This is a genomic window from Janthinobacterium sp. NKUCC06_STL (assembly GCF_019345455.1).
Taxonomy (GTDB): domain Bacteria; phylum Pseudomonadota; class Gammaproteobacteria; order Burkholderiales; family Burkholderiaceae_D; genus Janthinobacterium; species Janthinobacterium rivuli.
In genome coordinates this window covers 228077-285747 of record NZ_JAHKQY010000001.1, presented here as the reverse complement: position 1 = coordinate 285747, position 57671 = coordinate 228077, and the positions used below count along the sequence as shown (strand labels likewise).

General features: G+C 62.9%; 48 protein-coding genes, 7 tRNA genes and 2 pseudogenes (2 of these 57 running past the window's edge). 33 read left to right on the top strand and 24 right to left on the bottom strand.

The features are described from left to right. From KO539_RS01330 to KO539_RS01255, 16 genes are all read left to right on the top strand, one after another. Positions 1-188, top strand: partial view of a glutaredoxin family protein gene (locus KO539_RS01330; RefSeq protein ID WP_070302033.1) — the 3' portion only. The gene continues 58 nt to the left of window position 1, outside the view; 188 of the gene's 246 nt are visible here — the last part of the coding sequence; the start codon falls outside the window, past its left edge; the stop codon is at positions 186-188. Positions 189-506: 318 nt separating this feature from the next. Further along, positions 507-2297, top strand: coding sequence for a translation elongation factor 4 (lepA, locus tag KO539_RS01325; protein WP_101481965.1), 1791 nt, complete (start codon positions 507-509; stop codon positions 2295-2297). Between the two features lie 3 nt (positions 2298-2300). Continuing rightward, the gene (lepB, locus tag KO539_RS01320; protein ID WP_219306987.1) at positions 2301-3218 is read left to right on the top strand and encodes a signal peptidase I; all 918 of its coding nucleotides are present in this window, start codon (positions 2301-2303) and stop codon (positions 3216-3218) included. A 74-nt stretch (positions 3219-3292) separates the two neighbouring features. Next, a complete protein-coding gene (gene rnc / locus KO539_RS01315; protein WP_034749615.1) occupies positions 3293-4108 on the top strand; it encodes a ribonuclease III in 816 nt (271 codons plus the stop codon). A gap of 1 nt (position 4109) precedes the next feature. Further along, complete coding sequence (era, locus tag KO539_RS01310) at positions 4110-5012, top strand: GTPase Era (RefSeq protein ID WP_034749612.1); 903 nt, start codon at positions 4110-4112, stop codon at positions 5010-5012. Positions 5013-5040: 28 nt separating this feature from the next. Then, the gene (recO, locus tag KO539_RS01305) at positions 5041-5883 is read left to right on the top strand and encodes a DNA repair protein RecO (protein ID WP_219306986.1); all 843 of its coding nucleotides are present in this window, start codon (positions 5041-5043) and stop codon (positions 5881-5883) included. A gap of 42 nt (positions 5884-5925) precedes the next feature. Next, on the top strand, positions 5926-6687 hold the full coding sequence (gene pdxJ / locus KO539_RS01300; protein ID WP_219308533.1) for a pyridoxine 5'-phosphate synthase: 762 nt from the start codon (positions 5926-5928) through the stop codon (positions 6685-6687). Between the two features lie 22 nt (positions 6688-6709). Beyond that, positions 6710-7105, top strand: a complete 396-nt coding sequence (acpS, locus tag KO539_RS01295; RefSeq protein ID WP_219306985.1) for a holo-ACP synthase — start codon at positions 6710-6712, stop codon at positions 7103-7105. Between the two features lie 13 nt (positions 7106-7118). After that, positions 7119-8999 carry an excinuclease ABC subunit UvrC gene (uvrC, locus tag KO539_RS01290; protein ID WP_219306984.1) on the top strand — a complete coding sequence of 627 codons (1881 nt, stop codon included), beginning with the start codon at positions 7119-7121 and terminating at the stop codon, positions 8997-8999. A 124-nt stretch (positions 9000-9123) separates the two neighbouring features. Further along, entirely contained in the window at positions 9124-9708 is a 585-nt protein-coding gene (gene pgsA, locus KO539_RS01285) for a CDP-diacylglycerol--glycerol-3-phosphate 3-phosphatidyltransferase (RefSeq protein WP_034749601.1), read from the top strand. Positions 9709-9813: 105 nt separating this feature from the next. Beyond that, a tRNA-Gly gene (locus KO539_RS01280) sits at positions 9814-9889 on the top strand. A gap of 92 nt (positions 9890-9981) precedes the next feature. Further along, a tRNA-Gly gene (locus KO539_RS01275) sits at positions 9982-10057 on the top strand. A gap of 71 nt (positions 10058-10128) precedes the next feature. Continuing rightward, positions 10129-10204, top strand: a tRNA-Gly gene (locus KO539_RS01270). Between the two features lie 55 nt (positions 10205-10259). Beyond that, positions 10260-10335: transfer RNA gene (locus KO539_RS01265), tRNA-Gly, on the top strand. Positions 10336-10418: 83 nt separating this feature from the next. Then, a tRNA-Gly gene (locus tag KO539_RS01260) sits at positions 10419-10494 on the top strand. Positions 10495-10536: 42 nt separating this feature from the next. Further along, positions 10537-10610, top strand: a tRNA-Cys gene (locus KO539_RS01255). 538 nt (positions 10611-11148) lie between these two features. Here the strand turns inward: KO539_RS01255 and KO539_RS01250 are convergent. From KO539_RS01250 to KO539_RS30680, 5 genes and pseudogenes are all read right to left on the bottom strand, one after another. Further along, on the bottom strand, positions 11149-12198 hold the full coding sequence (locus KO539_RS01250) for a S41 family peptidase (protein ID WP_219306983.1): 1050 nt from the start codon (positions 12196-12198) through the stop codon (positions 11149-11151). Between the two features lie 105 nt (positions 12199-12303). Next, the gene (locus tag KO539_RS01245) at positions 12304-13098 is read right to left on the bottom strand and encodes a LytTR family DNA-binding domain-containing protein (RefSeq protein ID WP_257626077.1); all 795 of its coding nucleotides are present in this window, start codon (positions 13096-13098) and stop codon (positions 12304-12306) included. Continuing rightward, positions 13056-14387, bottom strand: coding sequence for a sensor histidine kinase (locus KO539_RS01240; RefSeq protein ID WP_219306982.1), 1332 nt, complete (start codon positions 14385-14387; stop codon positions 13056-13058). The genes KO539_RS01245 and KO539_RS01240 overlap by 43 nt, the downstream gene beginning before the upstream one ends. Positions 14388-14507: 120 nt before the next feature. After that, positions 14508-14696: pseudogene (locus KO539_RS30080) on the bottom strand (transposase); the annotation flags it as partial. Beyond that, positions 14696-14791: pseudogene (locus KO539_RS30680) on the bottom strand (transposase); the annotation flags it as partial. The pseudogenes KO539_RS30680 and KO539_RS30080, both read right to left, overlap by 1 nt. Before the next feature lie 240 nt (positions 14792-15031). Here KO539_RS30680 and KO539_RS01225 point away from each other — a divergent pair. The 3 genes from KO539_RS01225 (at position 15032) to KO539_RS01215 (ending at position 18789) form a co-directional block, all read left to right on the top strand. Then, on the top strand, positions 15032-16519 hold the full coding sequence (locus tag KO539_RS01225; RefSeq protein ID WP_219306980.1) for a SulP family inorganic anion transporter: 1488 nt from the start codon (positions 15032-15034) through the stop codon (positions 16517-16519). Positions 16520-16552: 33 nt separating this feature from the next. Continuing rightward, on the top strand, positions 16553-17005 hold the full coding sequence (locus KO539_RS01220; protein ID WP_099400498.1) for a hypothetical protein: 453 nt from the start codon (positions 16553-16555) through the stop codon (positions 17003-17005). 62 nt (positions 17006-17067) lie between these two features. Further along, positions 17068-18789: a S41 family peptidase gene (locus KO539_RS01215; RefSeq protein ID WP_219306979.1), complete on the top strand. Its 1722-nt coding sequence runs from the start codon at positions 17068-17070 to the stop codon at positions 18787-18789. Positions 18790-18812: 23 nt separating this feature from the next. Here the strand turns inward: KO539_RS01215 and KO539_RS01210 are convergent, their stop codons facing one another. Continuing rightward, positions 18813-20525, bottom strand: a complete 1713-nt coding sequence (locus KO539_RS01210; RefSeq protein WP_035820218.1) for a methyl-accepting chemotaxis protein — start codon at positions 20523-20525, stop codon at positions 18813-18815. A gap of 382 nt (positions 20526-20907) precedes the next feature. Here KO539_RS01210 and KO539_RS01205 point away from each other — a divergent pair, with 382 nt between their 5' ends. The 9 genes from KO539_RS01205 to KO539_RS01165 all read left to right on the top strand — a co-directional run bounded on the left by KO539_RS01205 (position 20908) and on the right by KO539_RS01165 (position 33558). Next, the gene (locus tag KO539_RS01205; RefSeq protein WP_219306978.1) at positions 20908-23043 is read left to right on the top strand and encodes a TonB-dependent siderophore receptor; all 2136 of its coding nucleotides are present in this window, start codon (positions 20908-20910) and stop codon (positions 23041-23043) included. 268 nt (positions 23044-23311) lie between these two features. Further along, positions 23312-26383, top strand: coding sequence for a formate dehydrogenase-N subunit alpha (gene fdnG / locus KO539_RS01200; protein ID WP_219306977.1), 3072 nt, complete (start codon positions 23312-23314; stop codon positions 26381-26383). Positions 26384-26396: 13 nt separating this feature from the next. Continuing rightward, positions 26397-27317 carry a formate dehydrogenase subunit beta gene (gene fdxH / locus KO539_RS01195; protein ID WP_099380701.1) on the top strand — a complete coding sequence of 307 codons (921 nt, stop codon included), beginning with the start codon at positions 26397-26399 and terminating at the stop codon, positions 27315-27317. Then, complete coding sequence (locus tag KO539_RS01190) at positions 27307-27978, top strand: formate dehydrogenase subunit gamma (protein WP_219306976.1); 672 nt, start codon at positions 27307-27309, stop codon at positions 27976-27978. Before fdxH ends, KO539_RS01190 begins: the two co-directional genes overlap by 11 nt. A gap of 177 nt (positions 27979-28155) precedes the next feature. Then, the gene (fdhE, locus tag KO539_RS01185; RefSeq protein ID WP_219306975.1) at positions 28156-29211 is read left to right on the top strand and encodes a formate dehydrogenase accessory protein FdhE; all 1056 of its coding nucleotides are present in this window, start codon (positions 28156-28158) and stop codon (positions 29209-29211) included. Beyond that, on the top strand, positions 29208-30617 hold the full coding sequence (selA, locus tag KO539_RS01180) for an L-seryl-tRNA(Sec) selenium transferase (protein WP_219306974.1): 1410 nt from the start codon (positions 29208-29210) through the stop codon (positions 30615-30617). The genes fdhE and selA overlap by 4 nt, the downstream gene beginning before the upstream one ends. Continuing rightward, entirely contained in the window at positions 30614-32569 is a 1956-nt protein-coding gene (gene selB / locus KO539_RS01175) for a selenocysteine-specific translation elongation factor (protein WP_219306973.1), read from the top strand. The genes selA and selB overlap by 4 nt, the downstream gene beginning before the upstream one ends. Before the next feature lie 21 nt (positions 32570-32590). Then, positions 32591-32686 (top strand) — tRNA-Sec (locus tag KO539_RS01170). Positions 32687-32844: 158 nt separating this feature from the next. Then, on the top strand, positions 32845-33558 hold the full coding sequence (locus tag KO539_RS01165; RefSeq protein ID WP_257626076.1) for an ABC transporter substrate-binding protein: 714 nt from the start codon (positions 32845-32847) through the stop codon (positions 33556-33558). Positions 33559-33572: 14 nt separating this feature from the next. On the opposite strand, the gene KO539_RS01160 is transcribed toward KO539_RS01165, so the two are convergent. The 7 genes from KO539_RS01160 to fur all read right to left on the bottom strand — a co-directional run bounded on the left by KO539_RS01160 (position 33573) and on the right by fur (position 38281). Beyond that, positions 33573-34313, bottom strand: a complete 741-nt coding sequence (locus KO539_RS01160; RefSeq protein WP_099380706.1) for a GGDEF domain-containing protein — start codon at positions 34311-34313, stop codon at positions 33573-33575. Between the two features lie 3 nt (positions 34314-34316). Then, on the bottom strand, positions 34317-34715 hold the full coding sequence (locus KO539_RS01155) for a DUF1987 domain-containing protein (RefSeq protein WP_099380707.1): 399 nt from the start codon (positions 34713-34715) through the stop codon (positions 34317-34319). A 22-nt stretch (positions 34716-34737) separates the two neighbouring features. Further along, positions 34738-35295, bottom strand: a complete 558-nt coding sequence (locus KO539_RS01150; protein WP_034756676.1) for a SiaB family protein kinase — start codon at positions 35293-35295, stop codon at positions 34738-34740. A 65-nt stretch (positions 35296-35360) separates the two neighbouring features. Continuing rightward, positions 35361-36578 (bottom strand): SpoIIE family protein phosphatase, encoded by a 1218-nt coding sequence (locus KO539_RS01145; protein WP_219306972.1) that lies wholly within the window; start codon positions 36576-36578, stop codon positions 35361-35363. Positions 36579-36750: 172 nt separating this feature from the next. Continuing rightward, a complete protein-coding gene (locus tag KO539_RS01140; protein ID WP_035820186.1) occupies positions 36751-37341 on the bottom strand; it encodes an NAD(P)H-dependent oxidoreductase in 591 nt (196 codons plus the stop codon). A gap of 59 nt (positions 37342-37400) precedes the next feature. Next, positions 37401-37766, bottom strand: a complete 366-nt coding sequence (locus tag KO539_RS01135; protein ID WP_219306971.1) for a MerR family transcriptional regulator — start codon at positions 37764-37766, stop codon at positions 37401-37403. Between the two features lie 74 nt (positions 37767-37840). After that, positions 37841-38281, bottom strand: a complete 441-nt coding sequence (gene fur / locus KO539_RS01130; RefSeq protein WP_035820181.1) for a ferric iron uptake transcriptional regulator — start codon at positions 38279-38281, stop codon at positions 37841-37843. Positions 38282-38639: 358 nt separating this feature from the next. Here fur and KO539_RS01125 point away from each other — a divergent pair, with 358 nt between their 5' ends. Then, positions 38640-39257: an OmpW family protein gene (locus tag KO539_RS01125; RefSeq protein WP_219306970.1), complete on the top strand. Its 618-nt coding sequence runs from the start codon at positions 38640-38642 to the stop codon at positions 39255-39257. A gap of 89 nt (positions 39258-39346) precedes the next feature. Here KO539_RS01125 and KO539_RS01120 read toward each other — a convergent pair whose 3' ends face one another. The 8 genes from KO539_RS01120 to KO539_RS01085 form a co-directional block, all read right to left on the bottom strand. Then, positions 39347-40174 carry a MetQ/NlpA family ABC transporter substrate-binding protein gene (locus tag KO539_RS01120; RefSeq protein ID WP_219306969.1) on the bottom strand — a complete coding sequence of 276 codons (828 nt, stop codon included), beginning with the start codon at positions 40172-40174 and terminating at the stop codon, positions 39347-39349. A gap of 32 nt (positions 40175-40206) precedes the next feature. Next, on the bottom strand, positions 40207-40881 hold the full coding sequence (locus KO539_RS01115) for a methionine ABC transporter permease (protein WP_099380715.1): 675 nt from the start codon (positions 40879-40881) through the stop codon (positions 40207-40209). Next, positions 40874-41683 carry a methionine ABC transporter ATP-binding protein gene (locus KO539_RS01110; protein WP_219306968.1) on the bottom strand — a complete coding sequence of 270 codons (810 nt, stop codon included), beginning with the start codon at positions 41681-41683 and terminating at the stop codon, positions 40874-40876. Before KO539_RS01110 ends, KO539_RS01115 begins: the two co-directional genes overlap by 8 nt. 185 nt (positions 41684-41868) lie before the next feature. Next, positions 41869-43011 (bottom strand): TonB family protein, encoded by a 1143-nt coding sequence (locus KO539_RS30555; protein WP_219306967.1) that lies wholly within the window; start codon positions 43009-43011, stop codon positions 41869-41871. Then, positions 43011-43625 carry a biliverdin-producing heme oxygenase gene (locus KO539_RS01100; RefSeq protein WP_219306966.1) on the bottom strand — a complete coding sequence of 205 codons (615 nt, stop codon included), beginning with the start codon at positions 43623-43625 and terminating at the stop codon, positions 43011-43013. Before KO539_RS01100 ends, KO539_RS30555 begins: the two co-directional genes overlap by 1 nt. Positions 43626-43660: 35 nt before the next feature. Next, complete coding sequence (locus KO539_RS01095; protein ID WP_219306965.1) at positions 43661-46588, bottom strand: TonB-dependent receptor; 2928 nt, start codon at positions 46586-46588, stop codon at positions 43661-43663. 106 nt (positions 46589-46694) lie between these two features. Then, complete coding sequence (locus KO539_RS01090; protein WP_219306964.1) at positions 46695-47690, bottom strand: FecR family protein; 996 nt, start codon at positions 47688-47690, stop codon at positions 46695-46697. An 8-nt stretch (positions 47691-47698) separates the two neighbouring features. Next, positions 47699-48214, bottom strand: coding sequence for a sigma-70 family RNA polymerase sigma factor (locus KO539_RS01085; RefSeq protein WP_219306963.1), 516 nt, complete (start codon positions 48212-48214; stop codon positions 47699-47701). Between the two features lie 334 nt (positions 48215-48548). Between KO539_RS01085 and KO539_RS01080 the strand changes: the two genes are divergently transcribed. Further along, entirely contained in the window at positions 48549-49115 is a 567-nt protein-coding gene (locus tag KO539_RS01080; protein ID WP_035820164.1) for a YceI family protein, read from the top strand. 131 nt (positions 49116-49246) lie between these two features. Here KO539_RS01080 and KO539_RS01075 read toward each other — a convergent pair whose 3' ends face one another. Both KO539_RS01075 and KO539_RS01070 read right to left on the bottom strand, forming a co-directional pair. Continuing rightward, a complete protein-coding gene (locus KO539_RS01075; RefSeq protein WP_219306962.1) occupies positions 49247-51055 on the bottom strand; it encodes an NAD(P)/FAD-dependent oxidoreductase in 1809 nt (602 codons plus the stop codon). Positions 51056-51198: 143 nt separating this feature from the next. Continuing rightward, positions 51199-52341, bottom strand: a complete 1143-nt coding sequence (locus KO539_RS01070; RefSeq protein WP_219306961.1) for a sigma-54-dependent Fis family transcriptional regulator — start codon at positions 52339-52341, stop codon at positions 51199-51201. Between the two features lie 224 nt (positions 52342-52565). Between KO539_RS01070 and KO539_RS01065 the strand changes: the two genes are divergently transcribed. From KO539_RS01065 to KO539_RS01055, 3 genes are all read left to right on the top strand, one after another. Then, positions 52566-53927, top strand: coding sequence for a serine hydrolase (locus KO539_RS01065; RefSeq protein ID WP_219306960.1), 1362 nt, complete (start codon positions 52566-52568; stop codon positions 53925-53927). Between the two features lie 84 nt (positions 53928-54011). After that, on the top strand, positions 54012-55589 hold the full coding sequence (locus KO539_RS01060; RefSeq protein WP_219306959.1) for a CHASE2 domain-containing protein: 1578 nt from the start codon (positions 54012-54014) through the stop codon (positions 55587-55589). Positions 55590-55651: 62 nt separating this feature from the next. Continuing rightward, positions 55652-56047 carry a GFA family protein gene (locus tag KO539_RS01055; protein ID WP_257626074.1) on the top strand — a complete coding sequence of 132 codons (396 nt, stop codon included), beginning with the start codon at positions 55652-55654 and terminating at the stop codon, positions 56045-56047. Between the two features lie 100 nt (positions 56048-56147). On the opposite strand, the gene KO539_RS01050 is transcribed toward KO539_RS01055, so the two are convergent. After that, positions 56148-57671, bottom strand: the 3' portion of a protein-coding gene (locus KO539_RS01050) for an Hsp70 family protein (RefSeq protein ID WP_219306958.1). The gene runs 1248 nt beyond the window's last position; the window shows 1524 of its 2772 coding nt (coding positions 1249-2772); the start codon falls outside the window, past its right edge; its stop codon occupies positions 56148-56150.

The window sequence follows — 57671 nt, the reverse complement described above, 5'->3', positions numbered from 1 at the left end:
CCTTGCTCCTGCTGCAGCCGCCCGGAAAACCGTTCACGGTGGACGTGATCGACATCGATGCGTCGCCCGACGCCTCGCTGCTGGCCCGTTTCGATGAGCTGGTGCCGGTGCTGTTTGGCGATCTGGCGCAGCCCGAGCTGTGCCATTATTTCCTCGATGAGGCGGCCGTGCGGCGCTGCCTGGCGTAGCTTGAATGGCAATATTGACACTGCATTGCACCATTCTGGTGCCGAAAACCGCCGAAAATCTCGGCTTGCCCCCGTGCCGGCCTCATAAGACGGGCTTTCTACTCTGAAATCCGGTAAAATGGGGAGGTCGAAAAAGCTACTGTCCGAGGCAGCAGCTTCTGTCGCTTCAAAAGCGCTCGCCTGGGCATGCAGATGTCCTGCCCGGAGCGCTTTTTTTCATCATGAGTGGGGCGCCCGGTTTTGGCCCTGTTTGGCCCGAGCATGATCCCCATGATTCCTGTTAAAGCAGTGTCGTCAACTTCGCACTTATATTAGTTAATGAACAACATACGCAACTTCTCCATCATCGCCCATATTGACCACGGTAAATCGACCCTGGCTGACCGCATCATTCAATTGTGCGGCGGCTTGTCCGACCGCGAGATGGAGGCGCAGGTGCTCGATTCGATGGATCTGGAGCGCGAGCGCGGCATTACCATCAAGGCGCAAACGGCGGCCTTGCACTACAAGGCGCGCGATGGCCAGATCTACAACCTGAACCTGATCGATACGCCAGGCCACGTCGACTTCAGCTATGAAGTGTCGCGCTCGCTGTCGGCGTGCGAAGGCGCGCTGCTGGTCGTTGACGCGTCGCAAGGCGTGGAAGCGCAAACAGTGGCCAACTGCTACACGGCGCTGGACCTGGGCGTGGAAGTGGTGCCCGTCCTGAACAAGATCGACTTGCCGAACGCGGACCCGCCGAACGCCATTGCCGAGATCGAAGACGTGATCGGCATCGACGCGGCCGACGCCGTGCATTGCTCGGCCAAGACGGGCTTCGGCGTGCTGGACGTGCTCGAACAACTGATCGTCAAGGTACCGCCACCGAAGGGCGACCCGGACGCGCCGCTGCAGGCGCTGATCGTCGACTCCTGGTATGACGCCTATGTGGGCGTGGTCATGCTGGTGCGCGTGGTCAACGGCACCCTGAAACCGAAAGACAAGATCCGCCTGATGGCCACCGATTCGGTGCAGCTGGTGGAAGACATCGGCGTGTTTTCGCCACGTTCGCAATCCTTGCCGCAATTGTCGGCAGGCCAGGTGGGTTTCATCATCGCCGGCATCAAGGAATTGAAAGCGGCGAAAGTGGGCGACACTGTCACCCTGGTCAGCCGTCCTGCCGCCGCGCCATTGCCTGGCTTCAAGGAAGTGCAGCCGCAAGTGTTCGCCGGCCTGTTCCCTGTGGAAGCGAACCAGTACGACGCGCTGCGCGACTCGCTGGAAAAGCTGAAACTGAACGACGCGGCCCTGATGTACGAGCCGGAAGTGTCGCAGGCGCTGGGCTTCGGCTTCCGCTGCGGTTTCCTGGGTTTGCTGCACATGGAAATCGTGCAGGAGCGCCTCGAGCGCGAATTCGATATGGATCTGATCACGACGGCGCCGACCGTGGTGTACGAAGTGATCCAGCGCGACGGCACCATGATCAACGTCGACAATCCATCGAAGATGCCCGATCCGTCGCGCATCGAGGAAGTGCGCGAGCCTATCGTCACGGTCAATCTGTACATGCCGCAGGAATACGTCGGCTCCGTGATTACCTTGTGTATCGGCAAGCGCGGCATCCAGATGGACATGAGCTACCACGGCCGCCAGGTCAAGCTCGTGTATGAAATGCCGATGGCCGAGATCGTGCTGGACTTCTTCGACCGATTGAAATCGACGTCGCGCGGCTATGCCTCGATGGATTACGAGTTCAAGGAATACCGCGCGGCCGACGTGGTCAAGGTCGACATGCTGATCAACAGCGAAAAAGTCGATGCGCTGGCCATCATCGTCCACCGTTCGAACAGCCAGTACCGTGGCCGCCAGGTGGCCGCCAAGATGCGCGAACTGATCCCGCGCCAGATGTTCGACGTGGCGATTCAGGCGACCATCGGCGCCAACATCATTTCGCGCGAGAACGTGAAAGCCTTGCGCAAGAACGTGCTGGCCAAGTGCTATGGCGGCGACATCAGCCGCAAGAAAAAATTGCTGGAAAAACAAAAAGCGGGTAAGAAGCGCATGAAGCAAGTGGGTTCCGTGGAGATTCCGCAAGAGGCATTCCTGGCAATTTTACAAGTGGATGGTTAATCAATGAGCCTGCAAGTGATTTTAGGAAATTTCGCTTTAATCCTGTTCGTGCTGATGGTGTTGACGGGCCTGGTCTGGTGCCTGGATGTGTTTTATCTGTCCAAGCAGCGCCGCAAGGCGGCCGACCGCGCCCTGGCTGAATTCGATGCGCGCCAGTCCAAGCTGGCCGCCGAGGGCATCAAGTCCGATGCGGGCGGCAGCCGCGCCAGCATCGAGGCGGCCCTGTTGCGCCAGCCGACCTGGGTCGAGTATTCGGGCAGTTTCTTCCCCGTCATCGCTCTCGTGTTCTGCCTGCGCTCGTTCCTGTACGAGCCGTTCAAGATCCCGTCGAGCTCGATGGTGCCGACCTTGCTGGTTGGCGATCTGATCCTGGTGAACAAGTTTACCTATGGCATTCGTCTGCCTATCGTCAACAAGCGCATCATTGAAGTCAATGATCCGCAGCGCGGCGACGTGATGGTGTTCAAGTACCCGAAAGATATGTCGCAAGACTATATCAAGCGCGTGATCGGTGTGCCCGGTGATAAAATCACCTATGAAAACAAGCGCTTGACGGTCAACGGCAAGGAAGTGGCGTACACGCCGCTGGACGACTACCTGGACGATGAAAGCACGGTCTACCACAAGCAGCTGGAAGAAAACCTGACGGGCGTGAGCCACCGCATCCTTAACGACGAGCCTGCTCCTACGTTGAACTTGCGCGAAGTAAAGGATTTCCCGCACAAGGAGGCGTGCAACTACAACGAAGACGGTTTTACGTGTGTAGTGCCACAAGGCAATTACTTCATGATGGGCGACAACCGCGACAATAGTGCGGACAGCCGCTACTGGGGCTTCGTGCCGAACGAGAATATCGTCGGCAAGGCTTTCCTGGTGTGGATGAACTTCAGCAATCCGAAAAGAGTGGGTGGCATACACTAAGCCGCCCGCATGGCTGCCGCGCCAATTCCCCGCGCGGCGGCCAGCCGAATTACTCAGATGACACAGAAACAACAATGAATCTTCAGTTATTGCAAACCCGTTTAGGCTATACGTTCCAGGATGCTGGCCTGTTGCAGCAAGCCTTGACGCATCGTAGCCACAGCAGTTTGCATAACGAGCGGCTGGAATTTCTCGGCGACTCCATCCTCAACTGCGTGGTCGCGTCCATCCTGTACGAACGCTTCAAGTCCATCGACGAGGGCGATTTGTCGCGCCTGCGCGCCAATCTGGTGAAACAGCAGTCGCTGTATGAAATCGCGCAAAAGCTGGAATTGTCGCAATTTTTGCGCCTGGGCGAAGGCGAACTGAAATCGGGCGGTTTCCGCCGTCCATCGATCCTTGCCGACACCCTGGAAGCCTTGCTGGGCGCGATTTTCCTCGACACGGGTTTTGACGCCGCCAGCACGGTGATCCGCGCCTTCTACATCCCCATCCTCGACTCGGTCGACCCGCAAACCCTGGGCAAGGATGCCAAGACCCTGCTGCAGGAGTTTTTGCAAAGCAAGAAAATTTCGCTGCCACAGTACAACGTGGTGGCCACCCACGGCGCCGCCCACAGCCAGGAATTCGAGATCGAATGCCTGGTGCCGAAATTGAACATCCAGGTCTACGGTCGTGGCGGAAGCCGCCGCGCCGGTGAGCAAGCCGCCGCCAAACTGGCGCTGGACGTGGCCGAGCAGGCGTTGTTGAAGTCGCCTGCCGCCAGCCGCAAGCCGAAACCGCGCGCCGCCCAGCTCAAGCTGGCCGGCATTGCCACCATCCAGAGCGACGACGCGCAAGCCCCGGCTGCCCCGGCGATCGCCGCTCACACTAAACAGAATCGACACTAGCATGACAGCCACCAAAATGCCCGACAACTTCCGCTGCGGCTATATCGCCATCGTGGGCCGCCCGAACGTGGGCAAATCGACCCTGATGAACGTGCTGATCGGCGCGAAGGTCAGCATCACTTCGCGCAAGGCGCAAACCACGCGCCACCGCATCACGGGCATCCAGACGGTGCCGGACGCGCAATTCATCTACGTCGACACGCCTGGCTTCCAGACGCGCCACTCGAACGCGCTGAACAAGACGCTAAACAAGACCGTGACGAACACCCTGATTTCCTCGGACGTGATTTTGTATGTGATCGAGGCGGGCACGTTCGGCCCGGCCGACCAGCAAGTGATGGATCTGCTGCCGAAGGAAGTGCCATGCATCCTCGTCATCAACAAATCCGACCGTGTGAAAGACAAGGCCGTGCTGCTGCCGTTCGCGCAAAAGATCGCCGCCATGCGCGACTTCGCCGCCATCGTGCCCGTCTCCGCCAAGCTGCATTTCCAGCTGGAAGGCTTGCAGAACGAAATCAAGCGCTTCTTGCCGGAAAACCAGCCGATCTTCGGACCGGACGACATCACCGACCGCAGCGAAAAATTCCTCGCCTCGGAAATCGTGCGCGAAAAACTGTTCCGCTTTGTCGGCGACGAACTGCCGTATACGAGCACCGTGCTGATCGAGAAATTCGAGCAGGAAGGCGATCTGCGCCGCGTGTTTGCCGCCATCCTGGTCGAGCGCGATACTCATAAATCCATGATCATCGGTAACAAGGGCGCACGCCTGAAGGAAGTCTCCACCCAGGCCCGCCTGGATATGGAGAAGCTGTTCGGCGGCCCCGTGTACCTGGAAATCTGGGTCAAGGTCAAGTCGGGCTGGGCCGACAACGAGGCGGGCTTGCGCGCCTACGGCTACGAGTAATCCGCAACCCGGGGGCGACGCCACACGCATGAGCACCACCACGCCAGCGCTGCACCATCCTGCGCCAGCCTCTATCGTTGTCCCCGCGCCGGCGGCCATTGCGCCGCCGGCCGCAACTCCCGCATCCGCCGCGCCCCGGCGCAGCCGTCCGCCCGCGCGCGACGGCAAGGTCACGGGCCAGCCAGCCTTCGTGCTGCACAGCTATCCGCATAAAGAAACCAGCCTCATCGTCGACGTGTTTACACGCGAGTACGGCCGCATCGCGCTCGTCGCCAAGGGCGCCAAGCGGCCCCATTCACAGTTGCGCGGCGTGCTGCAGACCTTCCAGCCCCTGCAGGCCGGCTGGACGGGCAAATCCGAACTGCGCATCCTGACGGGCGCCGAGTGGGTGGGTGGCATGTTGCCGCTCGAAAAGACCGCCTTGCTGTGCGGCTTTTATCTGAACGAGTTGCTGGTGAAATTGCTGGCGCGCGACGATCCGCATCCCGTCCTGTTCGACCACTACGTTGCCACCTTGAATCAACTGGCGCACAATGAGCCGCCGCCCATCGTGCTGCGCAAGTTCGAGCGCGCCTTGCTCAAGGAAACGGGCGTGGCGGCGGACTTGACGCGCTGCACGGGCACGCGCCAGGCAGTCGAGGCGGGGCAGGTGTACGTGGTCGACCCGGAACGCGGGCCGCGCCCGGCGCGCGCCAGCGATGCCTGGCCGAAGATCACGGGCAAGACCCTGCTCGACATGGAGCGCGAAGACTATCTTGACGTGGCCACGCAGGCGCAAAGCAAGCTGCTGATGCGCTTTTTGCTGGCCCATCAACTGGGCGGCGCCACCTTGAATACGCGCCAGATACTGATCGATTTAATGCAGCTGTAGCGGCGGTTTGCCGCACGACAGCACTTTATGGATACCATCACTATGAGCTTTTTGCAGCCTTCCGGCCCCGTCATCGACCTGGGCGTCAATATCGACCACGTGGCCACCTTGCGCAATGCGCGCGGCACCGCGTATCCGGACCCGGTCCGCGCGGCCCTGCTGGCCGAGCAGGCCGGCGCCGACGGCATCACCCTGCATCTGCGCGAAGACCGCCGCCACATCAAGGATGCGGACGTCATCGCCATCGCACCGCAGTTGCTCACGCGCATGAACCTGGAAGCAGCCGTCACGGCCGAGATGATCGATTTTGCCTGCCGCATCAAGCCGGCGGACGTCTGCCTGGTGCCGGAAAAGCGCACGGAAGTGACGACCGAAGGGGGCCTGGACGTGGTGCGCTACTTCAAGGAAGTGCAGGCGGCGGTGAAACAATTGCAAGGCGAGGGCATCCGCGTGAGCCTGTTCATCGATGCGGACGAGCAGCAGATCGCCGCCGCCGCCGAGCTCGGCGCGCCCGTGATCGAGCTGCACACGGGCCGCTATGCGGACACCAAGGGCGCCGAGCAGCTGGCGGAGCTGGAGCGCATCAAGGCGGGCGTGCTGTTCGGTGTGGGCCGCGGCTTGAAGGTCAATGCGGGCCACGGCTTGCATTACACCAATGTGCAGGCCATCGCCGCCATTCCCGATATTGCTGAATTGAACATCGGCCACGCCATCGTCGCGCACGCCGTGTTTGTCGGCTGGGAAAACGCCGTGCGCGAAATGAAGGCCATCATGGTGGCTACGCGCCTCGGGCACAGGGCCTGATAACAGATAGCAAGGAGGCAGCATGATCTACGGCATCGGCACCGATATCTGCAAGATACCCCGCATCGAGGCGGCGTTGGCGCTTCATGGCGAGCGTTTCGCCAAAAAAATACTGGGGCCGCAGGAGCTGGAAAAATTCCGCGCCCGCAGCGCCAGGAATGCCGTGCGCGGCGTGCGCTTCCTCGCCACGCGCTTCGCGGCAAAAGAGGCGTTTTCCAAGGCCATCGGCCTGGGCTTGCGCATGCCGATGACCTGGCCCGCCGCGCAGATGCTGAACCACCCCAGCGGCAAGCCGATGATCGTCTGCAGCGGCGTGCTGGCCGAGTTCATGGAAAAGCACAGGCTGAGCGCGCAAGTGACCATCAGCGATGAAGAAGAATATGCGGTCGCGTTCGTGATCGTGGAGCAAGCAGTGTAACAATGAGCCAGCAATGACCGAAGCAAGCCCCGAACCTTCCTTGGCGGAGACGCCGCCCGACCCGCGCGCGCAGGTGCTGGCCACGGTTGCCAAGCTGCCGAACCTGCCCGGCGTGTACCGCTATTTCGACGCCGCCGACAAGGTGCTGTACGTCGGCAAGGCGCGCGATCTGAAAAAGCGCGTCTCCAGCTACTTCCAGAAAAACCTGGCCAGCCCCCGCATCGCCATGATGGTCGAGCGCATCGCGCGCCTGGAAACCACCGTCACGCACAGCGAGGCGGAAGCCCTGATCCTGGAAAACAACCTGATCAAGGCGCTGCAACCGCGCTACAACATCCTGTTCCGCGACGACAAGTCGTATCCGTATCTGAAAATCACCAACGGCGATGCGCCGCGCATGGTGTATTACCGGGGCGCGGTGGACAAGAAAAACCAGTATTTCGGGCCGTTCCCCAGTTCCTGGGCCGTCAAGGAATCGATGCAGATACTGCAAAAGGTGTTTCTCATCCGCACCTGCGAAGACAGCGTCTACGCCAACCGCACGCGGCCCTGCCTGCTGCACCAGATCGGCCGCTGCAGCGCGCCGTGCGTGGATCTGATCAGCAAGGAAGACTATAAAAACGACGTGGAAAACGCGGCGCGCTTCCTGCGCGGGCGCCAGAGCGAAGTGATGGCGGACCTGGAAAAGAAGATGCATGCGTTTGCCGCCGAGCTGAAGTTCGAGCAGGCCGTGGTGGTGCGCAACCAGATCGCCTCGCTGTCGCGCGTGCTGCACCAGCAAAGCATGGAAACGACGGGCGACGCCGACGTCGACATCCTCGCCGTGCTGGTGCAGGGCGGGCGCGCCTGCGTCAATCTGGCCATGGTGCGCGGCGGACGCCACCTGGGCGACCGCGCCTACTTCCCCAGCCAGCTCAGCGATGCGGCGGCGATTGCCGAGGAAGCCATCGAGGTGGAAGTGCTGGCCGCCTTCCTGGCCCAGCACTACACGGAAAAATTCATCCCCGGCACCCTGATCCTGAATATCGAATTCGACCAGCCAGCCCTGATGGTGGCACTGATGGAGCAGTGCGGCCACCGCATCAACCTGATCTTCCAGCCGCAGGGGCAGCGCCGCCAGTGGCTGGAGATGGCGCAGAAGGGCGCCGAGATTTCGCTGGCGCGCTTGTTGTCCGAGCAGGGCTCGCAGCAGTCGCGCACGCGCGCGCTGGCCGAGGCGTTGCGCCTCGAAACGGAAGACCTCGACAGCCTGCGCGTCGAGTGTTTCGACATCAGCCACACGCAGGGCGAGGCGACGCAGGCCTCGTGCGTCGTGTTCCACCACCACGCCATGCAGAACGGCGAATACCGGCGCTACAACATCAACGACATCACCCCCGGCGACGATTACGCGGCCATGCGCCAGGTCCTCATGCGCCGTTATGAAAAGGTGGCGAATGGCGATGGCGTGATGCCCGATGTGGTCTTGATCGACGGCGGCAAGGGGCAGATCGAAATGGCGCGCCAGGTGTTTGCCGAGCTGGGGCTCGATATCAGCCTGATCGTCGGCGTGGCCAAGGGGGAAGGGCGCAAGGTGGGCCTGGAAACCCTGCTGTTCGTCGATGGGCGCGCGGCGCAGGAACTGGGCAAGGAATCGGCGGCCCTGATGCTGATCGCGCAGATTCGCGACGAGGCGCACCGCTTTGCGATTACCGGCATGCGCGCCAAGCGGGCCAAGACGCGCCAGACCTCGCGCCTGGAAGAAATCGAGGGTATCGGCGCCAAGCGCCGCCAGAAACTGCTGTCGCGCTTTGGCGGCTTGCGCGGCGTGGTCGACGCCAGTGTCGAGGACCTGATGTCGGTCGAGGGGATTTCCACGCAACTGGCGGAAGAAATCTACAAGCAGTTGCATTAATGAATAGGGCCTGGTCCGGTGCTGCGGCAACCGGACTAGGCTAATACCCCTGGGCCATGTAGACTAGTGGCGCTTGCTTCACGCTTTCTCATATTCAATTTACCCGTCGGCCGATTGCACCCTTATGCCTTTTAATATTCCCATCCTTTTGACCTGGCTGCGCGTGGCCCTGATACCGCTCGTCGTCGGCGTGTTTTATTTGCCGCCGTCGATGCTGCTGCATGGCGACCAGAACCTGGTTGCCACCCTGGTCTTCATCGTTGCGGCCGTGACCGACTGGTTCGATGGTTTCCTCGCGCGGCGCTGGAACCAGACCTCGGCCTTCGGCGCCTTCCTCGACCCCGTGGCCGACAAGCTGATGGTGGCGGGCGCCTTGCTGGTGCTGGTGCAGCTGGACCGCGTCAATGCCGTGCTGGCCTTCATCATCATCGGCCGTGAAATCACGATTTCCGCGCTGCGCGAATGGATGGCGCAGATCGGCGCATCGAAATCGGTGGCCGTCAGCTCGATCGGCAAGATCAAGACGGCCGCGCAAATGACGGCCATTCCCTTGCTGCTGTACCACGAAGTGATCTTTGGCGCGATCGATACCCACGTGTGGGGCGAGAAGCTGCTGTGGATCGCCTGCGTGCTGACGGTGTGGTCGATGTTCTATTACTTGCGCCTGGCATGGCCGCTCATTAAAGAAAAAGCGGGAAATTTGCACTAAGAATAGGCAGGCGGCTATTTTCGGCGGAATATTTTGCAAAAGACCAGATATTGCCCGTTGACAGCCCCTGTAATCCCTCTATAATGCTGGCCTGTTGTTGATGACGCGGGAGTAGCTCAGTTGGTAGAGCGCAACCTTGCCAAGGTTGAGGTCGAGAGTTCGAGACTCTTCTCCCGCTCCAGTTTTCTGGATCGTGTCATAGGTAAAAACAGCGTATGCAGTAAAAAGTAGTACTGGCGATGTAGTAGAGCTTCTGATACAATGTTGTCCACTGCGGGAGTAGCTCAGTTGGTAGAGCGCAACCTTGCCAAGGTTGAGGTCGAGAGTTCGAGACTCTTCTCCCGCTCCAGTGAATACTGGATCAGCAGTAAAGCAGCACTGGTAAACGGTAGTAAAAAGCAGTAAAATAGCGGTTCGTATGCGGGAGTAGCTCAGTTGGTAGAGCGCAACCTTGCCAAGGTTGAGGTCGAGAGTTCGAGACTCTTCTCCCGCTCCAGCGAAAGCTGAAGCAGTACAGCAAGATGGCAGTAGCAGAAAATAGAAGCTCCAATGCGGGAGTAGCTCAGTTGGTAGAGCGCAACCTTGCCAAGGTTGAGGTCGAGAGTTCGAGACTCTTCTCCCGCTCCAGAATTCTAAAGGGAAGCTAAGCTGGCTTCCTTTTTTTATCCGCCACCATGCGTGGCGCGATTAGGCGGTAACCAAGCTCCAATGCGGGAGTAGCTCAGTTGGTAGAGCGCAACCTTGCCAAGGTTGAGGTCGAGAGTTCGAGACTCTTCTCCCGCTCCAGTTTTCAAGGTGGGCCGCAAGGCGCACCCTAGCAGTTCCTCTGGCGAGGTAGCAAAGAGGTTATGCAGCGGCCTGCAAAGCCGTTTAGACGGGTTCGATTCCCGTCCTCGCCTCCAGATGAAAAAAAATAGCCCACTTTCGAGTGGGCTATTTTTTTGTCCGTGCATTTGCCTGGCTTTTGCTGCAAGCGTTTTCCCAGCGCCGTCTGGACGGCCTGACCACCGTCATCCATGATCGAATTTTGGCACAATATTTACGCCCACAAATTTGGTGGCGTTGTCGCTCGAACCGGGCGTCTCGGTCGCTCGCATCATGCTTGAGCTGGGCCAAGTCCGCGTGCGCATCGAAGGCCAGTCCGACGCGACCGCGCTGGCGCAGGTGCTCGATCGAGTGCTGCGATGACCGGCCGGCCGGAATCCACATCGTCAGGTGCCGCTTTTGGTCTGACATGAGTTCGGTATAGCCGTAGCAGACAGCGTCCTCGGCGAAGTCGGGCGGTACGAGGGGATATCTGCCTTTGTCTCCGGAAAATCAGACCGGGTGAAACTCTTGCCGCCGAAGTGAAGAATTACGCCACCCAACAGGCTGCACTGGGCTGTTTCTGCCTCATCGTGACAAATATGAACTTCGCACCCGGCATATCGAGCATAGTCTTTAGTGATCCTTGGTAGGACGTGGTGCGTCCCCATGAACTTGTCGCTGCATCAAAACTTTAGCCGCCGCGAGCGCATCGTTCACCTTTACCGCTACATCCGGAGTGACGCCCGTGCCCTCCCAGTTTGTATGGGTCATTGAGTTGATCGGGCGCTTGCTTGGGATAAAGATAGCAAAATGCTCGCTGAGACGATATGGCCGCGAAGCGTTGGCGCCACCCCAGGTGCGTTCCCCGATCACCTTGGCGCGTTTCAGCGCCTGCATTTGGTACGCGAATGATTCGGCGGCGGACTTCGTATCGGGGCCTGCCAAGATGAAGACCGGTTTCTTGCCCCCATAGCGTTTGCCGTCGAGCTTATCCTGCGTCCAATACTGCGTGGTGATACCGGTCGCACGTTCCCAGATGTCGTTGAGGCGGGTGCGCCCGTCAACAAGATAGCTGATCAGTAGCGCCACTGAGTCTTCCCCGCCACCGCCGTTGTTGCGCAGATCGATGATGAGGCCATCGGTGTTAGCGACTTTATTCATCGCTGCGGCGAACTTGTCGGATACGAGGAAAACCGGTCCGAATGAGGAAATCTCCAGGTAGCCGATATTGGGACTAAGGTGATCCACCTTTTCCACGCCAAGGTTTGATGCAAGAACCCTTTCAAGCACGGCAGGCGGCACTTGTTTTTCCCATTCCGCCCGCGTCTGTGGTGGCGGCATTGCATCATCGGGCGGCACCGGATGGGCACTGACATCGATGAACACATGCTTGTCGTGGATAACGCCATCAATGTCATCGAACAGCTGTTTGGCGAGTTGTTGACCGTCCGTGACCCTATCGTACTTGCCCTCGCGCTGATGCTGGCGCAAGACAAGCTCGACTTGTTTGGCTTTGTCTGGAAAAACGTAGTGGGCATTGAGCTTGGCAATCAGCGTATCGATGACCTCCAACCGGACTTCCCGATTGACCTCCACTGTCGGCGCCATCGGGGGTGTGGCTGCGATTGCCCCTGTCACGGTCAGCAATAACAAAGCCAGGGAGACTATCCATTTATTTTTCATTATTGTCCTTTTTTAATATATTTAAATGATTTACTGCGAACTGAACCAACAAATCCGCCGTCGTCACGCAGGCGGCCAATCGGCAGGGAGGCTTTAACATCCCTGCTACATCTGGCGGAACTGCTTGGCAAATCCCTCACTAACGGTCAAGCGCTCGGTCCGGCCTTTCAGGATGACCTCCAGCCCAGGGCCGCTGCGCACCCCGGATTCAATGCGCTCAATCCGGTCAATGGCTTGCAGATTGACGACGGCACTGCGGTGGATTTGCGTGAACAACTGCGGATCCAGTTGATCGAGCAGGGACTTGAGAGGCAAGCGAATCAGCGAATCGCCGTTGTCCGTCACCACCCGCGTGTACTTTTCGTTCGACTGGAAGTACAGCACTTCGCTCACCATCACCAGCCGCACCGAATTGCCGCTTGAGGCCTTGATCCACTTGAGGTACACCGGTACGCTCTCCTGTTCAAAGAGCTGTTCCCACACGGCCGGCGGCGGGCTTGCGGCCGTGCGCGACTTCAGGCGACGGATCGTCTGCAGCAGGCGTGAGGTCGTCACCGGCTTGACCAGATAGTCGGACGCGCCGGCATCGAAAGCGGCCAAGGCATAGTCCGCATACGCTGTAACGAACACTACCTGGCACGACTCGGGAATATGGCGCGCCACCTCCATGCCGTTCAGGCCGGGCATCTGTATGTCCAGGAATACGATGTCCGGTTTCAGCATGTCGATGCTTGCCACCGCGTCGATGCCGTTTTCGACCTGGCCGGCGATTTGCAGTTCGGGCCACAAGGCATGCAGCTGGTCCACCAGCTCCGCCCTTAGCAGAGGCTCGTCCTCGACGATCAGAGCGCTTGGCATCAGGCGTGGCTCCCGACAATAGGCACCGTCAACACTGCGCATACGCCTTGTCCGTCGCCTGGCTCCACAAAAAGGCTAGCCTTCCGCCCATATAGCAGCAGCAAGCGTTCTGTAATATTCGCCAATCCCGTTCCTTGCCCGGCTTGTTCGGTCAAGCCGACCCCGTCGTCGACAACAGACACGCTCAGCAGCCCGTCCGTGCTGTCGCTTTCTTGCCTTGCGCTGATGGTAATCAGGCCCGGTCGGCTGGCCCGCTCCAAACCGTGTTTGACGGCGTTCTCCACAAGCGAGATCAGCATCGCCGGCGGGAATGGCAGGCTGCGCAATTCCTCGGCCACTTCGACAGCGTAGCGCAGGCGCGTGCCCATGCGGATGCGCATCACCGCCAGGTAGTCGCTAACAAGATCCATTTCTCGTCCCAGGGTCGAGGACACCGAGCGCATATCGGGCATCGCGTTTTGCAGGTAGCCGACCAGATGGTCGAGCATCTCTTGCGCGGCCATCTGGTCGGTGCGGATCAGATACTTGAGATTTGCCAGGGTATTGAACAGGAAGTGCGGCTCTACCTGGGCCTGCAAGGCTGAAAGGCGTGCCTGCAGAGAGGTGCGTTCCAGCTCGCGCTCACGCCGAGCCGCATTTAGCGCGCTTGTATGGCGCGCGAGGTGCTGTTGCAGTTGGGTAGACACCATCTCGGCAGTCTTTAGCGACTCACCCTGCTGGATCGCGAACCAGGCCAGGCCCGGTCGACAGCGCAGCTCAATGTGGCAGCTGGGGCCCAAATCGGACGATATTCTCACCTCGACATGGCGCCCCAGCGCCAACGGGCGCCAGCGACCCAGCACGATCCGGCCCTTGAATGGGTCGTGAAAAAACGCAGGCGGACCGAAGTAGCCAAGTGCCGTGCCGAGCGCCAGCCCTGACAGGGACTCGGTGCACAGGTCAAAGGTGGTGTAGGGATTGAACGGCGCATGGATGTGACGCGTAACCAAGGAAGCCATCGCTTCGACACTCAGCGCCTTGCCCTCTTCGCCCAGCCGCGCCAGAAAGCCGCGTGCGATCCCATTCGACATCAGCGCGAGCCAGACCATCACCGCCGCTACAACACCGCTGACAATGTACGGAGTCAGCTTGCGGGTCTCCATTTCGCCCGGCGCGGCCGGGGCGTGGTTCAGCCAGAGCGGCAGCAGCGCGATCGCCAGCGACAGGAACAAGAGTGAACCGGCGTTTAAGCGCAGCGCCGACTGCAGCAAGTAGCGGCGCACAAGGTGGCGGTCGTGCTTGACTTCCGATACGGGAGGCGCGTTGAATGGCAAAAATGGGGGAGATCTCATCAAATTCCTTGTGTTTAACTCGCCCGCCATTCTAGCGGCACGGATGCCCGTGTCTTCTCCCATGCGACGAATGCCTGCAAATCGCGGAGGAAGCCGGCGCTGGCGGGATGGACGCCGACTGGCCGTACCGGTCAGCGAATAGATGGCGGCGGCACGGTCAGCGTCCGCAAACGCATAGTTGTGGCGGCCAATAGCAACGCCACGCAGGGCACGCTCGGCGGCGGAGTTGTCGATGTCGATAGTGCCATCATCGCAGTAGCGTGTCAGTGCCGGCCATAGCTTGAGCGAGTACAGGATGGTTGCCGGGGTTCCAGGTCCACGCCCTCGCGTGCATGGATCACGCTCTGGCGGTAGAGCGGCAAGTGGTCGGCGAATTTCTCCACCAGGACATGTGCCAGCAAACCGGTGCAGGGCCGACGCTTACCTTTTGCCGGCTGCGCATCTTGTATAATGCCGGCAAGCTCAGCTGCGCCGCCTGGCGCCTTATGAAACTTCCCCTTTCCGCCATACCCATGTAGTCACTGACGACTTTCCTGCTCCGTTCGACCTCAGCGCAGCTTTTCTGTGACGCCCGCTGGCATGGCTGCGCCTGATGATTGCCCATCAGGCCGGCATTTTCCTGTTCCGACTTTGGATACGACTCGATGATCAACGCAACTTTTCGGGATGAGTGGTTCTCGAACATACAAAAAAACGTCCTGGCCGGCCTGACCACCTCGTTTGCCCTGGTGCCTGAATGCATCGCCTTCGCTCTGGTGGCGCAATTGAATCCCCTGATGGGCCTGTACGGCGCCTTCATCATTTGCGCCTTCACGGCCATCTTTGGCGGGCGCCCCGGCATGATTTCGGGCGCCGCCGGTTCCATGGCCGTCGTCATCGTGGCGCTGGTGGCCCAGCATGGCGTGCAGTACCTGCTGGCGACGGTGGTGCTGAGCGGCATCATCATGGCGCTGTTCGGCATCTTGCGCCTTGGAAAATTGATCCGCATGGTGCCCTATCCGGTGATGCTGGGCTTTGTGAATGGCCTGGCCATCGTCATCGCCATGGCCCAGCTGGAACATTTTCGGCAAGCCACGCCGCAAGGCGAAACCTGGCTGCAAGGCACGCCCTTGCTCGTGATGGCTGGGCTGGTGCTGCTCACCATGGCCATCGTGTACGTGCTGCCGCGCCTGACAAAAGCCTTGCCGCCCGCGCTGGTGGCCATCCTGGGAGTGGGCGTGCTCAGCCATTTCCTGCACCTGCCCACGCGCACCCTGGGCGACCTCGCGCATATCGCCGGCGGCTTGCCGGCCCTGCATTGGCCCGCCGTGCCGCTGGACATGGCCACCTTGCACATCATCTTCCCGTATGCGGCGCTGATGGCCATGGTGGGCTTGCTGGAAACTTTGCTTACTTTTAATCTCACCGATGAGATGACTGAAACGCGGGGCCAGCCTAACCGCGAATGCATCGCCCTGGGCGCGTCGAACGTCGTTTCTGGCCTGTTTGGCGGCATGGGCGGCTGCGCCATGATCGGGCAGACGATGATCAACCTGAGCTCGGGCGGGCGTTCGCGCCTGTCGGGCGTGACGGCCGGCGTGATGATTTTATTGTTCATCCTGTTTCTGTCGCCGCTGATCGAACGCATCCCGCTGGCCGCTCTGGTCGGCGTGATGTTCGTCGTTGCGCAACAGACGTTTGCCTGGGGTTCCTTGCGCGTGCTGGGCAAGGTGCCCTTGCACGATGCGCTGGTGATCGTCGCCGTGACGGTGATCACGGTGTTCACGGATCTGGCGCTGGCCGTGCTGTGCGGCATCGTCATCGCCGCCCTGAATTTTGCCTGGCAGCATGCACGCGACATGCGTGCCGATATCGATGACGCCAGCGCGGGCCTGCGCGTCTACCTGCCGCACGGCACCCTGTTTTTTGCTTCCACCACGCACTTCCTGGAACTGTTCCAGACAGCGGCCGACCCGGCCCGCGTCATCCTCGATTGCCGGCACCTGCACATGGCCGATCACTCGGCCATCGCCGCCATCGAATCCCTGTACGAACGCTATGACAAGGCCGGCAAGCACCTGCAAGTGACGCATCTGTCCGCCCGCAACCAGGCCTTGCTGCAGCGGGCCGGAGTTGATGTGGGCGTGGCGTAAAATAGGACATTGTTGAAAGTCTGTGGAGTGTGAATGCTGTCGAACGAACAAGAAAAATTACTGCAACAAAGCCAGGCGGATTTCGATGCCTACTATGACGCGCTGGGCGCCTCGCTGGTGAATTTCGTCGAGCGCCTGGGCATTCAGCCGGCGCACGAAGTGCTGACCAACGCGGCCGAATACCTGCCGTACATCGATGCTGCCATGCGCACCATCGTCATCCGCGACGAGAGCTGGCAGTGGGTGAAAACCATGCTGGGCTACTTTATCGGCGAATACTTCGTGCAGGGCCATGCGGGCTGCTGGTATGTGGAAACGCGGGCGGAATCGCCGCATTTTTGCCGCATCATGGTGGGCGGCTTCGAGCATGGCTTGCCGCTGGACGCGGCCATCGATCCGGAACAACTGGCGCTCGATTTCCTGGCGCAAGCGGTGCCGCGCGAGCTGGCCACCCTGGTTGCGGATGCGCAAGCGCGCCTGAGCTGAATGGCTGTCGATATGGATGCTCGATGAAATGGATACCCTGTCTGAGACTTGCGCGCTGGTGCATGCCAGCCATTGCCTTTCTGTTCGTCGCTGCGGCGCCGCCGGCTTTTTCGCAGGATGGCCGCCACACCGCGTTTGAAACGGATCACGCCTTCGATGCCGGCTCGCGCATCGCGCTCGATGCCGTGACGCCGGCGCAAGTCGACAACCTCGCCGTGCTTGGCAAGGTATGGGGTTTCCTGAAATACCATCACCCCTTGATCACCGCAGGCGGGCGGCAGTGGGACTACGAACTCCTGCGTGTCATGCCGAAAATGCTGGACGCGCCCGACAGGGCGGCGGGCGATGCCGTGCTGCGGGACTGGATCGCCGGTCTGGGGCCGCTTGCCGGCTGCGACCCTTGTGCCGTCCCGGCACAGGGTGAGCTGCATCTGCGTCCCGCCCTGCAATGGCTCGATGATGCGAACTTGCTGGGTGCGGGCTTGCGCGCCGATCTGCGGCACATTTATCTGCACCGGCCGGCGTCGGCCAGCCAGTTTTATCTGCGCATGCAGGAGCAGGTGGGCAATCCCGTTTTCGAACATGAACCAGCCTATCCGGACCTGGTGCTGCCCGATGCCGGCTTCCAATTGCTGGCCTTGTTTCGCTTCTGGAATATCATCGAATACTGGGCACCCTACCGCGATCTGACAGGGGAAAACTGGGATGACGTTTTGCGCCAGTCGCTGCCGCGCATCGCGCTGGCCAGGGACCGCGCCAGCTATCAGCTGGAAATGATGGCGGTGATCGCGCGCCTGCACGATACCCATACTAATCTGTGGAGTTCGATGCACGTGCGTCCGCCCGTGGGGCAATGCCGGCTGCCAGTCAAGATTCGCTTCATCGGCACGAGCGCGGTGGTGGTGGGTTACCGGGAAGCCGAAGCCGGGGCGGCGACGCGCTTGCAGGTTGGCGATGTCATTGACAGCGTCGATGGCGTGCCGGTGGCGCAACTGGTCGCCACCTGGCGGCCCCACTATGCGGCATCGAATGAGGCGGCGCGCTTGCGCGACATGGCGGGCAGGCTGACGGCTGGCGCCTGCGGTGCAATCCGGCTGCAGGTGCGCCGCGGCCAGGAGGATGTGGAATTGACGGCGCAGCGCGTGCCAGCCGGGCGGCAAGCGGGCCAGGACACGCATGACAGGGAAGGGGAAACGTTCCAGCGCCTGGGCGACGATATCGCCTACCTCAAGCTGTCGAGCCTCAAGCGGGCCGACGTGGCGGCGCATATGGCAGCGGCGGCAGGCAGCCGCGGCCTGATTATCGATCTACGCAACTACCCGCGCGAGTTTGTCGTCTTTGCCCTGGGTGCTTACCTGGTCGAGCGGCCCACGGCGTTTGCCCGCTTTACCAAAGGCGACCTTGGCAACCCCGGCGCCTTCCACTGGACCCAGCCTGTGGCCTTGTACCCGCAAGCGTCGCGCTATGCGGGCAAGGTCATGCTGCTGGTCGATGAAGTGAGCCAGAGCCAGGCCGAATACACGGCCATGGCCTTGCGCGTGGCGCCGCGCGCGAAGGTGGTCGGCAGCACCACGGCTGGCGCGGATGGCAATATCTCGACGTTTTCGCTGCCCGGCGGCTTGAGTACCCTGATCAGCGGCATCGGCGTGTTTTATCCGGACCGGCGCCCCACGCAGCGCGTGGGGATTATCCCCGATATCGAGGTCAGGCCCACGCTTGCCGGCATACGGGCCGGGCGCGACGAGGTGCTGGAGGCAGCCATTGCCGAGATACGCCGGCAATAGCTGTTCTTGCTGTTGACGCGGACTTAAAACTCTTCCCACTCGCCTTCGGCCGGCGCCGCGGCCTTGCCGCTGTTGCGCATCACGGGCAGGCGCAGGGCGGGGGTGGAGGCCTTGCGGGCTGGCGCGGCAGGGGCTGTCGCCGCCGGCGCGCTGCGCTGTGCGGTTTTCACGCTGAAACGGTCGGTGGCCGCCGCATTGGCGTCGAGGCGGAAGACGCTGACCACTTGCGCCAGTTCGCTCGCCTGTTCCTGCATCGCTTCGGCCGCTGCCGACGCTTCTTCCACCAGGGCCGCATTCTGCTGGGTCACTTGATCCATTTCGGAAATGGCCTGGTTGACTTGCTCGATGCCCGCGCTCTGTTCTTCGCTGGCGTTGCTGATCTCGCTCATGATGGAGGTGACGAAGCCGATGCTTTGCACGATTTCTTCCATCGTCTTGCCGGCCTTGTCGACCAGGTCCGTGCCCACGTCGACTTTTTGCACGGAGTCGTCGATCAAGCCCTTGATCTCTTTCGCCGCCGCTGCCGAACGCTGTGCCAGGTTGCGCACTTCCGTGGCGACCACGGCAAAGCCGCGGCCCTGTTCGCCGGCGCGTGCCGCTTCCACGGCCGCGTTCAGGGCCAGGATGTTGGTCTGGAAGGCGATGCCGTCGATGACGGAAATGATGTCGACGATTTTCTTCGACGAGGTATTGATCTCGCCCATGGTGGCGACCACTTCGGCCACCACGGCGCCGCCGCGGCTGGCGATGCCGGCTGCGTCGCCGGCCAGTTTATTCGCCTGGCGCGCATTGTCGGCATTCTGTTTCACGGTCGACGTCAGTTCTTCCATCGACGAGGCCGTTTCTTCCAGCGAGCTGGCTTGCTGTTCCGTGCGGGACGACAGGTCCTGGTTGCCGGCGGCGATTTCCGCGGACGCCGTGGCGATGGTGTCGGTGCCGCTGCGTACTTGTCCCACGATGCCGACGAGGCTGTCGTTCATGGTTTTCAGGGCGTGCATCAGCTGGCCCGTTTCATCGCGGCCTTGCGCCGTGATGACGCTGCTCAGGTCGCCCGCTGCCACGGTTTCCGCCACTTTCACGGCGGCGCGGATGGGGCCGGTGATCGAACGCGTGATCCACCAGGCGAAACCGATGCCCATCAGCACAGCCAGCACGCCCATGGTGATCAGGAAAACGCGGGTGCCGCTGTAGGCTTCGATGATGCTGTTGCCGACGCCGTCGGCGGCCTTGATCTGCATGCCGGCAAAGCGTTTCACTTCGGCCAGATAAGCCACGGTGATCGGTGCGACTTCCTTGTCGAACACGATCTTGGCGCCTGCCATGTCGCCGTCGGCCTTCATCTTGAAGGCGCGCGCGCGCGTCGTCACGTAGTCGGTGCGCACCTTGCGCACGACCTTGAATTGCTCGATCACGGCCGGGTTGAGCAGGGACGCGATGATGTCGTCCTGCAGCTTGCTGGAACGCTCCGCATCGACTTTCAAGTCTTCCTCGATCTTGGCGCGCACGACGGGATCAGTGATTTCAAACGAGGCGACGCCGCGTACGCTGTTGAGTTCAATGATCTTCGACCATTCGGCCACCATGCGCTGGTTCTTGATGCTGGTATTGATGAGGCGGTAAGTCAGGTCGCTGGCCGTTTGCATGCGCACGAGGGCGGTGACGGTCAAGGCGGCAAGCAACAACAATACGACAGCAAAGCCGACGCCAAGGCGGCTGCCGATGTTCAGGTTTTTCATGTAATTCCTAACAGTTTAATAGTCATGATCGCCGCCGCCAGCAGGGGCGGACAGGCGCCGCAAGGCGCAGGGGATCGGGGTCTTCGGGTGCCGCGTGATGGCTGTGCGGCGCGCCACGCTGAGCGTGGCGATGGAGGTAAAGCAAGGGGCATGTCGGTCAGGCTGACCGTTGCCCAGCAAGCCGCAAGTATAGCATTGACGCAGAGAAATAGTTTTTCAAAGCAATTTTAATTGTTTTTTGATATTGATTTCCTGTTGTGTTTTTACATCAAGTACCTAGTCCATAAGTACTATCACTTACAGAAGTGCTTACTTTGCGCCGCATTGGCTGATAAAATACTAATGATAATCATTCGTATTAAAACATCGACCAGGGAATTGTATGCAGCAACAGCGCAAGCCAGGATGTAAACCGATCACCATCGCCGTACTGGGCGCCTTGACCTTCGGCGCCATGCCATTGGCAAGCTGGGCACAGGAAAGTTTGCCCGCCGTCACCGTGACGGCGTCGAAGGACAAGGAGGGCTATGTCGCCGCCACCTCGGCCAGCGGCACCAAGACGGAAATGGCCTTGCGCGACGTGCCGCAGACGATCAACGTGGTGCCGGCCGCCGTCATCCGCGACCAGAACGCCATGTCGATCCAGGACATCATGAAGAACATCCCCGGCGTGGGCCTGTCCACGGGCGACGGCCAGCGCGACCAGGTGTTCATCCGCGGCTTCACGGCCATCGGCGACCAGTTCGTCGACGGCTTCCGCGATGACGCCCTGTATTTCCGCGACCTGTCGAACGTGGAGCGCCTGGAAGTGATCAAGGGACCGGCCGCCGTCTTGTACGGCCGCGGTTCCTCGGGTGGCCTGGTCAACCGCATCACGAAGAAGCCAGGTATCGATATCACGGACCTGGCCTTGAGCCTGACGAATACGGCCGGGCGCCGTGGCGAAGTCGACGTGGGCCGCGTGGGCGAGACGGTGGACTGGCGTTTCACGGGCGCGCGCGAGTTGTCGGACAGCTACCGCGACCAGCAATTCATCAACCGCACGGCGCTGTCGCCTTCCGTGGCCATCCGTCTGTCCAGCGCCACCAAACTGTTGCTGCAGGGCGAGTATCTGGAAGACCGCCGCCTGACGGACTTCGGCATCCCGTCCTACCACGGCCGTCCCGTCGCTGTCGACGCGCGCACCTATTTTGGCGCCGCCAATGCGCGCGATGCGGACTTCAGCCAGTCGCGCGTGGTCTCCACGGCAGCCACCCTGACGCACAAGTTCAGCGACAGCTTGTCGCTGCGTAATGCCTTTCGCTATTACGATTACCACCTGGACCGCAACAACACGAATATTTCCGGCAACGTCAACGAAGTCAAGGGCACGATGAACCTGGGCCACGCCAAGCTGAACCGCGACGAGAGCGGCTGGTTCAACCAGACGGAACTGACGCAAAAGCTGGTCACGGGCACCTTGCGCCATGAAGTGCTGTACGGCGCCGAATTCGGCAAGCAAAACAAGGATGCGTCGAGCTGGGCCTCGACCGCGGTGGCGTCGAACGTATCGATCTTCCATCCCGTCCTGCCGCAGGTCAGCCGCAGCAAGCTGGGCGCGCGCGGCGATACCTTCGGTACCTATGACACGGCCGCCGCCTACGTGCAGGATGCCATCAGCTTCAGCGACGAGTGGAAGGCGCTGGCCGGCTTGCGCTACGACCGCTACAAGCAGCAGTCGCGCCTGGCCAATGCGCTTGGCGTGACGACGGCGGATTTGTCGCGCACGGATTCGGCCTACAGCCCCCGCGCGGGCCTCGTCTGGCAACCGAGCGCCGTGCAATCGTACTACGCGTCGTGGAGCCGCTCCTTCCAGCCGAGCGGCGAAAACTTCGCCCTGGCCGCCAACAATGCCGACCTGGCGCCGGAAACCACGCGCAACACGGAAGTGGGCGCCAAGTACGACCTGTGGGGCGGCCGCGCCAACGCCACCGTGTCGCTGTTCCGCCTGGAGCGGGACAATATCAAGAGCAGCGAACCGATCACGAACCGCATCGTGCCCATCGGCACGCAGCGCACGGATGGCCTGGAACTGACCTTCAATGCGGACTTGCACGATGGCTGGAAAATGATGGCCGGCTACGCTTGGCTGGACGCCACCATCACGGACTCCATCGCCAAGGACACGAGCGTGAATGCAGCTGGCTCCGTTGACGTCAAAGGCAAGCGCGCCACCCTGACGGCACGCAACATGGCCAATTTGTGGCTGACGAAAGACCTGGGCCACGGCTTCACCGTGGGCGGCGGCGCGAATGCCGTCGGCAGCCGTTTCGCCAATGCCGGCAACACGGTGGTCTTGCCCGGCTACGTGACGGCCGACGCCATGGCCGCGTACCGCACGGGCCGCTATGAAGTGCAACTCAACATCAACAATATCGGCGACACGCGCTACATCGTGTCGGGCCACGGTTCCAGCCCGAACCTGAGCTTGCCGGGCGCGCCGCGCAATGTGGCGCTGACCTTGCGCTACAGCCTGTAATTTTTATCGTTTCCTCACAATCCGCTCGCGAGCGGGTTTTTTCATGGACGGGCGCTGCGCCGGGCAGGCTGGTATTGATTAGAGGAACTGTTCGGTACTGATAAAATAATGTTGACTATGTGCAATTTTTTAGGGCGGACTGAGCCTTGACTGGGTTTGAGGGGTAAAATACTGTCATACGGCACAGGCATGGTGCTTATATCTTAGTGATATGACACGACCACGACGCCGTATGACTTTTATTTACTCACATCATAGAGGCCTGAATATGGTTCAGATGTCCAGGCGCCAGTTCCTTCGGGTAACTGGCGCGACCATTGCTGGTTCCAGCCTCGCCCTGCTCGGTTTCGCACCGGGCCAGGCGATGGCGGAAGTGCGGCAATACAAGCTGTCTCGCACCACCGAGACACGCAATACCTGTCCCTACTGTTCGGTAGGATGCGGCGTCCTGCTGTATGGACTGGGCGACGGCGCGAAAAATGCCGTCTCCAGCATCATCCACGTGGAAGGCGATGCCGATCACCCGGTGAACCGCGGTACCCTGTGCCCGAAAGGCGCCAGCCTGGTCGACTTCATCCACAGCCCGAACCGCCTGAAAGTGCCCGAGTACCGCGCACCGGGCGGCACGGAATGGCAGCCGATCTCCTGGGATGTGGCGCTCGACAAGATCGCGCGCCTGATGAAGGATGACCGCGACGCCAACCTGATCGAAAAGAATGCCGACGGCAAGACCGTCAACCGCTGGCTCTCCACCGGCATGCTTGCCGCGTCCGCCGGCAGCAACGAGGTCGGGTATCTGACCCACAAGACAGTGCGCAGCATGGGGATGCTGACCTTTGATAATCAGGCGCGTGTATGACACGGACCGACGGTGGCAGGTCTTGCCCCGACGTTTGGCCGTGGCGCGATGACGAATCATTGGGTCGATATCAAGAATGCCGACGTGATCCTGGTCATGGGCGGCAATGCAGCAGAAGCACATCCTTGCGGATTTAAATGGGTAACGGAAGCGAAGGCGCATAACAAGGCCAAGCTGATCGTTGTCGATCCGCGTTTTACCCGTACCGCATCCGTGGCAGATTACTACTGCGCCACGCGTACCGGCACGGACATCGTCTTCCTCGGCGCGATCATCAATTATCTGCTGACGAACGACAAGATCCAGCATGAGTACGTGCGCAACTACACGGACATGCCCTTCATCGTGCGCGAAGACTATGCGTTCGAGGACGGCCTGTTCTCGGGTTTCGACAAGGAAAAAGGCAAGTACACCGACAAGGCCACCTGGGATTACGAGATCGGTGAAGACGGCTATGCCAAGGTCGACCCGATCCTGGAACACCCGCGCTGCGTCTACCAGATGATGAAGAAGCACTACGCGCGCTACACGACCGAAATGGTCGAACGTACGTGCGGCGTGTCGGCCGACAAGTTCCACAAGGTGGCGGAAGCATTGGCTTCGACCGCCGTGCCGGGACGCGCCGGTACCATCCTGTACGCGCTGGGCTGGACGCACCACTCGACGGGTGCGCAAACCATCCGCACGGGCGCCATGGTGCAGCTGTTGCTGGGCAATATGGGCATCGCGGGCGGCGGCATGAACGCCTTGCGCGGCCACTCGAACATCCAGGGCTTGACCGATCTGGGCCTGATGTCGAACCTGTTGCCAGGTTACATGACCTTGCCGAACGAGGCCGAGCAGGATTTCGATGGCTATATCGCCGCGCGCGCCACCAAGCCGCTGCGGCCGAACCAGCTCAGCTACTGGAGCAATTACCGCAAATTCCACGTCAGCTTCATGAAGACGTGGTGGGGCGACTTTGCCACGGCGGAAAACAACTACGCCTTCGACTACCTGCCAAAGCTCGACAAGCCGTATGACTTGATGCAAGCGATCGAGAACATGCACCAAGGCAAGATGACGGGCTATATCTGCCAGGGCTTCAACGTGCTGGCGTCCGCGCCGAACAAGCAGAAGGTCACGGAAGCGCTGTCGAAGCTGAAGTTCCTCGTCATCATGGATCCGCTGGCCGTGGAAACGGGCGAATTCTGGAAGGCGCACGGGCAGTATCACGAAGTCGATCCGACCAAGATCATGACGGAAGTGTTCCGCTTGCCGACCAGCTGCTTCGCCGAAGAACGCGGTTCGCTCGTGAGTTCCTCGCGTGTGCTGCAGTGGCACTGGCAGGCGGCCGAACCGCCGGGCCAGGCGCGCAGCGACCTCGAGATCATGTCGGGCCTGTTCCTGCGCATGCGCAGCATGTACCAGAAAGAGGGCGGCAAGTTCCCCGATCCTATTCTCAACCTGACGTGGAATTATGCGCAGCCGCATAACCCGCAGCCGGAAGAAATCGCCCGCGAATTCAACGGCAAGGCGCTGGTTGACTTGTACGATCTCAAGGATCCGACCAAGCTGCTGGTGAAAAAGGGCGAGCAGCTGGCCTCGTTTGCGCAATTGCGCGACGATGGCACGACGACCAGCGGTTGCTGGATTTTCGCCGGCAGCTGGACGCAGGCGGGCAACCAGATGGGACGGCGCGACAATAGCGACCCGACCGGTATCGGCCAGACGCTGGGCTGGGCCTGGGCGTGGCCGGCGAACCGCCGCGTGCTGTACAACCGCGCTTCATGCGACTTGAAGGGCAAGCCTTTCGATCCGACCCGCAAGCTCATCGAGTGGAATGGCACGAACTGGAGCGGGGCCGATATTCCCGACTTCAAGGTCGACGAACCGCCGGAAAACGGCATGGGTCCGTTCATCATGCTGGGCGAGGGCGTGGCGCGCTTCTTTGCGCGCGGCGCCATGGCCGAAGGTCCGTTCCCCGAGCATTACGAGCCGTTCGAAAATCCGCTGGGCTACAACCCCATGCATCCGAAAAACCCGCAGGCGACCAGCAATCCGGCCGCGCGCGTGTTCGCCGATGACCGGAAAATGTTCGGCACGCACGAGGAATATCCGCATGTGGCCACCAGCTACCGCCTGACCGAGCATTTCCATTACTGGACCAAGCATGCGCGTCTGAATGCCATCATCCAGCCGCAGCAATTCGTTGAAATCGGCGAAGAGCTGGCCAAGAGCATCGGCGTCGTTGCCGGCGGTGAAGTGCGCGTCAGTTCCAAGCGGGGTCACATCATCGCCAAGGCCGTCGTCACCAAGCGCATCAAGGCGTTGATGATCGAGGGCAAGCAGGTGCACACCGTCGGCCTGCCTCTGCACTGGGGCTTTACGGGCGTGGCCAAGCCGGGGTATCTGATCAATACCCTGACGCCGGGCGTGGGGGATGCGAATTCGCAAACGCCGGAATTCAAGTCCTTCCTCGTGAAGGTGGAAAAAGCATGATGGGAGCTCAATAATGGCACTGCAATCCTTAGATATCCGGCGCCTGTCGGCGACCACGGTGACCCCGCCGCAAGCGCGCAGCCCGGTGACGGGCACCGTGGCCAAGCTGATCGATGTGTCGAAATGCATCGGCTGCAAGGCTTGCCAGACGGCGTGCATGGAATGGAACGACTTGCGGGACGAAGTCGGCGAAAACCATGGCACCTATGACAATCCGACGGACCTGACGCCGCAATCGTGGACGGTGATGCGTTTTGCCGAACACGAAAACAACGATGGCAACCTCGAATGGCTGATCCGCAAGGATGGCTGCATGCACTGCGAGGACCCGGGCTGTCTGAAAGCCTGTCCGGCGCCGGGCGCCATCGTGCAGTACACGAACGGCATCGTGGACTTCCACCAGGAAAACTGCATCGGCTGTGGCTACTGCGTGGCCGGCTGTCCTTTCGACGTGCCCCGCATTTCGAAAAAGGATGACCGCGCCTACAAGTGCACCCTGTGTTCGGACCGCGTCGCCGTGGGCCAGGAACCGGCCTGCGTGAAAACGTGCCCGACGGGCGCCATCGTGTTCGGCACCAAGGAAGACATGAAGGTGCATGCGGAAGAGCGCATCGTCGACCTGAAGTCGCGCGGTTTCGAGAACGCGGGCCTGTACGATCCGCTGGGTGTGGGCGGCACGCACGTGATGTACGTGCTGCACCATGCCGACAAGCCGAAGCTGTATTCGAACTTGCCGGAACGCCCGCGCATCAGCCCGATGGTGGGCTTCTGGAAGGGCTGGTCCAAACCGCTGGCGGTGGCCGGCATGGCTGCCACGGCGCTGGCAGGCTTCTTCCATTACACGCGTGTCGGCCCGAACGAAGTGAGCAAGGATGAAGAGCACGAAGCGCTGGAAGAGGCCAAGCGCATCAAGGAGGAACAGCATGAATCCTAGTGAACATCACGATGGCAAGCTGCGCGACAAGGATGGCAATCCCTTGATCGAACGCTATAACCCCAACGAGCGCACGAATCACTGGGTGACCGCCATCACCTTCGTCATGCTGGCCCTGTCCGGCCTGGCCATGTTCCATCCCTCGATGGCGTGGCTGGCGAACCTGTTTGGCGGCGGACAATGGACGCGCATCCTGCATCCGTTTGCCGGCCTGGTGATGTTCGTCTCGTTTGCGATCCTCGTGGTGCGCTTCTGGCACCACAACAAGTTCGAGGACGGCGACAAGCAGTGGCTGAAACAGATGGACGACGTGCTCAACAACCGCGAAGAAAAGCTTCCGAAGATCGGCAAATACAATGCCGGCCAGAAGATCCTGTTCTTCGTGCTGCTCGCTTGCATGGTGGGCTTGCTGCTGTCGGGCATCGTGATCTGGCGCGCGTATTTCGCGTTCTACTTCCCGATCCCCGTCATCCGCGCGGCCGCCTTGCTGCACGCCGTGTGCGCGTTCGGCATCATCTGCGCCATCATCGTGCACATCTACGCGGCTATTTGGGTCAAGGGCTCGATCGGCGCCATGGTGCGCGGCACCGTCACCTACGGCTGGGCGCGCAAGCATCATCCGAAGTGGTTTGAATCGGTGATCCGTAATACGAGAAAGTAGGCAGTTAGGGTACGTTTTGCCCCAAGTGCAAAAGCTGGGGTCAGACCCGCCGGGGGAATGCGTTCCAATGGAACGCATTCCGATCCCGAAGGGACTGACCTTTTTTCCTTTGCGGCTTGCGCTGCACCATATCGATTAGAATACTTTACAGCCCCCTTTTTTGATGGGAAAACTCCATTGGTACAACGCATTCTTCAGCCAGGCGAAATCGAAGGCCTGGACCACAACGCGATTCCGCGCCTGCTGCTGCCGCAGCCTGAAAGCCTGTTCAAGGCGCGCGCCTTGCGCTTGCGCGAACTGGCGCAAGGCAAGATCAAGGGCATCCCCGTCGACGCGGGCATGCAGGGTTACCTGGTGCTGATGGCCGCGCTGGCCGACGCGCAGGCCGCCGTGGTGGGAAAACTGGCGCCGGGCGCCGTGCCTGCCGCCGACCCCGATGCGCTGCGCCGCGCCATCCAGCACCGCATGCCGGTGCTGCCCGTCAGCGGCGCCCGTCCGCCCGTCTGGCGCGACATTTTCGCCAGCCTGCTCGATGAACTGGCCGCCACGGCGGCAAACCAGCCGGCCCTGTCGGGCGGCCTGACGCAGGTGCTGGCGCAATTGCGCGCGCTCGACGTGCCAGCGCTGGACGCCTGCGCCGATGCCGTGCTCGATGAAAACGGCGACAACCTCAATCCCATGCATGCGCCGTTCGTCGCGGCCGCCCTGCAAATCCTGTGGTCGGTGTCGGCCAGCGAACTGCGCGCCGCGCGCGTGCCGGACCTGGAAACGGGCACCCTGTGTCCCGTCTGCGGTTCGCACCCTGTCGCCAGCGTGATCCGCATCGGCGGCCAGTCGCAGGGCTACCGCTACCTGCATTGCGGCATTTGCGAAAGCGAATGGCATATGGTGCGCGTCAAGTGCTCGACCTGCGAACAGAATGGCAAGATCGCCTACCAGGGCCTGGACGCGGCCGATGCAAAACCGTTCGACCCGGTGACGGCGAAAGACGACAAGCTGCCCAACAAGGCGAACGACCCGAAGAAGGTGGCGCGCGCGGAAACCTGCGACGATTGCCATACGTATCGAAAAGTCTTCAACCAGGAACACGATTACAACGTCGAACCGCTGGCCGACGACCTGGCCAGCCTGATGCTCGACCTGCTGGTGGGCGAAGCGGGCTATCAGCGCGCCAGCGGCAATCCGCTGCTGTGGCTGGGGAAGAATGAAAACAGCGAGGGCCAGCAGTCATGACGACGGGGCAAACCGTGCGCCTGCCGTCGGTAGACCGCATCCTGGGCGACGCGGCTTGCCTGGCCCTGATCGCGCGCTATGGCCGCGTGCAGACCCTGGCCTGCGCGCGCGCCGTGCTGGCTGAACTGCGCACGGCCATGCTGGCCGGTGCAGTGTGCGAGGAGGGCGCATCGATTGCCGCCATCGCCGCGCAAATGGATGAACGGCTGCAGGCGCAAGCGCGCTCGCAGCTGCGCGCCGTCTTCAACCTGACGGGCACCGTGCTGCACACCAACCTGGGCCGCGCGCTGCTGCCCGATACGGCCGTGCAAGCCGTGGTGGAAGCGCTGCAGTGGCCGATGAATCTGGAATTCGACCTCGAGACGGGCAAGCGCGGCGACCGCGACGACCTGGTCGAGGAATTGCTGCGCGAACTGACGGGGGCCGAAGCGGCCACCATCGTCAACAACAATGCGGCCGCCGTGCTGCTGATGTTGAACACCCTGGCGCAGAATAAAGAGGTCGTCGTCTCGCGCGGCGAACTGGTGGAAATCGGCGGCGCCTTCCGCATCCCCGACGTCATGACGCGCGCGGGCGCCGTGCTGCGTGAAGTGGGCAGCACGAATCGCACGCACCTGGCCGATTATGCGAACGGGATCAGCGAGCATACCAGCCTGCTGATGAAGGTCCATTGCAGCAATTACGCGATCACCGGTTTCACGAAAAGCGTGGAGCTCGACGAACTGGTGCCGCTGGCAGCAAAACATGCCATTCCCACAGCGGTGGACCTGGGTAGCGGCACCCTGGTTGACCTGGCGCAATATGGTCTGCCGCATGAAACGACGGTGCGCGAAACCATCGAAGCGGGCGCCGACCTGGTGACCTTCAGCGGCGACAAATTGCTGGGCGGCCCGCAGTGCGGCGTCATCGTCGGGCGGGCCGATCTGATCGCGAAGATCAAGCGCAACCCGCTGAAACGCGCACTGCGGGTCGGCAAGCTGACCCTGGCCGCCTTGGCGCCGGTGCTGCAGCTGTACCGCGCGCCGGATTTGCTGGCCGAACGGTTGACCACCTTGCGCCTGTTGACGCGTCCCGCCGCCGCCATGCGCGCGCAGGCGCAAACCGTGCTGCCGCTGCTGCAAGGCGTACTTGGTGCCGCCTATGTAGTCACCGCCGAAGCGATGAAAAGCCAGATCGGCAGCGGCGCCTTGCCCGTCGACCAGCTGCCCAGCTTTGGCCTGGCCATCCGCAGCGCGCCCGGCTCGCGTCTGAGCAATCCCCTGGGCGTGCTGGAACAGCGCTTGCGCGCCTTGCCGTGCCCCGTGATCGGGCGCATCGGGCAAGATACTTTATGGCTCGATCTGCGCTGCCTGGAAGCGGCGCACGAGACGGCCTTCATCGCGCAGCTCGCCGAGTTGACGGCATGATCGTCGGCACCGCGGGCCATATTGACCATGGCAAGACGACCCTCACGCGTGCATTGACGGGCGTGCACACGGACCGCCTGAAGGAAGAGCAGGCGCGCGGCATTTCGATAGAACTCGGCTACGCCTACCTGCCGCTGGCGGATGGCACGGTACTGGGCGTGATCGACGTGCCCGGTCACGAAAAATTCATCCGCACCATGGCTTCCGGCGTGACGGGCATCGATTTCGCCTTGCTCGTGGTGGCGGCCGACGATGGCATCATGCCGCAGACGCACGAGCACCTGGCCATCTTGCGGCTGCTGGGCGTGGCGCGCGGCGCCGTGGCGCTGACCAAGATCGACCGCGCCGATGGCGCCCGCGTGGCGCAGGTGGAGGCGGACATCGAAGCGCTGCTGGCCGGCACGCCGCTGGCGGGCAGCCCGATCTTTCCCACGGCCGCCAATCGCGACGACGATGCCGGCGTGGCCGCCTTGCTGGCGCACCTGACGCAGGTGGCGCGCAGCCTGCCGCAGCGCGACGAGCGGCGCCTGTTCCGCCTCGGCGTGGACCGCGTGTTCACCTTGTCGGGGCAGGGCACCATCGTCACCGGCACGGCGCTGGCGGGATGCGTACAGGTGGGCGACATGCTGCAGCTGGCGCCCGGCGATGCACAGGCGCGCGTGCGCAGCATCCATGCGCAGAACCGCGCAGCCGGGACGGGCATGGCGGGCCAGAGATTGGCGCTGAACCTGGCCGGCATCGACCGCGAGCGCATCGAGCGGGGCAACTGGATCGTCGCGCCCGCGCTGGCGCAGTGCTCCGAACGCCTCGACGTGGAACTGACCCTGCTGCCCGACGCGGGCGTGCAGCTGAAAGCCTGGTCGCCGCTGCACGTGCACCTGGGCGCGGCGCACCAGCTGGCGCGCGCCGTCATGCTCGATGGCGAAACCCTGTCGCCGGGGCAGACGGGCAGAGTACAGCTGGTGTTCGACGCACCCATGCACGGCGTGCCGGGCGACCGCTTCGTCGTGCGCAATGCGCAAGCGACGCAAACGGTGGGCGGCGGCATGGTGCTCGATCCGTTCGGCCCCGCGCGCAAGCGCCGCAGTCCGGCCAGGCTGGCGTGGCTCGATGCGCTGGCCGCGTTCATCGCGCAGGGCGACTATGCGGCCCTGATGGCGCAAAGTCCGCTGGGCTTGCGCGAATCGCTGCTGGTGCGCCTGTCCCTGCTGCCGGCGGACTCCCTGGCGCTGCCGTCCGACACGCGGCGCATCGCCCTGCGCGGCGGTGACGCCCTGTTGCTGGCACCGGCGGCGCTGCTGGCGCTGGAAGCGCGCGTGCTGGCAGCATTGGACGTCTTCCACGCGCGCGCGCCCGACGAGGCGGGGCCGGAACTGTGGCGTTTGAAACGCATCGTCGACGCCGAGATGGAAGACGCCTTGTGGAGCCAGCTGGTCGAAGGCTTGCTGGCACGTGGCGAGATCCTCGCGCGCGGCGCCAGCCTGCACTTGCCGACGCACAGCGTGGAACTGACGCCGCAGGAGCAGGCGGTGGCCGAACCCTTGCTGGCCGCGTTGGAGCAGGGGCGCTTCGATCCACCGTGGACGCGCGACCTGGCGCGCGGCTTCGGCCTGGCCGAGGACGAGACGCGCAAGCTGTTACGCAAACTTGCCAAGGCAGGGCAGATCAGCCAGGTCGTGCACGACCTGTTCTACCATCCGTCGGCCTTGGCCGAGCTGGCGCAACTGGTGCGCGCACTGGCCGAAAAAGCGGAGCTGGACGAGGGCCTGGCGCCCGGTTCCGGCGCCGTGGGTGCGGCCACCTTCCGCGACGCCAGCGGCCTGGGCCGCAAGCGGGCGATCCAGGTCTTGGAATTCTTTGACCGCGTCGGTTATACTCGCCGTGTTGGCAATGGGCATCTATTACGCCCGCAAGCGCTGTGGTCCTATACGGCAGCCTTGCCCAATAGCTAAGTACTTAGGCTCAGGCACCGCGGAAAGCACACTCATCCGGTGATGTGGCCGGGCTTCAAACCCGGTGGAGGGCGTCAGACGTTCTCCCGTAGGTTCGACTCCTACTGTTTTCCGCCAGTTACTTTCCTCCCCATCCCCTTCCGCATGGCGTTCTCCCGGCGTTGGCTTGTTGCCACGCTGCGGAAAATAAGTGGTTTAATTGGCAATATGCGGCGATGCCAGGGTGAGCCGATGGTAACATCGGCTTCAATCCCCTGTAGCAGATGAAAGCAAGCATGAAACAAGCAAGCATGGCGTGGCTGCTGGCAGTGGCGCTGCTGATGCCGGCGCTGGCCGCGGCGGCGGACGTGCGCATCGTCGGCGAGCATTTGCCGCCGTCGAGCATGATGGAAGGCAATGTCGTCGTGGGACGGGAAACGCTCAAGGTGCGCGACATCATGGCGCGCGCCGGTCTTTCCTACCGCATCGAGCTGCTGCCGTGGAAGCGCGCGTACGCGCAGGCGCTGCGCGAGCCTGATACCTGCATCTTTTCCACCAGCCGCACGCAGGAGCGCGAAGCGCAGTTTCGCTGGATCGGCCCCCTCAACGAAGCGGAATGGATACTGTATGGTCTGGCCGAGCGGCACCTGGCGCTGCGCACGCTCGATGATGCGCGCGGCCTGGCGATCGGCACGGTGCTCGGCGACGCGCGCGACGATTACCTGCGCCAGCGCGGCCTGAGCGTGGCACCCGTGACGCAGGAGTGGCTCAATCCACAAAAGCTGCTGCTCGGACGCATCGACCTGTGGGCCGTGGGCATGGCGGTGGGCAGCAAGCCGTTTGCCGGCAAGGAGTGGGAGGGCAAGGTGGTGCCGCTGCTGACTTTTAATCGCGTGCAGACTTACCTCGCCTGCAACAAGCAATTGCCCGAGGCGCAGGTGGCGGCCATGCAGCGCGCCGCTGCCGCCATGCGCCGCGACGGCAGCATGGCGCGCGAGCATATTCGCTGAGTCAGTGCGCGGATTCAGCTCTCCAGCCACTGGCGCACGCAGTTGCGCCCTTCGCGCTTGGCCTGGTACAGGGCCTGGTCCGCGTGGCTGTAGGCCGTTTCGAAGGCTGTGCCGGCGCGGTTCCAGCTCAAGCCCACGCTGACGGTGATGGGGCGCGTGATGGGCGCGGCATGGCGCTGGCGGCCGACGCTCTCGCAGATGCGCTGCGCCACTTGCGCCGCGTCGTCGCGCGAGGAAGTGGGCCAGACGACGGAAAACTCTTCGCCGCCGACCCGGCCGATGGCCGTTTCCTGTCCCAATAGTCCTTTCAGGCAGTCCACCACGGCCTGGATCACGCCGTCGCCGGCCGGGTGGCCGAAGTCGTCGTTGACCTGCTTGAACAGGTCGATATCGAGCACGATCAGCGCCATGTCGCCCTGCGCCAGGCAGCGCGAGGCATGGTCGATCACGGCGCCGCGGTTCAGGGCGCCCGTCAGAGGGTCGTGCGTGGCGCGGTATTCGAGCTGGCCGGCCAGGGTTTGCAACTGGCGGTTCAGCAGATGCATGTCGCGCTCGGCGCGGTCGCTGCGGCCGATCAGGCGCCGCGTCTCGCGCATCAGCCGTTCGTAGTGAGTGATCAATTCACCGAGCACGCGGCGCTGCGCTTCGCCGCTGGCGTGACTGTCGGCGTGCATGCGGCGCGCGGCAGCCAGCGCCGCCGCTTCCACGGTGAACAGGTCGGGCTCCAGTCCGGCTTCGGAGATGGCGGCGCGCATGCCCTAGCTGCCCTGCACGGGATGGTCGTGGAAGTCCAGCGCCGTAAAGTCCTGCTGCAGCTCCTCGCCGAATTCCAGGATGGTGTCGTCGTCCTCGTCGTGATACCAGTTCAGGCGCACCTGGTTGCCATCGACGGCCGCCTGGTTCAGGGTGTCGAACAGGGTAAACAGCATCTTCGTGCTGGAGCTGTTGAAATAGGCCAGCGAGACGTTGACGGTGATGGCCGCCTCGTTGCAGCCTTCCAGGTAGGCGCGCACGGCGGCGATCAGCGGGCCATAGAAGGCGGCCGCGTTTTCCGGATACGACTCGCCCTTGATCGACAGGGTGTGCTGCTCGAAACGGAAGTCGATTTCGGGCGAACTCGGGGTCGCGGCGATGAACAGTGGTGACGGTAATTGCATATGCTTTCCTGAGTCGGCTCTTTCAAATGATGGCTTTGATGCAGAAGATGGTGTGGCCTGGTTCCTGGGGATCCTGGACGAATTCGAATTCCAGCGGCTCGCTGGCGTCGCGCGCCATGGTCAGAAAACCCAGGCCCGCGCCCTTGCTGTCGGCCGGCGCTTCTTCGCGCAAGGCCTTCTTGTACGCCAGGCGGATTTCTTCCATCGTCATCGTGTGCAGCGGTTCCAGGCGGGCGCGGATCTGCGCCACGTTGTCCGTCGAGACGGGGTTGGCGCACAGCAGAAAAAAACTGTCGCCGCGCGTGCCGATACAGAATGAACCGCGCCGCATCTGCTGGTCCAGCTGCGCATCGGGCGTCAGGCTGTCGGCGGAATAATGCATGATGTTTTGCGACATCTCGATGAACGAGGAAAAGATGCGCCGCCGCGTGGGCCCGGCCGCGCCGGCCGTATCGAGGCGCGCCTTGATGGTTTCGGAAATGGCATTCACCACGTGCTGCGAGAAATAGCCCACGTAAAAAAAGATGATGTTGCGCTTGCGGGCCACATCCCAAAACTCGTTGAATTCTTCGTACAGCACGTCCGTGCTCCTGGCTAGCCGGTGACCCGGTTTCTTGTTGATAAGGTGACTCGATGGCGCCAAAACTACAGGCGGAAACAGAAAAAGGTCAGGTCGTCGCGGCGCGGCTGTTTTCCCTGCCATGCCGCGCTGTCCTCCAGCAGCGCCGCCGCCACGTCGCCGGCGGGGGCGTCGCGCCGCGCCAGCAGTTGCTCGCGCATGCGGCGCTTGCCGTAGGCGATGTCGCGCGCGCCGCCGATCTGGTCGAGCAAGCCGTCGGTGGTGAGGAACAGCAGGCTGCCGGCGGGAATGGCCAGCGTCTCGTTGTGCCAGCAGTAGCCGGCCGGCGTGTCGACATAGCCCACGCCCATGCGCGCGCCATCGATGGCGCGCACGGCCTCTTCGCCCGGCGCGACCACGTGCAGCGCCAGTTTCGCGCCCGCGAAACGCAGGCTGGCGCTGGCCGTGTCGTAGCACAGGAAGGCGCAATCCATGCCGTCGTTCGAGCCGGCGTGGCCGCTGGCCTCGCTGCTGCTGGCGCCGTCCTGGCCCAGCAGGGTCTTGATGGCGCGGCTGACGGCGCCGATCAGGGCGGCCGGATCGTGCGGCCCCAGTTCGCGCAAGGCCTGGCTCAGGGCCGACGAAGCGATCAGTGTCATGAAGGCGCCCGGCACGCCGTGGCCGGTGCAGTCGGCGATGGCGGCGAACCAGCCGCCCGCATGGCGTTCGAAGAAGTAGAAGTCGCCGCCGACGACGTCGCGCGGCTGCCATTCCAGATGCGCGTCGGGCAGGGTGGCGCGCAGTTCCGCATCGGAGGTGCGCAGCAGGGCGCGCTGGATCACGCTGGCGTAATCGATGCTGTGCATGATTTGCCGGTTCTTTTCCGCCTGCATGGTGGCGACCACGTTCATCAGCTGCAAGCCGAAGCCCACGCCGGCCAGCGCGCCATCGGCGGTGATGATGAAGCCATCGGCCAGCGCCTTCTCGCCCGCTTCCACGGCGCGGAAGGTGAGGTCTTCGATGCTCATGGCGCCGTCGACGATCAGCGGCTCCTTGTCCATGAAGGCGATGCAGCTCTTCTTGCCGTACACCTCGTGATAAAAGGGCTTGGACATTTGCGACATGAAGATGTTGCGGCTGATCAAGCCGATGGGCTTCTGCTGCTCCGTGACTGGCAGGCTCATCATGTCGCGCCGTTCCGTGAACAGTTCCAGCACGGCGAAATTGCTGGCGTCGGCCTGCACGGATTCCGTGGGGATGCACAGGTCAGCCGCCACGGACGTGCGATAACGGGGAAGATGCAATCGAGAAGCGTTGAACTCCACAGCGGCTACCTTTACATGACGATCGGACCCTTGTTGTCGCAACAGCAAGGCGACTGACAAACAGGCAATATCATCATGGTAGCCTTGGAATGTGACGGCTTGATTACCAGCTTGTCAAAACCGTATGCATGATGGCTACATGGCAAGCAACTTACAGGCGCCGGGCCAGCGCCTGTGCCTGTTCCAGCCAGCGCGCTCGCTGCGCTGCGGTGGAATCGATCATGGGACCAAAGCTGGCCACCTTGACGGGCTTGACGCCGCAAAATTCCAGGGTCGTCTTGCGCAGCTGGTGAATGCCGGGCATGTGGTAGACCCAGCGGAAATACCAGGGCGGCGTATCCATCGCCACCAGCAGCTGGGCCGTGCGGCCTTTCAGCAGCTGCGCCGGGAAAGCCTTGCCGGGGCGATACTTGAAGGCAAAGCCGGGCAGGAAGATGCGGTCGACGAAGCCTTTCAGCAGGGCCGGCGCGCCGCCCCACCAGATCGGGTAGGCGAAGACCAGGTGTTCGGCCCAGCTGATGGCTTCCTGCGCGGCCAGCAAGTCTGCTTCCAGCGGCTGCACCTGGCGGTAGCCTTCATGCAGGTTCTGGTCGAAGTCCAGCTGGCCCAGGCGCAGCTCACGCACCGTGTGGCCTGCGCTACGGGCCGTGGCGGCGTAGGCATCGGCCAGGGCGGCGCAAAAGCTGTCGCTGGACGGGTGGCCGAGGAGTATCAAAATGCGCTTGGGTGTCGTCGTGGTCATGATGCAGGCTGTCCGTTAAAGAAGAGCTTGCATGCTAAAGCCTGCCCCTAGTGACAGAGTCAAGCGGCCTTTTGCAGACGCTGCTGCGCCAGGCAGTCGTGGATTTCCGTGTCGATGTCGGCCAGCTGCGCGTCGAGCTGGCGCAGGCGGGCGAACTCCTGCTGTATCTGTGCGCGCTTGTCAGCGATGTGCTGCGACAGGGCGGCCCAGTCGGTATCGTCGCCGGCCAGGATGGGCAGCAGTTCGGCCAGGCGGAAGCCCAGGGCCTGCGCCTGGCGTATCAATTTGACTTGCGCCAGGTCTTGCTGCGTGTAGACGCGATAGGCGCCCGAGCGGCGCACGTCCCCCAGCAAGCCCAGCGCTTCATAGTGGCGCAAGGCCTTGGGCGAGGTGCCCGCCAGGCGGGCGATTTCTCCGATGTACATGCTTCTTCCTTGTTGAACTGCGGCGCACGCAGTGTAGCGCAGGTGGCTTGCCAGGCGCTACCTTGCGCGCTGCCTCAGGAGGGCTTGCGCGGCGGCACTTTTTTGGCAGTGCACTCGGCGCAGGTGCCGTACAGCGACAGCGCGTGCTCGTGCAGCACGAAGCCCCGCTCGGCGGCGATCTCGTTCTGGCGCAGTTCGATGCCTTCGTCGACGAATTCATCGACCTTGCCGCAACCCGTGCAGACCAGATGGTCGTGGTGCTGGCCTTCGTTCAGCTCGAAGACGGCGTGGCCCGATTCGAAGTGGCGGCGAAACAGAATGCCCGCTTCGGCAAACTGCATCAGCACGCGGTAGATGGTGGCCAGGCCCACGTCGATTTTTTCGGCCAGCAAGAGTTTGTAGACATCGTCCGCACTCAGGTGCTTGATCGTGCCTTCTTGAAACAGCTGCAGAATCCGCAAGCGGGGGATGGTCACTTTCAAGCCCGATTCACGCAGTTCCCTCAATATATCCATGTCTCCCATTCCTTTTTATAGTCGCCTAGCGAGGTCATTCATTATATCGCAAATGATAATCATTACTATTCTCATTTATAGCGTGCGAAGTGGAAATATTATGCTGCGCAGGGCGGTGGCAATCCAGTGACATCGGCGCAAGTGGCGATTGCGTGGCGGGCAACTTGCGTCAGCATGGCGTGCCGACATGGGAGCCGTGCACGCGGTCACGCTGCATTGCCGCATTTTCTTGATCTGGGCAAAGGAAAAAATGCCTCTAATGATGCCATCTAGCACTATTTGATGTGGATCAAAGTTTTTGTTGCACTGCACTCTTAGACTTCGCAGCGTTACTTAACGACAAAAAGAGGGAACTAGAATGAAAAAGTCCGCAACTGCAGCAGCAATCGTCCTGGCCGCCATCGGCGCATTCGCCGGCAACGCAATGGCACAGGAAAGCCCATGGCTGGTCCGTGCGCGCGCCGTGCATATCGATCCGGCCAACAAATCCACGCCGGTCTTTGGCGCTGGCGCATCGGACACGATACATGTCAGCAGCAAGACGATTCCCGAAATTGATATTTCGTATTTCTTCACCCCGAACATCGCTGCCGAGCTGATCCTGACGTATCCGCAAAAGCATGACGTCACCCTGTCTGGCACGAAGATCGGCAGCTTCAAGCATTTGCCACCGACCCTGTCGCTGCAATACCACTTCATGCCTGAAAAACAGTTCAGCCCTTACGTGGGTGCCGGCGTGAACTACACGAATATCTCGGACGTGAAATTGCTGAACGGCGCCGGCCGCCTGGAACATGACAGCTGGGGCTTGTCGCTGCAAGCTGGCGTCGACTACAAGCTGGACAAAAACTGGTCGCTGAACTTCGACATCAAGAAAGTGCAGATCCGCAGCGACGTACTGGCTGCTGGCGCCAAGATCAGCGAAGTCAAGATCGATCCTGTCCTGATCGGTGTCGGTGTCGGCTACCGTTTCTAAGCATTGATCGACTGCGCCCCCGCGGCGCGGACAATAAAAAAGACGGCCAGGTGTGAACCTGGCCGTCTTTTTGCATTCCATGCGCCGTCTTATTTTTTCAGCGTCTTTTCCAGCGCCAGCTGGTAGTCCGTCTTTTCGTAGCCGGCCAAATACTTGTTCGTCGCGTCGAGGAAGGCGCGCGAGCGGTAGGCCGCTTCCAGGTCCTTGACCCATGGCTTGGCCTTGTCGGCCGTGCGGATGGCGACCAGGTTGATGTAGCTGTCCGAGATCTTTTCCACGCTAAGGGCCGACGTCAGCTTCATGCCGGCGGCCAGGGCGAAGTTACCGTTGACGAAAGCGTAGTCGGCGTCCGCCAGCGAACGTGGCAGTTGCGCCGCTTCCAGCGGCACCAGTTTCAGCTTCTTCGGGTTTTCCAGCACGTCGCGTTCGGACGCGCGCAGCGGGTCGACGTTCGGTTTCAGCTTGATCCAGCCCATCTTGGCCAGCATCACCAGCGCGCGCGCCTGGTTGGTCGGATCGTTCGGCATGGTGATGGTGGCGCCGTTCTTGACGTCCGCCAGCGTTTTCTGCTTGCCGCCGTACAGGCCGATCGGCATGGTCGGCACGGTGATCAGGGAGCTCAGTGGCAGCTTGTTATCGGTGGCGAACTTGGTCAGATACACGATGTGCTGGAACACGTTGGCGTCCAGCGAACCTTCGGCCAGCGCGTAGTTCGGCTGCACGTAGTCGTTGAATTCGACGATCTTGACCTTGTAGCCCTGTTTTTCCAGGATGGGCTTGATGCCCAGCTTCAGCTGGTCCGAATACGGGCCGGAGCTGGTGCCGATGACGAGTTCTTTCGGGTCCTTGGCGTGGGCGGCGGTGGCGAAGGTCAGGCTGGCGGCGGCCAGGAGCAGGTTGCGGCGAATATGGTTCATGCTTTTCCTTGTACTGAAATACTGAAGATGAATTAACGTTTGTCGAGGCGCTTGGCGATGCGCGTGCCGGCGAACTGGATGGTTTGCACCAGCACGATCAGGATGGCCACGGTGGCGACCATGATGTCCGTCTCGAAGCGGTAGTAGCCGTAGCGGATGGCCAGGTCGCCGATGCCGCCGCCGCCCACCACGCCGGCCACGGCCGAATACGACAGGAAGCTGATCGACAGCACGGTCAGCGCCAGCACGAGGCCGGAGCGCGCTTCCACCAGCAGCACGCGGAAGATGATTTGCATCTCGGACGCGCCCATGGCGTGCGCCGCCTCGATCACGCCGCGCGGCACTTCGCGCAGATTCTGTTCCACCAGGCGCGCCAGGTAGGGAATGGCGGCGAACGACAGCGGCACGGCGGCGGCCAGCGGACCGATCGAGGTGCCCGCGATGATGCGCGTAAACGGCGTCAGGGCGACCAGCAGGATGATGAAGGGGAAGCTGCGCACGGTATTCACCAGCCAGCCGAGGATCGTCGACAGCGGGCGGTTTTCCAGCGACTGGCCTTCCGAGACGAGGAACAGCAGGATGCCCAGCGGGCCGCCGATCAGGATGGCGGCGGTAAGACCAATGCCCAGCATGGTCATGGTCTGGCCCAGCGCCACCCAGATTTCCGGCAGCAGCTTGATGACGTTATTGATCGATTCTTCAAACATGTGTTGCATCCTTCCATGCGGTGGCTTCAAACGCCTCGGTGCCGTAATACGCCAGCTCGCGTCCCAGCGCCGTCTTGCGCGGGGTGGCCGTGTCGCTCAACTCGAATTGTTCGGCGATGGCGCCGTTTTCCACGACGGCGACCCTGTTGCAGATGGCGCCCAGCACCGACAGTTCATGGCTGACGATGACGATGGTCACGCCCAGGCGCACATTGATGTCGCGCAGGGTGTCGAGCAGGGCGCGCGTCGTTTCCGCGTCCAGCGCGGACGTCGGCTCGTCGCACAGCAGCACGTCGGGGTGGCTGGCCAGGGCGCGGGCGATTGCCACGCGCTGCTTCTGCCCGCCGGACAATTGCGCCGGGTAGCTGTGCAGCTTGTCGGACAGGCCCACCAGCGCCAGGCATTCCTCGACCCTGGCGGCGATGTCCTCGCCCTTGGTGGTGCCATGGATTTTCAGGGGGAAGGCGACGTTGTCGAAGACGCTGGCGTTTTGCAGCAGATTGAACTGCTGGAAAATCATGCCGATGTTCTGGCGCGCGTCGCGCAATTCGCTCTTGCCCAGGCGCGTCAGTTCGCGCCCGGCCACGGTAATGGTGCCGCTGTCAGGGCGCTCGAGCAGGTTAATCAGGCGCAGCAAGGTCGATTTGCCGGCGCCGCTCTTGCCGATCAGGCCGAAAATATCACCGGGATAGACTTCCAGCGTGACCGATTTGACCGCGTGGAATTGTTCGCCTTTGGGCAGCGCGAAGGTCTTGTTTGCGCCATCGATGCGAATCACCGGCGTACGGTGTGGTGTGGTCATGCAGTGTTTCCTTTTTTATTGGACCGTGACAGGCGCGCTTGCAGGGGCCAAATCGCCCGGCCTGTTACGTCGGTTGCGTAGTATACCTCCGATCGTGTTATTACTCCTACGACAGAATCTTGCTTTGAATATGCAAATAATGTCTATATGGGTGTTTGGCGAGAGTAAACGCGGTTTTTATGCGATCAGCCGATGGAAAATTCGACGGGAATCGATAATTCCAGCGGGTCCGGCCGTTCCTTGGGAATGCGCGGCAGCGGCGCCGCCCGTTGCAAAGTGTCGAGCGCGGCCTGATCCAGCGCTGCGGAACCGGAACTGCGCTCGATGGCGGCCGCCAGCACCTGGCCATCGCGGTCGATGCGGCAGCGCAGATACACCACGCCCTGTTCCTGCTTCGCGCGCGACGCCGTCGGATAGCGGCGGAAGCGCTCCATGCGCGCCAAAACCTTGCCTTCCCAGCTAGATACGCCGCTGCGCAGCTCCTGCGGCGCGGGCGGCAGCGCAGGCGAGGGTGGTGCCGTCGCGATGGATGGTGCCGCCGCCGGTGCCGGTATCACGGGCGCATGGCGCACCTCGGCAACGGCCGCGATGCTCTCGGCTTGCGGCGCCATGGGCGCGGCATCGGGCTGCGGCAGCACGAATTGTCTGATTGCCGGCGCTGCCTTTTTGGCAACGCTGCGCGATGGTGCGGCGGCCGCGCTGACCCGTTCAGCAAGATTCTGCTCCAAAGGTCGCGGCGGGGCAGCGGCCGGCAAGTACAGCATGGCCGGCTGCGCGGAGTCGGGCGCGATGGCCAGCAGGGGCGCCGCTGGCGCGCGGTGGTATAGCGCCCATCCCAGCAGGGCGCCATGCATGGCGAAGACGGTGGCGATGGTCAGCGGCTTGTGCCAGTCCGCCGGCGGCGTCTTTTCTGGCGCAGGCGCCGGGCCTTCCGGGCGGCGCAGCAGGTAGATGATGACGGCGATTTCCATCGTTGCCACGAGGACGATGACCCACCAGGGCGGATGGCCGAGGCACATGGCGACAAAGCCGATGGCCATGCCCAGGCAAGCGAGGACCTTGCCGCGGCGTGACACGGCGCGGTGTTCGCGCCATTGGCGCAGCGGCGCGCCGAAGCGCGGGTGGTGCAGCAGCCAGTGCTCCAGGCGCGGCGAGGCTCGGCTGAAGCAGGCCAGCGCCAGGATCAGGAAGATCGTCGTTGGCATGACGGGCAGCATGGCGCCGATCACGCCCAGCGCCACCATCAGCATGCCGGCGCCCGTCCACGCCCAGCGGCGCAGGCGTGCCGTATGCGCTTCCGCAACTGCCTGGATGACTGGCTCCTCCATCAGGCGCACGCCTCCACGTGGCCATGCATGCGCAGGAAGGCGGCGCGCGCGCCATCGATCACGCGCGCTTCACCGGCATCGTCAAGCACGGCCGTATCGAGCACGGACGTGAAATCGCGCCAGTGGCGCGCGCGTCCGTCCGGATGGCCGGCCAGGTGGCGCGCGCCATGGTGTTCATCGAGGCCGATCTTGCCGGCCAGTTTATACAGGATGGCCGCGCCCAGCTTCGAGCCTTCGCTCACGTACAGCCAGCCCAGCGCCGTGGCCAGGTCCAGTTGCGCGTCGAACGGCGGCGTGGCCGCATCGGCCGGCAATGCTGTCTCGAGGTCGCGCAGGTCGGCCGCGATGCTGTCGTAGCGGCGGCGCTGCTCCAGGTCCGGCAGCAGGGCGGCCAGCTGCGCGTTGTCGTACAGCGCGTCGACGTCGCGCAGGAACGCGTACTGCGCCTGCAAAAAGCGTGCGTAATTGTCTCGGCTGGAAAACGGCGCGCTGGCCATGATGCGCTGGTCCAGCAATTCGTGGGTGGCCATGGTGTCGGCTTTCAGGCGCTGGCTGCGGGTCGGGGCCGCATTGGTCGGAACGGCGTTTAAAGTGGTGTCGCTTGCTGCATGCATGGAATATCTGCTCTCTATTATAAGGATGAATCAAATCAGAAACGAAGGCCAAGCGTGACGCGCGCCGTGCGGCCCGGTCCCGGCATCAGGCTCAGGGTCAGCGGATCGAGGTAGTAGCGGTCCGTCAGGTTGTCCACCGCCACGTCGACGGTGGCGTTGGGCGTGATCTTGTAGCTGGCGAACAGGTCGGCCAGGGTGTAGGCCTGCGTCAGCACCTGCGGCGAGGTGCCCGTCCACGACTGCCACACGGCCTTGTCGTCCTGGCGCGCCAACGGGTGGCCGACGTGCGTCAGGCGCGTGCCGACGGTGAGTTTTTCCTGCAGCCAGCGCGTGCCCAGGGTCAGGTTGGCGCTCAGCTTGGGCTGGATATGGTTGCTCACGTAGGAGCTGCTAAAGCCGATGGGCGAGCAGTCTGGCGTGTTCCAGATCTCCGATTGCCACTTGCTGGCCTTGCGCAAATAGGCCGCCGTGGCCGCGTCGCAGATCAGGGTCTTGCGGTTCCAGGTACCGGAAAAGTCGGCAAACACGCTACCCCGGTCATACGACGATTGCAGTTCGACGCCCGAGACGCTGTATTTGTCCGTGTTCGCCATCGAGAAATTCTGCGCGTGGGCCGGCAAGTCGGGAATCGGGCGGCGCGTGATGTAGCCGTGCGCGACGTTGTCGAAATACGCAACGCGCAGGCGCAGCTTGTCGGTGGCGCTCCATACGCCATCCTTGATCACGCTTACGCCGATCTCGCGGTTGTGGCTGCGCTCCGCGTTCAGAGGTGACGAATAGGTGGCCGAGAAACCCATCGTCGATTCATACAGGCTGGGCATGCGCAAGCCGCGCGCGTCGCGCAAAAACACGCTGACGCTGTCGGACAGGCGCGCCGTCAGCGCAAACGTGGGCGCAAAACCGTGGTCCTTGCGGCGGATCGGCTTGCTGTAGGTGAACAGGCCGGGGATGGCGTCGCGGAAGACATAGTCGTTGCCGCTCCAGTTGGCGACCTGCGAGACGTCCAGCGGCGCAGGTTCTTCGCCATAGCGTTCCACCATGCCGCCCACCAGCGCGGGATTGGTGGCGGCCGTGAACTGGCCCTGCGCATCCTGGTACCACTTCGACGCGCCGAGCTGGCCGCCGTCCTTGTCCCACATGGTGACCCATTGCCAGCCCTGCGGCTGGTATTGCTGTTCCGCGCGGCGGTTGCGGTCGCGCGAGTCGAAGCGCTGGAAGCGTCCGCCCGCCTCGATGCTCAGCCAGTCGCGCGCCTGCCACTGCAGCGAGGCGAACGCGCTTTGCTCGTGGCGCTTGCCGTTGCGCAGGGTGTGGTTGGCATTCAGGTCGTCGTCGAGGATGGTCACGCTGTCGGCCGGGCCGATATCCTCGTTCTGCAGCGACAAGCCGTAATCGAGCTTGAGCGCGCCCATGCCGGTGGCGAAGCGCGAGGTGTTCGTCAGGTCGGCGCCAACGCGGCGCGCCTGGTTCTTCGCCAGGTACAGCACTTCCACGCACTCCTTGCATTCATGGTCGCCCGGATTGGTCTTGCCTTCGAGCGGATTGCTGAAGATGTCGCCGTTGCGCGACTTGCTCTGCATGTCCGTCAGCCACAGGTTGGCCTTCAGGTCGATCAGCTGCTGGCCTTCCGGTTTCCACTCGTAGCGCGCCGTCAGCGCGTTGGTGCGCACCTGGCTCGGGTCCCACTGGGGAATGCTGCCGGTGCTGTTGCGGTAGATTTGCGAGGGCATGATTTCGCCATAGCTGCTGTCGAAATAGCGGTAGCCCAGCTCCAGCTTCTGTTCGTGCGGCAGGCGCAGGTTGGCCTTCAGCAGGGCCGAGGTGGTGCGGTTGGCCGTGTTGAGCACTTCGTCGCCCTTCTTGAAGAACTGCGTCACGCCATTGTCGTCGCCCCATTCATTGAGCATCTGATAGCGTTCGAAGCCCCGTGTGCCGGAAAAATAATTGCCGATGCTGCGCTGGCTGATGGCGGCCACCAGGTCGTAGTCATCCTGGCGCGTGGCCACGGCGATGCTGCCAAAACCGCTGCGCGGGTTGCCCAGCTTGTTGCGCTGCGTGCGCGGCGTGCTGCCGAAATCGGCGGGCGCCGAGACGCTGTTGTCCTGGATGCCGCCGCGCAGGCGCACGCCCGTGCGCTGGCCTGGTCGCAAAATGTCTTCCGGCCGCAGGGTCTGCATGCTGACCATGCCGCCGATGGCGCCCGCGCCTTGCGCCGACAGGTTCGGGCCCTTGTCGATGCGGATGGCGCTGATCAGGTCAGGGTCGATGTAGCTGCGGTCGGCGATGCCCGCGTAGCCGCGGTAGACGGTCGACGATTGCAGGCTGCCGTCGATCAGCACGGGCACGCGGCCCTGGCCCTGCATGCCGCGCACGTTGACGTCGACGGCGCCGCTGTTGCGGCTGTCGCCCACCTGCACGCCAGCCACGCCCTTGAAGATGTCGGCCGGCGAGGTGCCGCGGAAGCGTTCGATCTGCTCGCGCCCGATGTACACGGAGGCGGCTGGCGTGAGGAAGGGCAGGTCGGCAGGATCCGTGTCGTCCGCCTCGAAACTGCCGCTGCCGCCCTGGCCATTCACGCGCAGCGTGCCGATCTGCACGGCGCCGGTAGAGACAGGCGCGGGCGCGCTGATGATGATGGTCGTGCCGCCTTGCAGCTGCGCCTGCAGGCCGCTGCTGGCCAGCAGCTGGCGCAGCGCCTCGGGCAGCGAATGCCGGCCTTGCAGCGGCGCGCTGTGGCGTCCCTGCGTCAGGCGCGCGTCGGCCAGCAGCACCATGCCGGCCTGGCGCGCCAGCTCGTTCAGCGCGCGGTTCAACGGCTGCGCGGGAATCTGCCATTCCACCTGCGCCACCGGCGCGGCGGCGGCATGCACGGCGGGCGTGGCGAAGGCCAGGCCGATGGCCAGGAAGAGGGGAGAGAGGCGGGGAGACAGGCGGGCGTGCAGGGGAGGGCGCGGTGGAGTCATATGCAGGTTTTTCCTATGGTGATGTGGTGGTCCTTCATAGTTAAAACGAATGAGTCTCATTTACCCTGACGTGCGGATGAATTTTATTTCGCGTCATGGGGACAAATCAGCGGGCGACGATATGCAGCTTGCCGTCCCGGCGCACCACGCGCACGGGCAAGGCCAGCGGCAGGGCGGCGGCAAATTGCGCCGGCAGTTTCGCGTCGAAGCTGCCGTTCAGGCGCAGCCCGGCCAGCGCGGGATCGCCGAGCACGAGGCCCGTATCGCCATAGCGCTCGAATTCGGCCAGCGCCTCGGCCAGGGTGGCGTCCTCGAAATCGAGGCGCCTCGCACGCCAGTTGCCCACCGCTTGCGCGTTGACCCTGGCCAGCGCCTTCACGCCATGGGGCGTGACGGTGACCGTGTCGCCCGCCTGCAGCACTTCGGCATGCGCGCCGGCTTCGCTTTCCACGCGCACCGTGCCTTGCGCCACGCTCACCTGTGTCGTGGCGCCCACGTGGCGCACTGAAAAATGCGTGCCCAGCACCGTCGCCGTGGCCGCTCCCGCGATGACCTGGAACGGACGCGCAGGGTCGGCGTGGACATGGAACATGGCCTGGCCGCGCAGCAGGCGCACGCTGCGCCGGTCGCGGTACAGGGCCACGTCGACGGCGCTGCCGCTATCGAGTTCGATGCGGCTGCCGTCGGGCAGGACTTGCGTGGCGAACTGGCCGCGCGCCGTGCTGTAATCGTGCTGGAAGCCCGGTTGCTGCCAATGACTGGCCAGCGGCCAGGCCAGCAGGCCGCACAGCAGCAGACAGCCGCCGGCCAGCGCGCCGCGTGGCGGGAAGGAGGCTGCCTGGCGCAGCCGCCGCAGCAGCGATGACGGCGCGCCCGCCGCCGGGGCAGGCTGGCTGAAGGCCGCCACGCGCTGCGCCGGCAGGCTGGCCAGCAGCGCATCGGTGCGGGCCAGCGCCTGCCAGGCTTGCTGGTGGCGCGCGTCGGCGGCCAGCCATGCATCCAGCGCCGCCAGTTCGTGCGCGGCCAGGCCCGCGTCGTGGCGCAGCAGCCATTGCGCCGCCAGGAAGTCGATGTCGTCGGCCGTCGTGTCTTGTGATGTCATGCGCTGTTTCATAGCGTATCCCGCTCGGGCATGCCTTTTTTACAGGCGAGCATGCCGTTGATGATGTGTTTTTCCACCATGTTGACGGAGATGTCCATCTGGGCGGCGATCTCGATCTGGCTCAGGCCATCGAACTTGTACAGCGCGAACGCCTGGCGGCAGCGCGGCGGCAAGGCGTCGATGATGGCCAGCAGGCGCTCCATGGTTTGCCGGTCGTGCAGCCGTTGTTCGGGTTCGTCGGCGCGTGGCGCGCACAGCTGGAAATGGGGCGTGTCGATGTCGTCGTGGGGGCGCCGCTGGCGCAAGCGCTGTTCGTCGATGGCGATGTTCTTTGCCGTCACGTACAGCAGCGCGCGCTGGCCGCTATCGGGCGCCGCGCCGCTGTGCAGGGCAGGTGCGCCGCCGAGCGGCTCGCGCGCCAGGATGCGGGCGTAGGCTTCCTGCACCACGTCCTGCGCCTTGTCGCGGCAGCCGGTGGAGCGCGAAATCAAGCGCAGCAATTCCTGGTAATAGCGTTCAAGCACCGCGCGTTTCCTCGTTGTCAAAGCCGGCAATAATAGCAAGCCCATCAAATAATAACAAGAATCATTCTCATCTGATGCTATATTCGAGGTGCTGGATAACGCTGGATATTTTTGGCAATGCAGACAATAATCGGCAGCAGAAGGCGCTGTCGCGGACCGTATTGCCCACTATTATCGATTTTATCGATGCTAACTAGGTATATTTTCCGTTTTACATCGATCTTCATGCCATGCATAATCTGTTGCAACTGAAGCCAGACAATCAGCCGCATGCGCCCCCCGCCTGCAGCTGCTTGCGGTTTTGACATCCTCCACTTTCTATCAGGAACCTACAATGAAAAAACTGCTCGCTTTTATCGCCGCCGCCGGCTTCTCGCTGTCCGCTGTTGCCGCGCCTGAAGTCTATGTCATCGATGGCAGCCACACTTTCCCCCGTTTCGAGTACACCCACATGGGCTTCTCGACGCAGCAAAGCCGTTTCAATAACACCACCGGCAAGGTCACGCTGGACCGCGCCGCCAAGACGGGCGCCGTCGAAGTGCTGATCGACACCAAATCCGTCGACACGGGTTCGACCCTGTTCAACTCGCACATCCAGGGCGAAGACTTCCTCGACACGGCCAAGTATCCGGTCGCCACCTACAAATCGACCAAGTTCAATTTCGATGGCGACAAGCTGGCCTCCGTCGACGGCAATTTGACCCTGAAAGGCGTGACCAAGCCAGTTACCCTGACCGTCACCTCGTTCACCTGCGCACCGCACCCGATGCTGAAAAAAGACGCTTGCGGCGCCAACGCCACGGCCAAGATCAAGCGCTCGGAATTCAACGCCGGCAAATATGCGCCAGCGGTCAGCGATGATGTGACTTTGACGTTCGCCATCGAAGCCATCAAGCAGTAATTTTTAAACCCGACATCTGCACTGCCGGGGTCGGACCCTGAGGGTCCGACCCCAGTTTTTGCTCTTGGGTTGAAGCTGAAAAAAACGGCGGGCAAATAGCCCGCCGTTTTTTTTCGTCCAGGTAGTCGACATCACGACAAGTGATACACCTCCTGCTGCCCATACACGGGCGTGTTCAACCCTTCCATGCGCGCCTTCAACTGCAGCGACAGGTACTGGGAATAGTGGCGCGACTGGTGCAGGTTACCGCCGTGGAACCACAGCGCCTGCTGCTGCGTGGGCTTCCACATATTGCGCTGTTCGCCCTCCCACGGGCCAGGGTCTTTCGTCGTGGACGAACCCAATCCCCACACCTTGCCCACTTTATTCGCCACTTCCGGCGAGATCAGGTCGGCCGCCCAGCCATTCATGGAGCCGTAGCCAGTGGCGTACACCACCAGGTCGGCCGGCAGTTCCGTGCCGTCGGACAGCACGATGGAATGGCTTTTCAGTTCCTGCACGCCGACGCCGCTTTTCAGCTTGATCTTGCCGTCGGCGACCAGCTCGGAGGCGCCCACGTCGATGTAGTAGCCGGAGCCGCGGCGCAGGTATTTCATGAACAGGCCGGAATCGTCGTCGCCAAAGTCCAGCATGAAGCCCCGTTCTTCCAGGCGCGCGTAAAAGTCGGCGTCGCGTTCGCGGATGGCCTTGAAGACGGGCTTCTGGAAGTCGGCCAATATCTTGTACGGAATCGAGGCGAACGTCAGGTCGGCCTTGGCGGTCGTCATGCCGGCCGCCAGCGCCCGTTCCGAATACAGGTCGCCCAAGGCCAGGTCCATCAGGGAATCGGACTTGACGATGTGCGTCGACGAGCGCTGCACCATGGTCACGTCCACGCCCGCTTCCCACAGGGCGGCGCAGATATCGTGCGCGGAATTGTTCGCGCCGATGACGACCACCTTCTTGCCCACATACGCGTCCGGCCCCGGATGCTGCGACGAGTGCTGCTGCTCGCCCTGGAACACGTCCATGCCCTTGAACTTCGGCATGTTCGCCTTGCCCGACATGCCGGTGGCCAGCACCAGTTGCTTCGGCTTGAGGGTGACGGCCTGGCCATCGCGCAGCACTTGCACCGTCCACTCGCCCGTGGCTTCGTCGAAGCTGGCCGATTCGCAGGAAGTCGAGCCCCAGTAATTGAGCTCCATCACCTTGGTGTACATCTCCAGCCAGTCGCCGACCTTGTCCTTCGGCGTGAAGACGGGCCAGTTGTCGGGGAAGGGGATGTACGGCATGTGGTCGTACCAGACGGGGTCGTGCAGGCACAAGGACTTGTAGCGCTTGCGCCAGCTGTCGCCAGGTCGCGCGTTTTTCTCGATGATGATGGTGGGGACGTTCAGCTGGCGCAGCCGCGCGCCCAGCGCGATGCCGCCCTGGCCACCGCCGATGATGACGCAATAGGGCTGGCGCGCGTAGCCCAGTTCCGTCGCTTCCTGCTCGCGCTGTTCCAGCCAGCTGCTGCGATTCGTGCGCGCGCCGTGTTCCGCACCCATGGGCCGCCGGCCACCCTTGGCTTCCTCAAAACCCTTCAATTCGCTCATGGTGGTGAGCAGGGTCCAGATCTTGCCGTCGCGGATACGGATGAAGCCCACACCGCGCGCCACGTTCGTTTCCACCGTGATCCAGCTTTGCAGCACGCCGCCGGCTTCCACCGCATGTTCGCCGTCGGCGATGCGGATGGAGAGCGGCTGCACGGCGCCCAGCTGGGCCGCCAGCATGGCGGCGATCTGTTCGCGGCCTTCCAGGGTTTTCAGGTTCCAGGTAAACAGCACCAGGTCGCGCCAGTAGCCATCCTGTTCGAACAGTTGCGCGGCGCCCGTGCCGTCGCTGGCGCGAAGAAAGCCTTCGAGCTGCTCCAGGATGCCGGCCACGGCCAGGTCGTGCGGGTTGATATCGGTTTGCATCGTGTCTCCTCCAAGTCTGCTGACTTTATGATGGGATGCGGCTGTGTTGCCGCTGACGATGTTGTAACACTGGCGTTCCGGCGCCGCATTGCGCAGCGCAGCATGACGGCTATTGAGACGGAAGTCTCAGCGCGTTTATCGCATCATTGCCGGTGCGGCGCCACGATGTGCAGCTGCTTGAGGCGCCGGTACAGGGTGGCACGCGAGATGCCGAGCATGGCGGCCGCCTGCAGCGGGCGCCATTTGGCGGTGTTCATGGCCTGCACGATGCGCGTGCGTTCGGCCAGTTCCGGCGCCGTGTATTCCAGCACATTTGGCACGACGGTCGCCTCACGGGTGGCGCGCGCACGCGCCTTGGCCTGGCGCAGCGGCGCGCGCACGCGGGCGTGCAGCCAGGTGCTGCCGCCGGCCAGGCGCAAGGACAGCAGACTGTGTCCCGCGCGCGCATCGAACAGCCGTTCGGCGCGCACTTCCAGTACTTCGGTGACGGGACGCGGCAGGGCGTCCAGGCCCCCGATGACGTCGCGCGCGCAGCGGTTGGCGGCGACGATGTCGCCATGTTCGTCGATGGCGAGCAGCATCTCCGGCTGCACTTCCACGAAGTGGCGGTTGCGGTGCGCCAGCAGGATGCAGCAATGGCTGTAGGATTTGAGAAAAAAGCCGTCCTCGATCAGGGTCGCGCCTTGCCGCACCAGCTGCTTGACGAGGCGCTGGCTGTCGCGTGCGTCGGGCGAGTTCAAGGCCGATGCATCGAGCACGCCGATCAAGTCGCCGTGCGGCGAAAAAATCGGCGCCGCGCTGCAGGTCAGGCCCGTGAACGCGGCGCGAAAATGGTCCGTCTTGTGCACGGTGATGGCTTCATGGTCGAGCAGCACGGAGGCGATGCCGCACGTGCCTTCCTCTTCTTCCGACCAGCACGAACCGGGGTACAGGCCCGCCTTCTTGAAATCCTTGCGCTGGTCCGTGTCGACCACGTAGTCGATCGTCACGCCGCGCGCATTGGCGAGGATGACGCAGTAACCCGCTTCGCGCACCATGGCGTGCAGGCGCGGCAAACACTGGCCCGTGGAGCGCAGAAAATCTTCCTCGGATTGCTGGATGGCGCGCAGTTCGGCGCCCGTCAGGATGCGCGGCCCCGTGGTGGAAGCGGGGTCGAGCCGGTAGTCGTCGAGCGAGCGCCGGTACGACGACGCCAGCCTGGCCGTATCGGCGCCTGGGTTGACGATGCGTCCGGCGATCAGGTCGCGCACGCGGTCGATATGGCTGGTCTGGCGGATGTAGGGCATGGCGCTCTCCAGTGTCTCGTGTCTGTTTTTATGGTGTCTCCGTTTTTAGCACGAAGCGCGGGGCCGCGCATCCTGCGCTGCAGCATGGCGCGCGCGTGAGACGTTCGTCTCAGCGCGTGGCCCGCACAATAGGATGCCGCAGGACAAGATAAAAAGTTTCTCTGTTAGCATGCATCGCATGAAGCGAGCGCCGTTGCCGGCGCCAGCCATGACAGGAGATATGCATGAAGACATTGCCACCCATCCGCCGCCTGGCCCTGGCCGCAGCCTGCCTGGCGCTGGCCGCAGCCTGCCTGGCGCTGGCCGCCGGCGCCCATGCGGCAGAGACAAGCAAGGTGGTTGCCAAACCGCTGTCGGCCGCCGCCAGCGATCCGGCTGCATTGCAATGGATGGTGGGCGCGCCGCCGCCGGCCGATAAAATCATCCGCTTCGACGATGGCAGCTATTTCAATTTTCCGCAGCTGCGCTGGAGCGTGTCGCACTTCCGCCAGCTGATGCCGACGGTGGACGTGGCGCGCGGTTTGACCGCGCCCGTGCCTTTGCCGCGCGCGCTGCGCAACGATATCGACAGCCTGCGCTTCACACCCCTGGGCGCGAAGGAGACGATGACGTGGGAGCAGTCGCTGGGCGCCAATTACACGGACGGCATCGTCGTGCTGCACCGGGGCCGCATCGTGTATGAACGCTATTTCGGCGTGTTGAAGGAGGGCGGCCAGCATGGCGCCATGTCGGTGACGAAGTCCGTGATGGGCACCATCGGCGCGGCCCTGGTGGCCGAAGGCAAGCTCGATCCGGGCAAGAAAGTGGCCGAGTATGTGCCGGAACTGGCCAAGTCCGCGTTTGGCGACGCCACCGTGCGCCAGGTGCTCGACATGACCACGGGCCTGAAATTCAGCGAAGATTACGCCGACCCGAATGCGGAAGTGTGGCAGCACGCGGCGGCCGGCAACCCGCTGCCCAAGCCGAACGATTACACGGGGCCGCGCAGCTATTTCGAGTATCTGCAGACGGTGCAGCATGAGGGAAAACATGGCGAGGGCTTCGGCTACCGCACGGTCAACTCCGACGTGCTGGGCTGGATCATCGCCCGTGTCACGGGGCAGAGCGTCAACGCGTATCTGTCCGAGCACGTCTGGCAAAAGCTGGGCGCCGAGCAGGATGGCTACATGTCGGTCGATTCGACCGGCACGCCGTTTGCCGGCGGCGGCTTGAATGCGGGCTTGCGCGACCTGGCCCGCTTCGGCGAGATGCTGCGCAACGATGGCCGCTACAACGGCCAGCAAATCATTCCGAAGGCGGCCGTCGACGATATCCGCCGTGGCGGCGACAAGCAGCTGTTCGCCAAGGGCGGCTACGATTTGCTCAAGGGCTGGAGCTACCGCGACATGTGGTGGGTCACGCACAACGACCATGGCGCCTACATGGCGCGCGGCGTGTACGGCCAGCGCATCTACATCGATCCGAAAGCGGAAATGGTGATCGTGCGTTTCGCCTCGACGCCGACGGCGGCCAACGCGGCCAACGATCCGACCACCACGCCGGCCTTCGAAGCGCTGGGCGAGCTGCTGCTGGCCAAGCCGCAGTAGGCTGCCGGGTTGACCCGTGCCAGTTGTGCGGCGAAACGGGCACAACTGCAATACACTATCCTTTCGTCATTATTTGTTGCTTGAATGATATTCCTGCAGCGCACGCAAGGGGAACGCACCGTGGAAACCAGCCAGCCGGATCAACCGCGCCCGCCACTCTGGCGGCGCCTGCTGTGGCCGGCCGTGCAGCTTGGCTCGGCTTTCAAGCTGACGGGCACGCATCTGCTGCATCACGTGATCGGCGCCAGCCTGATCGCCGCGCTGATGCTGGCGCTGGAAGGGTTGCACGTGCTCGAATGGCTCGATGCGGCCATGCTGCGCGCCAGCGCGGCGCAGGAGCAGCTGCTGGACCGGGGCAAGGACCCGGGCGCCGCCTACCGGCCCGGCATCATCGAAATCGACCAGCCCGCGTTTGAACAGGTCTTCGACGAGCGCGAACCGCTGGAACGTTCTCGCCTGGAGCAATTGATCGCCAGCGCCGCCGCGCGCGGCAGCAAGGTGCTGGCCATCGACCTGGATCTGGCGCCGGCCGTGTACGAACAGCACAAGGCGGGCGAGCGGCCGCTGGACCGCCTGCTGGACCGGCTGGCCGCGCATGGCCGGCAACTGGTGCTGATCTTGCCCGAGCAATCGGACCAGAACGCGAACCTGCCGTGGATACGCGCGCGCTGCGCGGCCGGCATCCACTTTGCCAGCCCGCGCATCCGCGAACGCATGGGCGCCGTCACGCGCATCGAGCTGAAAAGCCCCGTGCTGGCGGCCGTGGCTTTCGAGCTGGCGCATGGCGCCGACGAGCAGGAACAGAAGCAGCCCATGCCGGCCGCCCTGTCCGAGCAAAAGGAAGTGGTGGCGCTGGCCGGCCGCGTGTGCCAGCTGGCGCGGCGCACGGGCAGCGAAAAGGAATTGGCGCGCTGGGCGTTCGAACCCGTCATCCGCGGCGACGCCAAGGCGGCGGCCGAACAGAACGCCGTCACTGCGCCGTTTCACCCGGCCGCCGTGGCGCCGCAATTCCTGCACCCCACGCGCACGCGCGTCAAACTGAGCGACGGCCAGGCCGGCGTGGATGCCGGGGCGCTGCGCAAGAACGTCGTGTATATCGGCAGCACGTATGACGTGCGCGACCGCTACACGACGGCCGAAGGCGAGCAGGCCGGCCTGCACCTGCATGCGGCCGCCCACACCTCGCTGGGCATCGGCACTGCCGACGTCAACAAATATGCGGTATTCGTGGCCGACATCGTCATTGGCGTGCTGCTGGGCTGCCTGTTCGGCGGCCTGTGGACCCTGTACGGCCGTGCCGAACTGGCCATCGACAAGCGCATGGAAGACCACGATGTCAGCCGTTTGCACCGCATGGGGACACTGGCGGAATTCTATGGCATCCGTTTGATACTGGTGCTGGTGTGGGCCTCGCCGTTTGCCATCGGCGCGCTGGCCATCTACCTGTCGCGCGGCTTGCTCGAGCAGGGCTGGTGGGTCAATCCCGGCCCGCTGATCGCCGGCATGTTCCTGCACGCGATGTCGCTGCGCGACGAAGCCCACCATCCGCACGAGGAAGTGCCTGGCCTGTCCGTGTGGGCCCAGCTGCGCCGCACGCATCCTGGCATCGTGCTGGTGCAGGCGCCGCTGGCGGTGCTGCTGTTGATCATCGCCCTGATCTAGCGCAAACCGTGGCGTCGCAGCGGCGCTAAACTGGGCGCCTTTTTCATTTGCAGGAGGATGCCATGCTGAGCGGAGGATGTTTATGCGGCGACGTGCGCTACGAAGCGGGCACGGGCGCCTTCCATGAAACGGCCTGCCATTGCTCGATGTGCCGCCGCGCGTCGGGCGCGCCGTTTGTCGCCTGGTTCAGCGTGCCGAGGGCGAACTTTCGCTGGCTGCGGGGACAGGCCACGCCGTATGCTTCCAGCGAACACTGCACCCGCAGTTTTTGCCCCCGCTGCGGCACCCAGCTGACGTTCGAGGACGAGCGCGACCCGGACGAGGTTGGCCTGACTACCGGCAGTCTGGACGACCCGAAACAACTGCCGCCGCACAGCCATATCTATACGGACACGCAAGTGGAATGGGTGAAACTGGCAGATGGTTTGCCGCGGTATCGCGGGGCGCGTAACGAGTAGGTCGGATTAGCGGCGGCACGCCGCGTAATCCGACAGGTGCTGCCGACGATGTTGTCGGATTACGCCCTTCGGGCTAATCCGACCTACGTGATCAATGATGTCAGCCGATCAGCTTCAACCCTGGCGGCAGCGTCTCACCCAGCATGCGGCGGGTAACAGCTTCGTCCAGCTGTGTCACTTCGCTGACCATGGCCTGCCACAGGGGCGGGGCGCCGACGGCTTTCAGGCGGACGAGGATGGTGGCGCGCAGTTCGTCGGCGATGTCGCGCGAGCGGTCGCCCGTCATGCGCGCCAGGTGGGTGGCGGCAAACGCCGCTGGTTCCGTCTTTTTCCAGTCCAGCGCCAGCAGCACGTGCAGCCAGTCGGCCACGGTGGCGCTGTCGACCACTTCATGCGCGCTGCCGTGGAAGGGCTGGCGTGCGCCGACCCTGGCCAGCGCCCACAATGTGTTCGTGTCCGCTGCTTCGCCTTTTTTATCAGCCTTCTGCAGACGCTTGATCAGCCACGCGCCCACTTCGGCCTTGTAGGCGCCGGGGATGCGCTCGAGCGAAGCGCCCAGGCGCAGCATGTCGTCGTCGCTGCCGTTCACCATGGTGACGGGGCGGCTGCCGCGCTGGGCCGCGTCGGCTTGCAGGTTGAAGGCGAAGTCGTCGAGCAGGCGCAGTTGCTGCTCCGAATTCAAGCCGCCCGTCACCCTGCGCCACAAAGTCCACCATTCGGCGCACACCTGATTGTCCTTGTGATGCTGCACGCCCGCGTCGAACATGGCCCATAGCTGCTCGATGCGCCACGGATCGAGCGCATCGCCATAGCCGGGACGCAAACAGTAGCCGGCCAGGTTCAGCCACACCCGCTCATGTTCGGCGGAGCGGCGCCGGCCACGTGCGCGTTGTAGCAGGGCGTCGAACAGCTGGCGCAAGAGCGGCGTGTCCCAGCTTTCGCGTCCGCTCAGCCCCCGTTCCAGGTGCTGGCGCAACTGGCGTACTTCCTTGGTGTCGACCTTTTGCGCCTTGCCGCCGAAGATGCGTTCGATCTTTTCGATGGCTTCTTTCACGCGCGGCGACACGCTGGACGTTTCGGCCTGCGTGTCGTCTTCGCCCCGCAGCTGGAATTCCAGCAGCCAGCGCTGACTGGCATCGGCTTCAGCCACGCAATGCACTTCCAGGGTGCCCACTTCCGTCATGACGGTTGCCAGCTGCACGGTGATCTCTCGCTTGTCGCCGTTTTCCGCTTGCAGCACGCTGGCCAGCGGCGGCAGGCGCAGGTATTCTCCGGCGTCGAGGTCGACGATCTCGCCCAGCTGCGGCGGCGTGCCCGCTTCCGCGAGGGAGGTGGCCAAGTGAAAGCGCACTGGCCGGCCCAGGCGCAGCGCGAACAGACGCTCCGTCAGGCGGATCTCTTCGCCGCTGGCGTTGCCACGGGGCAGGATGCAGACGGCGCGCTTGTCCTTGCCTGCTTCGCCCAGCACGAGGAAATAGCTGCGCGGCGAGCCGCCGCCGATGCGCGGCGCCTGGCCGCGGCGGGCCAGCGCGTAGGCAACGGCGCCACGCGCCACGGCCACGTCGGGATTATCGTTATGCAGAATGGTGAGTGGAGCGCCGCGCCAGTGGGCGAGCGTGTCGGC

Coding starts and splice junctions, on each gene's coding strand:
- KO539_RS01115 (WP_099380715.1), bottom strand. CDS start 40,881: ATGTTTGAAGAATCGATCAATAACGTCATCAAGCTGCTGCCGGAAATC.
- lepA (WP_101481965.1), top strand. CDS start 507: ATGAACAACATACGCAACTTCTCCATCATCGCCCATATTGACCACGGT.
- KO539_RS01215 (WP_219306979.1), top strand. CDS start 17,068: ATGCCAGCCATTGCCTTTCTGTTCGTCGCTGCGGCGCCGCCGGCTTTT.
- KO539_RS01120 (WP_219306969.1), bottom strand. CDS start 40,174: ATGAACCATATTCGCCGCAACCTGCTCCTGGCCGCCGCCAGCCTGACC.
- KO539_RS01075 (WP_219306962.1), bottom strand. CDS start 51,055: ATGCAAACCGATATCAACCCGCACGACCTGGCCGTGGCCGGCATCCTG.
- selA (WP_219306974.1), top strand. CDS start 29,208: ATGACGACGGGGCAAACCGTGCGCCTGCCGTCGGTAGACCGCATCCTG.
- KO539_RS01160 (WP_099380706.1), bottom strand. CDS start 34,313: ATGCGCGCCGCCATCTCCGAAGCCGGACTGGAGCCCGACCTGTTCACC.
- recO (WP_219306986.1), top strand. CDS start 5,041: ATGAGCACCACCACGCCAGCGCTGCACCATCCTGCGCCAGCCTCTATC.
- KO539_RS30555 (WP_219306967.1), bottom strand. CDS start 43,011: ATGGAGGAGCCAGTCATCCAGGCAGTTGCGGAAGCGCATACGGCACGC.
- selB (WP_219306973.1), top strand. CDS start 30,614: ATGATCGTCGGCACCGCGGGCCATATTGACCATGGCAAGACGACCCTC.
- uvrC (WP_219306984.1), top strand. CDS start 7,119: ATGACCGAAGCAAGCCCCGAACCTTCCTTGGCGGAGACGCCGCCCGAC.
- fur (WP_035820181.1), bottom strand. CDS start 38,281: ATGGATATATTGAGGGAACTGCGTGAATCGGGCTTGAAAGTGACCATC.
- KO539_RS01225 (WP_219306980.1), top strand. CDS start 15,032: ATGATCAACGCAACTTTTCGGGATGAGTGGTTCTCGAACATACAAAAA.
- KO539_RS01110 (WP_219306968.1), bottom strand. CDS start 41,683: ATGACCACACCACACCGTACGCCGGTGATTCGCATCGATGGCGCAAAC.
- KO539_RS01055 (WP_257626074.1), top strand. CDS start 55,652: ATGCTGAGCGGAGGATGTTTATGCGGCGACGTGCGCTACGAAGCGGGC.
- KO539_RS01140 (WP_035820186.1), bottom strand. CDS start 37,341: ATGACCACGACGACACCCAAGCGCATTTTGATACTCCTCGGCCACCCG.
- pgsA (WP_034749601.1), top strand. CDS start 9,124: ATGCCTTTTAATATTCCCATCCTTTTGACCTGGCTGCGCGTGGCCCTG.
- KO539_RS01210 (WP_035820218.1), bottom strand. CDS start 20,525: ATGAAAAACCTGAACATCGGCAGCCGCCTTGGCGTCGGCTTTGCTGTC.
- KO539_RS01245 (WP_257626077.1), bottom strand. CDS start 13,098: ATGCGCAGTGTTGACGGTGCCTATTGTCGGGAGCCACGCCTGATGCCA.
- lepB (WP_219306987.1), top strand. CDS start 2,301: ATGAGCCTGCAAGTGATTTTAGGAAATTTCGCTTTAATCCTGTTCGTG.
- pdxJ (WP_219308533.1), top strand. CDS start 5,926: ATGAGCTTTTTGCAGCCTTCCGGCCCCGTCATCGACCTGGGCGTCAAT.
- KO539_RS01135 (WP_219306971.1), bottom strand. CDS start 37,766: ATGTACATCGGAGAAATCGCCCGCCTGGCGGGCACCTCGCCCAAGGCC.
- KO539_RS01125 (WP_219306970.1), top strand. CDS start 38,640: ATGAAAAAGTCCGCAACTGCAGCAGCAATCGTCCTGGCCGCCATCGGC.
- KO539_RS01220 (WP_099400498.1), top strand. CDS start 16,553: ATGCTGTCGAACGAACAAGAAAAATTACTGCAACAAAGCCAGGCGGAT.
- acpS (WP_219306985.1), top strand. CDS start 6,710: ATGATCTACGGCATCGGCACCGATATCTGCAAGATACCCCGCATCGAG.
- KO539_RS01065 (WP_219306960.1), top strand. CDS start 52,566: ATGAAGACATTGCCACCCATCCGCCGCCTGGCCCTGGCCGCAGCCTGC.
- KO539_RS01205 (WP_219306978.1), top strand. CDS start 20,908: ATGCAGCAACAGCGCAAGCCAGGATGTAAACCGATCACCATCGCCGTA.
- fdxH (WP_099380701.1), top strand. CDS start 26,397: ATGGCACTGCAATCCTTAGATATCCGGCGCCTGTCGGCGACCACGGTG.
- KO539_RS01070 (WP_219306961.1), bottom strand. CDS start 52,341: ATGCCCTACATCCGCCAGACCAGCCATATCGACCGCGTGCGCGACCTG.
- KO539_RS01095 (WP_219306965.1), bottom strand. CDS start 46,588: ATGACTCCACCGCGCCCTCCCCTGCACGCCCGCCTGTCTCCCCGCCTC.
- KO539_RS01165 (WP_257626076.1), top strand. CDS start 32,845: ATGAAACAAGCAAGCATGGCGTGGCTGCTGGCAGTGGCGCTGCTGATG.
- KO539_RS01080 (WP_035820164.1), top strand. CDS start 48,549: ATGAAAAAACTGCTCGCTTTTATCGCCGCCGCCGGCTTCTCGCTGTCC.
- KO539_RS01090 (WP_219306964.1), bottom strand. CDS start 47,690: ATGACATCACAAGACACGACGGCCGACGACATCGACTTCCTGGCGGCG.
- KO539_RS01250 (WP_219306983.1), bottom strand. CDS start 12,198: ATGAAAAATAAATGGATAGTCTCCCTGGCTTTGTTATTGCTGACCGTG.
- KO539_RS01100 (WP_219306966.1), bottom strand. CDS start 43,625: ATGCATGCAGCAAGCGACACCACTTTAAACGCCGTTCCGACCAATGCG.
- KO539_RS01155 (WP_099380707.1), bottom strand. CDS start 34,715: ATGCAATTACCGTCACCACTGTTCATCGCCGCGACCCCGAGTTCGCCC.
- KO539_RS01060 (WP_219306959.1), top strand. CDS start 54,012: ATGATATTCCTGCAGCGCACGCAAGGGGAACGCACCGTGGAAACCAGC.
- era (WP_034749612.1), top strand. CDS start 4,110: ATGACAGCCACCAAAATGCCCGACAACTTCCGCTGCGGCTATATCGCC.
- KO539_RS01190 (WP_219306976.1), top strand. CDS start 27,307: ATGAATCCTAGTGAACATCACGATGGCAAGCTGCGCGACAAGGATGGC.
- rnc (WP_034749615.1), top strand. CDS start 3,293: ATGAATCTTCAGTTATTGCAAACCCGTTTAGGCTATACGTTCCAGGAT.
- KO539_RS01240 (WP_219306982.1), bottom strand. CDS start 14,387: ATGAGATCTCCCCCATTTTTGCCATTCAACGCGCCTCCCGTATCGGAA.